Raw genomic sequence first — 57671 nt, forward strand, 5'->3', positions numbered from 1 at the left:
ATTTCCCGCCGGTGATGGCTTCCACCTTCATTGCAGTGATAGGCCCCATTCCGTACTTGCCACGAACCCAGCCAGAGACAGTCCCTTGGTTGACTTCCAGTGCGTCAGCGGTGTCGTTCTGCGTTCCGAAATGCTTAACAAGAGACTTAAAAATGTTCATGGCAAGCCCTGAAAATGGGATTTCCCATAATGATACATATAGGAATACCCGTTTGCAAGAAAATGGGGGCTCCCATAATGTGCGCGCCATGGACTTCAAAGACCGGCTTAAAGCCGCCAGACAGCACGCCAACCTCACCCAGGGACAGCTCGCTGAAAGAATTGGTATTACCCAGACATCGATCTCTGACCTCGAGCGCGGAAAGTCGAAGGGAACAGCCTTCAACGCCCGGATCGCAGAGGTATGTCGGGTGAGTGCCCTATGGCTTGAAAGCGGTAGCGGAGAAATGCATCCCGATACCGGCATGGCAAACGTGGTTCCGATGCAACAACCGCACCGTGAAGCCAGGGAATACCCGTTGGTCACCTGGGTGGACGCTGGTGTGGGCAGGGACTCCTTCGGCTGTTATCCAGCGGGTATCTCGGATGAATGGTTGAGTTCAACCGAGAACGCTGGCCCTGGAGGCTTTTGGTTGACAGTCAGAGGTAAATCCATGACGTCGGATACACCTCCTAGCTTCCCCGAAGGCACCCCGATCCTCATCCGGCCTGAAGGCTTCGATTTGATCAGCGGCAAGTTCTACATCGCGGTGAATCGGGTCACCGGCGAAAAGACTTTCAAGAAATATGAGCTGGACGCCGGAGTCGGCTACCTGGTGCCACTCAATCCTGACTATCACCCCGTGGTTCTGGACGACGACTGGGTGATTACCGGAAGGGCCATCGACGCAAAAATCCCAGGCATGTAGCCGCACTTTTTCCTTCACCGCATGGACGCATCAATGACTGCATTGCGCTTTACCTATCAAAACGTAGAGGGAACAGTGGCCGAGTGGAGTCTCACTCGTTGGAAGGAAAACACCAGGTACTTGCAGGGCCGTACCGCGTCGGACTCGATACCACGTACATTTCGTAAAGACCGCGTTATTGAGTACCTGGAAGGTATGGAGTACTTACTGGGCGAAGATGCTCCCGCCGTGCCCGAACCTGCCCCCAGGGCTCCGATTGATCAAAGGCCACAGGTGCTTTTTACTGGCTTTCGGCAACCCGATCGAACCAGGCTGGAGTCGCTGGCTGACGAGAAAGGGCTGCGGGTGGTAAAAACTGCCACGACACAACTCGCAATTCTGTGTGGTGGCTATAACGCTGGCCCTACCAAGCTCGACTCGGCTCGTGAACGGGGAGCATTCATTGTTACCGAAGAACAGCTCCTGCACCTGTTCGAAACCGGGGAGATCCCGGTATAGATATTCACCTAGAATGCACCAGGCTCAATGCCTGGTGCGCGTAGATTGGCTCTGTAGCGTGTCGTAGTCCGACTTATCGATCAGCTCACGCACTACACCAGTTACTTTTGAACTTACTTTTTTAGAAGCCATCACAGGACTTCCACTGTGCTGGCTGCCGTAGAACCAGGTGGCGTGCTATGCACGACGATGTGACCCATCCCAATCTTGAAATTTTTCATGACTTTGATGCACACGTTCCACGCCTCCTTTTCAACGGCCGCACCTGACTCAACCACATTTCCCTGGTCGTCAATAATCGCCAAGCGTGCAGGCCGACCATCGCTAGTCGTCAGTTGGTAGCCTTTGTTAACATTGGCACTGATACAGCCGTGTTCAAGCTTTCCTGTTTCCGGGATACCAATCATTTCAAACCTCTCCTGCGACAGCAAACTTGTTAACAATGAGCGCGATAGTATGTGCGTGTAGCTGCCGAGCATTCTGGGCAAGCTCTATATCGCTCCAACTTTCCAATTCAATCGCTTTATCTAACTCTACGTTTGCGCTTCGATAGCCGACAACGCTCCGCTTTAGCATCTGAAGATCAGCATCCTCAGTAATGCATAACGTAATACTCACCATTCTTTCCTTAGACTGTTACATAACCAGAGCTGGTCTTTCTCAATGCACCCAGATCCATTGCGGCCTGGAAAAGCTTTATTACTCGCTTGTTTCCGACACGGAGCGTTGCTGCAAATTCTCGGACGGTTATTCGCGTCCCTGATGGTGTTGCCTTGGTGATTCCTAGCAGATTCTGCATTAGCTCAGTATCACCGGACCCGAACAGCTCGTGTTGCTGCCCGGTTATCAGAAGTGTTGCTGGTGTTTCCTGGATAACACAGCCTGTTGCCTGCGTTACTTTTTCGGCTCCTGCCGTTTTTACTGGTAGCTGACACACAGAATCTCGGCTCAATCTCATAGCAGTTCCTATAAGGGCCGGTACTGTTTCCAGCGCTACAGCAAAACCCGCGCACAGCAGCACGATGATAAAGATCGGTAACTGTGAGGTGCCGATGACCTGAACTTGTAAATGACCAGTTTCGGCTGAGAGCCGATCGTGCCTTTTAAGCTCACCCTCCCTCTTTGCCGCGATGCGAGCTGCCCCACCTTCTTCGAGCTCCATGGCTTTAGTAACCATGCCTCGCTCTCTAAGTTGATGTGCTTGCTGCCCGATTGAGCGAGCTTCATCATCTAGGATACGCAGCTGACCAGAGCTCTCAGCCAATTGCTTCTGCAGATCCAATACCCTCTGCTGAGAAACCAGGTGACGAGCCTGTCCGCTCATCATCGACGTTAGTAAACGATCGTAGGTTGCCCATGCTGAAACTATTCCCAGGATCACGGCAGAAGCGATCATAAGCCACGCATAGGTACGCTTTCGCTCAGCCAGTAAGCCCATTGCGATCGGCCAGGCAAGGTACTTGTACAGATCGAGGACAACCGCAGCTGATGCAAACACCACTGCCAGCAGCGGGTCGCTGATCAGCGCTTTCATGGCCATGAACACTGATAATGCAGTGACACTGGACAGCGTGATGGCAATCGCTGCCATCGGCACTCGCGCACGTCCACACATTAGGTAATTAGACACGGTTCCCTCCATTATCTTCAGATACGCAAGTACGTAGCCGCGAATGCAGTGAAAGCACGCTCTCTCGCGCTTCACGTAAATCCCTCTGCAGAAGCAAGACTTGTTCTTCAAGTACACACTGAGCTGAGCGACCTACCTGTCTACCGATCCAGTAGATCAATCCCATGGAAAATGCTTCAAACAGAATCAACGAGGCGAAAATCAGGATCTGGTGGGCAGTAGTCACAGACCAGCCTCCCTGCCCTGGATCTCGCAAAGAATTCTTCTTGTGCATTCCTCTAAGAGCAAAACGGCGACATCAAGTGAACTGGGTAAAAGCACAGGCATCATCAATGTGCGACCGCAGAGAACGAAATGAAAAATCGACCTCTGGGCGGGTCGCCCTGAAGGCGTTATTACGAGCAGCAGCTCAGGAACCTCTACGGGCAACAAGAACACGCCATGCAACTGAGTCACAGCTACGTTAAGTACAGTCTTAAGGTCACAAATGGCGTGCAGAACAATCTTTTCCCCTGGTCGATGCCCAAAGTCACTCGCGTTCGCGTGTTCGTCGATCAGTTGCTCTATCCGGGTTGGAGTCGCTCCGCTCTTAGCCACCGTCGTAAAGGTCGTGTGGCCGAAAAGGGTAACGGCAACAGATACATCAGCCTGGTCAGACTTAAGCATCACTTGAGCGGTATCAACCACCACGTTATCGGTGGTCCTAACCAAAGGGAACGCGCTGAAAAACGCCTGGGATTGGACCTCGGGGAGCTGACCGGCCAACAATGATCGTGCGTCATCGGAAAGGGTGACAACATGCATTCGCTTTCTCCGTCGAGATTTTGGACCTTACAGCCACGACAAAACTGACGGAGAAAGGAGAACTAACGGACTCATTCAGCGGCAGCGTGTGACCTCCACATCACGCCGCCAATATAGGAACACCCATAATTTATGTCAATAGGAATACCTGTATTGTTGATATTTTTGATCGCTTAGCTTGCTACGAAGGGTGCTGGTTGGTCCATTTTAAACGAGCTGTTCCATGCTCTATGCGGGTCACGCGGACGCTTTCCTCGACATCCAGTTGTTCCAGAAAGCTGTCCCAGTCGTCCGCACTTTCCTCGGGCTGGCGGACGATGATTGTCTGCCGCCGGCTCTGCGCAGCGGAACTGTTGATCTGGCGGAAGATGCGCTTGATCAACAGCTCGTATGGGGAAGACGACTGGCGGCTTGCACCAGGTGAAACACATTGCAGCATGAAGGCTCCTTGCTATCACTGTACGGACGAACAGTATATTCACAAAGATTTTACGTGCAAGCATGGGCTTACCAGTCTTCGCTAGCGACCCATGCGCCTGTGCGCCTATTGATCTGTAGAACACGGTGCTGACCAGTACGGGAGATCAGTTGCACATCGATAACCGGCGACGTTCTATCGGTTGATCCGATACCACGCATGTAGACGACGATCCGCTCAAAGGTATCCATAACCAACTGTCTCACCTTCTCGCGAGCATCCGCATCTAGCTGCATAGTGCGATCAGCTAACTCTGCCCAAAGCTCTGCCTTGGCTGGTTGAGCGGCCCTCGCAACCATCAGCAATTCACCATCGAGGCGCATGATTTCAGTCTGGATGTCTGCTTGATGAGCTTCAAGCTCACGAGCTTTGCGAAGCCAAGCCACCGGCGGGGCGTCATCGTCAGCCAGCATTGCATCGGTGATCTTGGACAACTGCTGGGTGATTTTCTCGCTTTGGGCCTTGGCCAGCACAATCTTTTGCCGAACCCCCTGCCCGCCGTCGCCTTCCTGAAGGAGACGCTGCAGGTTGATCTGATCAGAGCAGTAACTGAGCAAAGCTCGCTCAACGGGAGCCACGCTGCTCGAACCACTGGCGGGACAACTGTTGTTATTGCTGTATGCATAGCACTGGATACGTCGATGACCATCAGCCATCTTACCGTCTGACTTTCGCCGTCTACCCATGATGTTCTGCGCGGTGACTGCAGTTCCGCAGTAACCACAGTACGTGCGGCCCATCCCGGTTATGATTCCAGGAATTTCACCGTGCCCACGACGCCGCTTACGCTCGCCAGTGAGTTGGTGCAGCTCTGCCCATTCTGAGTCTGATAGCAAACGGGGGTAGTAATCTTCTAAGACATACTCCTCGCCTTCCACAGACAGTGGCTTCGCTCCGCGTAAAGCCTGCAGATGAATAAGCCGGCTAATTTGCGGCACGGTTGGGCCTTTGCCCACGTATGTGAATCCTTCCTGCTTCAGTACTTTAACGATCCTACTTGCGCCCATTCCCTCATGGTAGAGCTGCAATGCGCGCTTGATAGTAGCCACGCGCTCCGGGATGACCTCCCACCCACTGCCTGTACATTTCAACCAGATAGGATCCTGGCCGTTGCGTATAAGCCCGCGATACATGCCTGCTATCCAGCCTTCACACTGCCTGCGAATCGCTGCCTTCACTCGCTTGCTTTTGGTGTCGGACTCTTCGTATGCCCGGATCATCACAAGGAGTGAATAGACCAGGTCCATTGGCTGGGTCTTTAGGCCGGCACGATTGTATTCACGGCCATCACTTGCAGTGACCACCGAAATGCCGGCGTTGATGATCTGTGCAAGTTGCGCCTGTGCCTGGATCGGTTCCGCACGGCTCAACCGATCTAGGCCTTCAACAATGAGAACAGAGCCACTGGCAATGCGACCATCCTCGATCGCTCTGAGAAAAACCCCCAAAGCCCCCTGGGTAATATGCCGCTGATGGTATGCGGACAGGCCTTCGTCGCGCATCGACAGCGAGGCATCAAGGACTAGGTTCTTTTCTGCTGCCCAACGCTGGGCATATTGAAGCTGACGATCAGCGCTGCTCCCCGTGCTCTGACGGGAATCTGAAAAGCGCATGTAGCTGTAAACACGCGCGCCGTTTTTTGCCATTTTGAATAGAGACCCTTATGAAGATCATTCAATCATGACAGCAAACGTGAGGTGTATAGGAAGAATCTCGCTGGGTGTTCCCAGACTCAAGAAGCCGATCTCCCCGCTCCAGTCACGGCGCGGGTCATGCTCAAGGTAGGCATATACCTTGCGCTCGCGGATGCGCCAGACCGGGTAGGCCTTGCGGGTCGAGATCACGTCATAGGTCAGGTTGGGATTGAACAGGGAAGCAGCAGTCATGGCAGGCTCCGAGAGGTGGAGTGGCTGACTGCAGGTTGAAGCCACGGGAGTGAGGCAGGATAGACCAGCCTTATTCGATCTTGTTGAATCGAGCCGACCAGTTGCATGCCATCGACGCATTTGGCGCGTCGATGGCAGCCTGACGGTCAGCAAACCGCAGCTTGAGGCGGGTTACTTGCCGGTGGCTTGCTGCTGGCGTTGCAGCAACACTTTGGTCACCCGCCGCTCTTCGACACCGGTCACCTTCAACGACCAGCCTTGATGCTCCAGCTGGTCACCGATCACTGGCAGACGATCGAGCAGGCTCATCACCAGGCCGGCCAGCGTCTGGTAGTCCTCGGTGACGCGGGCCTGGAAGCCGGTGCGCTCGCGGATCAGGCTGAGGTTCAGGGCACCGGAAACAACGAAGTCCTCGCCCTGGGTGACGATATCCGGCCCGGCCATTTCACTGGCATCGGGCAACTGGCCAGCGATCGACTCGAGGATGTCGGTCATGCTGAGGATACCGATGAAGTCGCCGAACTCGTTGACCACAAAAGCAATGTGCGTCGACTCTTTACGCATTTGCTCCAGCGCATTGAGGATCGAAAAGTTCTCCAGCAGGTTGATCGCCTTGCGGACCATCAGCGCCATGTCCGGCTGGTTACCGGCCAGCAGCTCACGCAGCAGCTCTTTCTTGTGCACATAGCCCAGCGGCTCATCGATCCCGGCCTCGCCCACCAGCGGCAGACGCGACACCGACGAATGCATCAGCTTGAGGCGGATCTTGTCGGCGTCGTCCTTGAGGTCGATGTATTCCACCTCGGCACGTGCCGTCATGACTGTGCGGATCGGCCGTTCGGCCAACTGCAGCACGCCACTGATCATCACCCGCTCACGACGATCGAACACCGCTTCGGTGCCGCCGGCAGAGTCAACCATGTCGCTGATTTCTTCATCGACAGAGCCCTCTTCGAGTTGGCGGCCACCCAGCAGGCGCATCACCGCATGGGCAGCGCGCTCACGACGCGGCAGGCTGCCATGCGCGGACGCCTTGCGGCGCTTGCGGGCAACCTGGTTGAACACCTCGATCAGGATCGAGAAGCCGATCGCCGCGTACAGGTAGCCTTTCGGGATGTGGAAGCCCAGGCCTTCGGCGGTCAGGCTGAAACCGATCATCATCAAAAAGCCCAGACACAGCATGATCACGGTCGGGTGCCGGTTGACGAAGGTGGTCAGCGGCTTGCTGGCGACAATCATCACACCGATCGAGATGATCACCGCGATCATCATGACCGACAGGTGCTCAACCATACCGACGGCGGTGATGACCGCATCGAGCGAGAACACCGCATCGAGTACCACAATCTGGGCAACGATCGGCCAGAACAGCGCGTAAGTGCCGGTGGTGGCGCGCTGGCTGACATGGCCTTCGAGACGTTCGTGCAGTTCCATGGTGGCCTTGAACAACAGGAACACACCGCCGAACAGCATGATCAGGTCACGGCCCGAGAAGCTCTTGCCGAACACCTCGAACAGCGGCGCGGTCAGGGTCACCATCCACGAGATACTCGCCAGCAGGCCCAGACGCATCAGCAGTGCGAGGGTCAGGCCGATGATTCGCGCCTTGTCGCGCTGATGCGGCGGCAGCTTGTCGGCCAGAATGGCGATGAACACCAGGTTATCGATACCCAGTACCAGTTCCAGAATGATAAGGGTCAGCAGGCCCAGCCAGGCCGTGGGGTCAGCAATCCATTCCATGAGGTCAGTTCTTTTTCTTGGAAAAATATAGGGCAAACGTCAGCAAACGGCGTTGGACAGCCGGGCTTTGCTCAGAGGAAGAAGCGCTGACACGGGGAAGGCTTGGCAGGACGCCGGGCCGAAAGAGTTTGCGTTGAGGCGGGTCGCAGAAAGGTAGATGTGCAAGGGCGCGTGCACAGCGACTGGGGGGTTCCTGGAGGGTGTTCATAAAATCCTGAAATTGAATGCGGGACAGAAGCGTACAACAACGAGTCACAATTACCATGCAGAATATTTATTACAAAGCTTGACGGCATTTCGAAATCATCGTGCCTGCAGCCACACGCTGTGACAATTGACCGCACCCAAGATCGTGCCAGTTGTCTGACAACCGCAGATTACTACTGGAGTTTCGAGCATTTTTTGTACTAAGATGTTGCAACACAGACAAGCGTACGTCGAAGCCTCAAGAAGCGACTGTTCCTGAAGGCTGATTGCAACGCCCCACGACTTGATCTCCTAATAAAAAGAAAGCCCGTCCTATGACGGGCTTTTTTCGTTTTCAGCATTTGCATTGCCTGATCTGCCGGTGCGCTGCGCAAGCGCTGACCGGCCAACCCATTCGATGAAATTGAGGTTTTTTCCCATGCTGCGGTACGTTGTATCCCACCTGTTCCAATGGCTCAAACGCTTCTCTTCGGAACAGGACCCTCGCCATCATGCTGACCAGCCCTACTCGCGCGACTTCACCCGTGAAACCGAACGCGAACAAAGCTGGAGCCTGAAGTCGATCCTGCTGGTCGTCGCGCTGAGCTGCTATTGCCTGGGCGGCCTGGGTTACTACGCCAAGACCCAGATCTGGGACACCATGACCGACGCACAGAAAGAACAGATGGCCCAGGCCATGATTGCCAGCTCGCAGAACCTCTGAGCCGGCAGGTTGCAGGACCCGACGGGGAAGCCATTGGCTTCCCCGTTTGCATTTAACCGGCCTGATCCGGGGCTGCTACCATACACGCCCTTTGATCAACGACTCGCGCCATGAATTCCGAAGCACTCGCCACCCTGCACCAGCATCTGCTCACCGCCCTGGACCCCGCCCCGGCTGAAACCCGTCGCTTGTTTCACGGCCGCGGGCGGGTCTGGCCGGGGCTTGAACACCTCACCGTGGACTGGATGCAGGGGGTGGTGCTGGTGGCGCTGTTCCGCGAGCCGGCGGCCGAGGAGCTTGCTGCGCTCAAACAACTGCTGCAGGAACTGACCAATAGCCAGGCATGGCGCAACAGCAAGGCCCATAGCCTGCTGCTGCAACACCGTTATACGGCGCACAGCGATACCGAGTGGCTGATCGGTGAACACCGGGATCACTGGCTGATCACCGAGAGCGGCCTGCGCTACAAGCTCGATTTCGGCCGCAACCAGAATACCGGGCTGTTTCTCGACATGCGCTACGGCCGCGACTGGGTACGGGCCCAGGCCAGTGGCAAGCGAGTGCTGAACCTGTTCGCCTACACCTGTGGCTTTTCGGTGGCGGCGATTGCCGGCGGTGCTGAACAGGTGGTGAACCTGGACATGGCCAAAGGGCCGCTGAATCGTGGTCGGGAGAATCACAAGCTCAATGGCCACGAAATGCACCGGGTGAGTTTTCTTGGCCACGACCTGTTCAATTCCTGGGGCAAGGTGACCCGCAGCGGCCCCTATGAGCTGATCATCATCGACCCGCCGTCGTTTCAGAAAGGCAGCTTTGTGCTGGACAAGGACTACCAGCGGGTGCTGCGCCGCCTGCCGCAGTTGCTCAGCCCCGGCGGTCAGGTGCTGGCCTGCATGAACGATCCGTTGGTCGCGTCGCAATTTCTGATCGAACAGACGGCCCGTGAAGCCCCGGCGCTGCGCTTTGTCGAACGGCTGGACAACCCGCCGGAGTTTGCCGATGCCAGTGCCGAAGGCGGGCTGAAGGCACTGGTGTTCACGCTGGATAATTGAGGAGGTTGATCATGTCGCTACACCCCAAGCCCGGCGCCGTGCTGTTCGGCAAAGATCTGCCGCGTCTGGCGCGGTTTTACTCGCAGCTCGCCAACCTGAGCATCACCCTGGAAGAGAACCGGCTGATGGTACTGGAGTCCGATTCGTTTCAGCTGGTGCTGCACGCCCTGCCGCCGGCGGTAGCGAAAAAGCTGGTAATCGATAGCCCGCCAAAGCTGCGCACTGACCTGCCGCTCAAGCTGGTCTTGCCGGTGGCCAGTCTTGCTCTGGCACGGCAACAGGCCAGCGAACTGGGCGGTGGCCTCAATCCGCTCGACCAGCAATGGCAAGCGCGTAACTTCAGTGCCTGCGACGGCTTCGACCCGGAGGGCAATGTGCTGCAGTTTCGTGAGGATGCGCCTGCGCAAAACTGAAAACATCCTGCTTGATCAGCAGTCATACCCATAAGAGATGGCCGGCGAGGATCGAGCGATGAGCTTCATGGTGTACGTGGGCGTGCTTGGCGTCTTGCTGATGCTGCTGGCCCTGACCTCTTCCTGGCTGCGCTGGCTGCCGGTCACCACCTCGGCGCTGTGCCTGCTGTTCGGTTTTGCCATCGGCCCGGCGGGCCTGCAACTGATTACCCTGGATGTCCAGCGGTCGCATGAATGGCTGGAGCGGCTGACCGAAGTGGCGGTGTTGTTCTCGCTGTTCAACACCGGCATCAAGCTTCGCCTGCCCTTGCGTGCCAGAGCCTGGCACTCGGCCTATTGGCTGGCCGGCCCGGTGATGCTGGCCAGCATCGTTGGCATGGCGCTGGTTGCCCATTACCTGCTGGCGTTGTCCTGGGGGCTGGCGGTGTTGCTCGGCGCAGTGCTGTCACCGACCGACCCGGTGCTGGCCAGCCTGGTGCAGGTCAATGATGCCCAGGATCAGGATCGGCTGCGCTTCGGGCTGTCCGGTGAAGCCGGGCTGAACGACGGCACGGCCTTTCCCTTCGTGATCCTGGCTCTGCTGCTTCTGACCCAGGAGGGCGCCGTGCAGGACTGGCTTGGCGCCTGGGTCCTCAAACACCTGCTGTGGGGCGTGCCGGCCGGTCTTTTGCTGGGCTATGGCATGGGCCGCGGGGTCGGGCAGTTGATGATTCATCTGCGTATCCGCAACGCGGACAGCACCACATCGCCCAATGACTTTCTCGCTCTGGCGCTGATCGCCCTGTCCTACGTTACCGCGCAGGCACTCGGCGCCTTCGGCTTTCTGGCGGTGTTTGCCGCCGGCTTCGGTCTGCGCCAGGCCGAGGCCCGCATCACCCATTCAGAGCTGCCCTCAGAACACGTGGCGCAGCCGGTCCTGGCGCACACCAGAGTCGAGCGGGAGCGGGCCACGGTGACGCAGATCGAAGAACTCAGCGACTCACAACTGGCCGCCGGGGTGATGATGGGCGATATGCTGCTGTTCGGTAACCTCATCGAACGGGCCATGGAAGTGCTGCTGATCACCCTGCTCGGCGCTTCGTTGGCACTGTACTGGGACTGGCGCGCCATACCACTGGGCCTGGCGCTGTTCTGCATTATCCGGCCGGCCAGCGTGTGGCTGCTACTCGGCCGCAAGCTGTTTGATGCGCGGCAAAAAGCCTTGGTGGGCTGGTTTGGCATCCGCGGGATCGGCAGCCTTTACTACCTGTTTTATGCGCTCGGTCATGGCTTGCAGCCACAGATCGCCCAAGGCGTCACGGGCCTGACCCTCTCGGTGGTAGGTTTGAGCATCATCCTGCACGGCCTGAGTACCCAGCCGCTGCTGGACCGTTATGAACGCCAATTGAGCCGGCCCGAGGTCCGCCAGGACTAATGGCAAGCGACCCGCATAGAGCGGCTCGATCATGCTATTGTCACAACCGATTGGACTGTGGCGGGCGACACACGCAAGCTTGCGCCTGTCATGAGTTGTGAGGGTGAAATGGCTGATTCCGTCCTGATGGACCGCTTTGCACGCAAGGTCGATTACCTGCGACTGTCGGTGACAGATCGCTGCGATTTCCGCTGTGTGTATTGCATGGCCGAAGATATGACGTTTCTGCCGCGCCAGCAGATCCTGAGCCTTGAAGAGTTGTTTCAGGTCGCTCAGGGCTTTGTCGCGCTGGGCACCCGCAAGATCCGCCTGACCGGTGGTGAGCCACTGGTGCGCCAGGGCATCGTGGGCCTGTGCGAGCGGATTGCCGCCCTGCCCGGCCTGCGCGAACTGTGCCTGACCACCAACGGTTCGCAACTGGGCAAGCTGGCAGCACCGCTGTTCAAGGCCGGGGTCAAACGCCTGAATGTCAGCCTCGACAGCCTCGACGCACAGCGCTTTCACCAACTGACCCGCACCGGCCACCTGCACCAGGTGATCGAGGGCATCGATGCGGCCAACGCCGCCGGCTTTACCCACACCAAACTCAACTGTGTGGTGATGCGCGGCCGCAATGACCACGAGATCAACGACCTGGTGGCCTTCGCCATCGACCGCCAACTGGACATCACCTTTATCGAAGAGATGCCCCTGGGGGCAATCAGCGAGCACAGTCGCAAGGAGGCGTTCTACTCCAGCGAGCAGGTCCGCGAGCGTATCGCCGAACGCTATACCCTGCTGCCCTCCACCGACTCGACCCAAGGACCGTCGCGCTATTGGCGCCTGGCTGAAGCCCCGCAGATCCGGATCGGCTTTATCTCGCCGCACAGCCATAATTTTTGCTCAACCTGCAACCGGGTCCGCTTGACCGTCGAAGGCCGGCTGTTACTGTGCCTGGGCAATGAGCATTCGGCTGATCTCAAGCAGGTCCTGCGCGATCACCCTGAGCAACCCGAGGTGTTACGCGAAGCGATTATTCAGGCGATGCAACTCAAGCCCTGGAGCCATGATTTTCGCCTGGACGATGAGGTGCAGGTGGTGCGCTTCATGAATATGACCGGCGGCTGATTAGCGCGGGTGTTACGACTTGCCCAATAATTTGGCGCGCAAGTCCGGGTTACTGGTCGAGGGGTCGAGCCAGATAGCGAAAAACGCCTCGGCAAATTGAGCGTCGCCAATGACATGCAGCAAACGCTTGCCAAGGTAAAAGCGTGCTTCGCGTCCCGGCACATAAACGCCAGTGATGGTCATGCCGGGTTCGACATCAATGAATGCCTGCTGCATTTCCTTACGCCACACGGCCAACTGCTCGGCACTGACCCGTGCACCTGAGGTTTGCTGGATCTCCTCAAGGCTGATGCGGATCAGATCATCGCGTGAAATGGCGCGGTGGTAAGTCAGTTCCAGCGCCAACGGCGCGCCCACCTTAAAAGGCACCACCGGGCTGAACAGGCGCGCGGTGTAGATATTGAAACCCCAGAGCCGCAGGTCGCCGGCCCCTACCATCCGGGCACTTGGGAGCGCTTCACGCCAGTCGGCCATTGCATTGGCGCAGGCTAACACCAAAGCCAGTGATAACCAGCGTAACGCGTTCATGGAGCAGCCCTCAAAAGAGGTCGTCAATCGATGACCGGCACAAGATGAGAAAAGAGCCAGCGGAATGGTCTAGACCTCAGTGGGCCAAATCAGCGCCACCCACTGGCTCTTTGATACATAACCTATACCACCCGGCAGAACTTGTATATTCAGTGAAATAACTTGTCTGAAATATGTAACATGCCCATGACAGATTCTTCGGGCTATTTGCGGATGATCGACGCAGCACAAAAAACCGGTACACAGGCTCCCGAGAGACTGCATACCGGTTTCAATTGGCCTGTTTCAAACGGTTTTGTCAGGCCACCCGGGCACGGGCATGAGCCTTGTGCCACTCATTACGCAACAGCCCCAACTGCTCTTCAACGAACGACAGGTCCGCAGCAGCCTTCTTGCCAACATAGCCTTGCCCACGGCGGAACATCTTCAGTGCAACACACAGTTGCGGGTGGGCGGCGCGAAACTCCTGCTCCTCGGAACAGGCCCTCATCGGATCCAGGCGCACCTCACCGCCATGGGTAACCCACAGCATATGGCTGTCGAGAGTATCCTTACGGGCGGCAAACAGACGAGCCAGCTCATCAATGGTCAGGTTGTGGATAGTCATGTTGATGCTCCTTCGCTCGTGCACTGTTCAATAGGCTTGATACATCGACTACGGACACTTCTGGAATGACCGGGAAACTGCGGTACGCAGCATTCGTCAGGTGACATTCGGACTTGAAGGAAATGCAGGTAGCCTTGACGGGAAGCCGCTACAACACAGCATCGAATCCGGGAGGCGAAATAGCGAAAGCCGAAAACTCGACGGGCGATCGGGAACAGATCAGCCACAAGCACGTCATGAAGTCGGTTCGCCAGCTCTTGGTCCTGTAACGACGCGGGCCGGGTCATCTTCGTCAATCTGCCTTGTGGGCAGCCTACATCCTGGAACATCCCGACGGCTTGTCGAGCCTGTTCTGTACACCTTTTTCAGCACTCCCGATCGGGGAGATGGCCTCATCATGCGTAATCGAAAGGCATGCGTCAACAGTTATGTAGTGTTTTTTTAAAGCCACTACATATCTTTACAAACCACTGGCGAATCAACTGGCGCCGCACTGTCGCGCAGCAAACATGAGACTTTGCAGGAGCGGCTTTAGCCGCGAAGCCTTCGCGGCTAAAGCCGCTCCTACGAGATATCCATTAAAAATCAATATTTTGCATCTTGTTTAACGAGAGCGGCTTTGGCCGCGAACAGCCTTGTTCACGGCCAAGCCACTGCTACGCAAGATCGCGCAGCAGCGTCGCCTTACTGGGTAAATGCGCTGTAGCTGTTGATCAGGTTGCGGTAGTTGGGGATCCGCTGGGACAACAGGTTACCCAGCCCTTCGATGTCGTTGCGCCAGTCGCGGTGCAGCTCGCAGGCCACTGCGAACCAGTTGACCAGTTGCGCACCGGCAGCGCTCATGCGTGCCCAGGCAGCCTGTTGCACGGTTTCGTTGAAGGTGCCGGAGGCGTCGGTCACTACAAACACCTCGAAGCCTTCAGCCAGTGCCGACAGGGTCGGGAACGCGACACAGACATCGGTCACCACCCCGGCGATGATCAGTTGCTTGCGACCCGTGGCTTTTACCGCCTTGACGAAGTCTTCGTTGTCCCAGGCGTTGATCTGGCCGGGACGGGCGATGTACGGCGCATCCGGGAACTGCTCTTTGAGCTCTGGCACCAACGGGCCGTTCGGGCCTTGCTCAAAGCTGGTGGTCAGGATGGTGGGCAGGTTGAAGAATTTCGCCAGATCGCCAAGGGCCAGCACATTGTTCTTGAACTCGTTCGGCGAGAAATCCTGGACCAGAGAAATCAGGCCGGTCTGGTGGTCGATCAGCAGTACGACAGCATCATCTTTGTTCAAACGCTTGTACGGGTTAGTGCTCATGATTGACTCCATTTTTCGAGTAAAGCCGGGTCAGGACGACCCGGCGGTTGCACGCAGGTGACACACATCAGAACAGGCAGAATCAGAACGCAAAGCACGAACAGCCAAACGCGCCCCAGAACCCCTGGAAGTCGCTGACCGGGGCATTGGAGAGACGGGCTTTTTCATGGCTATGGGAATGCACGGCGCACGGACCACTACACTGGTGAACCGCTGCCAGTACCGGTGAGGACGGGCGCCAGTGGCCCTGAACCTTGGCCACTGGCGACCAGTCTGGCAGCACCGCAATAGGTTTGGGTGCCAGCGGCTCGAAGTCGTCGGCGCCGTACACCACCTTGCCGTCGACCACCGTCAGCACCGACTCGATCCACTTGATGGCTTCCTGATCAACGCTAAAGAAGTCTGCCGACAGTGCCACCAGGTCAGCCAGTTGACCGACGCGAATCTGGCCTTTCTTGCCTTGCTCGGAAGAGAACCAGGCGCTGCCGTGGGTGAACAGCTCAAGCGCGGTCGCACGCGGCAAACCTTCCGGGTACAGTTCCAGGCCGCCCACCGTGCGACCGCTGACCATCCAGTACAGCGAGGTCCAGGGGTTGTAGCTCGATACCCGGGTGGCATCGGTGCCGGCGCCCACCGGTACGCCTTCAGCGAGCATGCGCTTGATCGGCGGCGTGGCCTCGGCGGCCTTGGCGCCGTAACGCTCGACGAAGTACTCGCCCTGGAAAGCCATTCGGTCCTGGATCGCGATGCCGCCGCCCAGCGCCCGAACGCGCTCGATATTGCGCGGGGTGATGGTTTCGCAATGGTCGAAGAACCATGGCAGGCCGTTGAACGGGATGTCACGGTTGACCTTCTCGAACACATCCAGCATGCGGCTGATCGATTCGTCATAGGTGGCATGCAGGCGGAACGGCCAGCGCTGCTCGACCAGATGGCGCACCACCGGTTCCAGATCGCTTTCCATGTCCGGGACCAGGTCCGGGCGCGGCTCGCGGAAATCTTCGAAATCGGCGGCGGAGAACGTCAGCATCTCCCCTGCCCCGTTGTGCCGCAGGAAGTCATTGCCCTGGTGAAGCTTCACCGAACTGGTCCAGTTCTTGAAGTCGGCCAGTTCTTCCTTGGGCTTCTGGGTGAACAGGTTGTAGGCGATACGCACCGTCAACTGATTGTCTTTGTTCAGTTGCTCGATCACCTGATAGTCATCGGGGTAGTTCTGGAAACCACCACCGGCATCGATGCAGCTGGTGATGCCCAGCCGGTTGAGTTCGCGCATGAACTGACGGGTCGAGTTGACCTGATACTCCAGTGGCAGCTTCGGCCCCTTGGCCAGCGTCGCGTAAAGAATCATCGCGTTGGGTTTGGCGACCAGCATGCCGGTCGGGTTACCACTGCTGTCACGCACGATCTCGCCACCCGGCGGGTTCGGCGTATCACGGGTGTAACCGGCGACCCGCAACGCGGCACGATTGAGCAAGGCGCGATCGTAAAGGTGCAACAGAAACACCGGGGTGTCCGGGGCGGCCTGGTTGATTTCTTCCAGGGTCGGCATGCGTTTTTCGGCGAACTGGAATTCGTTCCAGCCACCGACCACGCGCACCCACTGCGGGGTGGGCGTGCGCGCGGCCTGGTCCTTGAGCATGCGCAGTGCGTCGGCCACCGATGGCACGCCTTCCCAGCGCAGTTCCAGGTTGTAATTCAGGCCGCCGCGGATCAGGTGCAAGTGCGAGTCGTTAAGCCCCGGAATCACCGTACGGCCCTTGAGGTCGATGACCTGAGTGGCGCTGCCGCGCAGGGCCATGACTTCGGCCTCGCTGCCAACGGCCACGAAACGCCCGGCGCTGATCGCTACCGCGCTGGCCTGGGGCTTTTCGCGGTCGACGGTGTGGAATTTGCCGTTGAACAGGATCAGCTCGACAGTATTCATAGCAGTACCTTTGACTGAAGATTGAGAAGTGCCGGCCTGGCCGGCGAAGGAAAAGGCCGGGAGGATCGCCGCGGCAGCGCTGAGCAACGAGCTGTTGGCGATAAAGCGCCGGCGCTGCAGATCGGTGTTGTTGTCATCACTCATGGATCAGTTACTCCCTTTGTCTGAGGCTGGAGCATTCAGCCAGGCAGCGAACAACCGCGTGGCGGCGGGCATCATCAGGTACACCACCAACAAGACGATGGTCAGGGTGATCAGCACGTTACTCATCACATAACCTGACAGCAGCGGGCTCAGCCCCAGCACCGGCCCCCACAGCAGCGGCACCAGCAGGCTCAACGGCAGAATCACCAGGTAAGACACCACCGCCTGTTTCCAGCGCGGCGGCTGGCGCGCCTCTTCAACGCTTGAGTTGAACCAGAATTCGTTGTGGGGCGTGACCTGGGTCTGGTCACCGTCGGCCAGCATGGGTTCTGCCTCGCGCACCAGCTCGCGGCGCTGCGGCGAGTCCAGCCATTGCTGCATGGTCTCGGTAGAAGCAAAGCGCAAAACCGAGGTAAAGGCCTGCAGCCCGTCGCTGCGCCCACGCATGACATCCACGCCCAGATGGCCCTGCTGCTCGGCGGCGATGCTGACAATGCGCCGCAACCACTGTTCGTACTGCACTTCCAGGCCGGTCTTGATCCGGTGGCGGATCACCAGGGTCACGACTTCACGAGCTGACTCGCCCGCCGCTGCGTCGGGGTGAAGGGTGTCGGACATGCTCGGCGCTCCATGGCACGGATTGAGAAGCGGGCGTCGAACTGTTCAAGCCCGGCTTCGATGAGAGTGCGATGGTGCCGCTGATTGCCAGACGAGAATTGGATGCATGTGCTGTGTTGGCTACAGACCCGATACAAATCCTCAGATATCGCTACTGATTTCCGTTGTACGGCCGATAACCTGCACATAACGACATTGGAAGCCGTTTATGAACGCTATTACAGGCCTCACCCCGCTGAGCCCGCTGTACAAAACCCAGCTGAGCACCCCACTGCCCGTGCAGCCCGCCGGCCAGACTTCGGCCGATACCAGCCTGCCGGCGACCAGCGTCATCCTCGGTCAGGACAACAGTGTCAGTGACTCGCAGACCTATTCACGTCAGGGCCAAATGCCTGGTGCGCAGACCCATTACAGTTGGGAAGCGGAGGCCACAGACTCGCTCAGCGCCCTGATACTTGCGCAACTCAAATCAGGCCCGAGCGGCCCCCGCTTTCAGGGCCTGGGCGCGGCGTTGCTTGAACAACTGGCAGCCAATGGCGGTAAAGCCATTTCCCAATCAGTGCTTGCCTCTGGATCCGAGATCAGCGGACCTGCTGCACTCAAGCCGCTACAGGACGACCTACGCGCACACCCGAACAATAGCCTGACGTTTAGTCTGACAACCGCGTCCGGCGCCACTGTGCAGTTGTCTCTGGCCAGTAACGATCAAGGCCTGGCGGTCAATGCCGAGGTACTGGGCGGTGAGCTGAGCGCGAGCGAACTCAAGGGCCTCAGTGCTCTGGCCAGTTCTTTCCAGTCCGCCATCGATGGCCTGAGCCAAGTGCCGCCCAAACTGCAATTGGGCGAACTGACCCAACTCGATCCAAAACTGTTCACCTCACTGCAGCTCAACGCCAAATTGCAGACCCCGGACGGCGACCAGCTTTTCGAATTGCGCCTGGATGAAAAATCCCGCAGCGTCAGCCTGCAAGGTCCCAGTGGCGATCTGAAACTGGAGCTTGATGCCAGCAACCTTCAGTTGCTCGGCAACGTCACTCAGCGCCAGTCAGCGATCAACAACTACCTTGAACAGTTCGATGCCGCACAAAAACGCGGCCAGGGTGACAAGAATCTGATCAGCCTGTTCAAGGACGCCTTCGTTCAGCTCAACAGCGCTGACGACCAGCGCAGCGCAGCAGCCGAAGACCGGCTGAGCGAGAAGGACCGCACCTTGCTCAGCGGCCTGGCCGACTTCAGCGCCTCGATTAACGAGACCGAGCGCTACAACAACCCGATGCGGCCGCTGGAAGCCGAGCGCTTTAGCTACACTGTTTCGCAAACCAGCAGCGTCAACGATGAAAACCCGCTGGAGCTGGATGTACAGCAACAACAGCAAAGCGCACTCAAGGCGTCTTACCACCAGAGCCTCAATCCACTGGTCGCGCTGACCTTGAGCAGCGAGCGTGAATCTCAGAACTACCGCTACTACGAGATCAATGACCAGGCCAGCAGCAGCACCCGCATCGCGTACCATAAGGGCCGGCTGATCGAGGCCAGCGCCACTCAACAGTCCACCCAGAACGAGCGGGTCCGCACCTACGTCAATGGCGACCTGACCCGCGACCTGCAGACTCCGGCTTCGGTCACCGAGTCACGCAACCTGTTGAGCATGATCAACGAGGTGTTCGAGCAAGAGCGTATTTCACAGCGTGATCACCGTGTGTCGGTCCTTGAGGGGCTACTGATGCCGCAGCGCAAGAACTGGCTGCTGCAAAGCTCCGCCAGCAAGATTGCCGATTAAGCAGCACATCGCTCAGCCAATCGGCAGCGCCCTGCTCATGTAGTGGGCAATCCGCTCGCGCAACCTGCGCTCGGCCGGGTGGTTGTCATGGTCACCACTCCAGACCATCAACAACTCGGCCGGATTGATCGGCAACGGCGCAGATCGTTACGGTTCATGCTTTGCAACGCTGCTGATCAAAGGCGCGATGCGGCAACAGCAAGCTTAAATCCTGGGCGCAACGCTCGACCTCCCCTCCCTCCCCGCGCTAACACAATGAGTGCGAAGCCTCCTGCAACCCTGGCCACCCAATAACTCTGCTAGCAGACACCCCCGCGCCTGACGCCTGAAACTCACCGGGCATCGGCTTAGAGGGTGCTTACAAAATAGGCGAACGAAGGCAAGACAAGGCGAAATCGGGCGAAAAAGCGCGGTGTACATAAGCACATGAGCATTTTGACCGGGCTGGCGATCCAGGTCGATTTAAACGCCGTATTGCCGAGTGCAACCATTTGGTAGACACCCTCTACGGGCCAGCAATTCTCAAGGACAAGAACCAGGGCAGCCAATCGGGTTGCGGAGCAGATCATGGAAAAGATACTTCTGAAGCAGCTCGACCAGTTACCCAGGAACACCGGGCTGAGAATACAGGGAAACTTTGGGTCCTTATATTCCACCCTGGAGACCGGCAACCTGGTCAGCCTCGACATCCCCAACAAGACGCTGACCATACTCAATACGGTCTACAACAGAAACACGGTTCTCAACACTGACAATATTCTGTCAATCGAGTACAACCTGCACGGCGGTAACTATCCGTTAATGCTGGGCCACCAGGCTATTTTCAACACCAGCGCCCCTGAGAATAATGGCGGTAATATCCAGACCGGCGAATTCAATGCCTTCCTGCCTATTACCACGCTGATCGGCAATGCTGGCATGGGCCCGGTACTGCCGCTCAATTACTATTACTCACCCGATGTCGCATTCACCAAAGGCGGCTGGGCGCCGCGTTTCAGTTACTTCGTACTCTATGACAGCGGTGTGCTCAAATTACACTTGCACACCGGCGAGGCCATTACCGTCGCGCAGCCATTGGTGCCGTACTCGCCAATGCCAGGTCTTTATATCAGCAGTTTCAGTACCTTCAGAGCGACTCACGGGATTGAGGCGCAGGCAAAGATCATCCATAAGGATGGAACCGTAGAATGCATGACCCAAGCCTTTGAACCCGCGCCTGACCAGGAGGCCCCGAGTGTCGGCTCGGCGCTTTATGTACTACCTACGCAGATCACCAACAGCCTGGGCCACTCTCTGTACCTAAAATGGCGAATAGATCCCGGCATCTTGTTACATGAAGGGTTGCCAGAAAGAAGCGGCCAGAACGTGACCCTGAGCGAAGTCGCGGATGACCGTCAGGTATTACTGAGGACCGCGGTACTCAAGAAGAAGACCACATTCGCCGGCAAGGAAGTCGAACTCGATACCCTCGACTTCACCGAGTACCCCGACAAAGAGCCGGTCAAACGCTGCAACCTTTACCACAAAGACAACCGCCTGGTCAGGCATGAATGGTTCAACGCAGGCGCCGCCGAATCCCAGGAGTTCACTTACACCAACAAGCAACTCACTGCCATCGACTCCTCACGTGGTTTGAAAGAGACCATCAGCTACACGGCAGACGGTCGTATTGCGCGCTACAGCCTGAGCGGCAGCAATGCCTCATCAGACCTGGTGGAGGACTACACCTTCACGGCCAACGTCGCCAGGCAGACCAGAACCTTCGACGGCACCACAGTACTGAACGAACTGCACTACGACATCAACGACGTGTTGAGCAAACAGATCAGCAGCCAGGGCGATTGCGTCACAACCCGGCAATTCAAACGAGAGTTCGATAGCAAAGCCCAGCAGTACAGCCAGCAAACCCTGACCACCTACAGCAAAGGCGGCGCGCAGCGAACCGAAACCGAGCTGCAGGTCTACGAGGCCGCCGGCAACCTGATCAAGCAAGTGCAAGGCGACGTCACCACCGAGTACACCTACTACAAGGGTCAGTCTGTTGATTCGACCATCGTCACCAATACATCCACCTACTCGGACACGTCGGGCTTCCATGGAAAACTTGGGTTCTGGATAGACTACGGTCACCCGGCTGGCTGGGCGATGCAGGCGTTCGGCAAACAGGGAATGACCTGGGGCACCGTGGAGGACCGCACAGTCATACGCGAGCCGGTGCCGACCGACGGCGGCAAGACGCTTTACAACTTGCCGGTCAGCATCAGCCACCCCGGCGACCCCAACTACTTCCGCGTCAATGTGGAGTCGGAAAAACGCTACCGGACGGTGGATGGCAAACGGGTAGAGCTGAGCTGGACTTACTATGGCTATACAGAAATCCCGGTAAAAAGCCCTATGGTGCGCGGCGCGGCCGTAAAACCTTCGCTGAAACTGGTCATCCATGACCCCCAGTCCGACAACGGCATCTCTCTGAAGAATTGGCGTAACAGCCGCCTGGTGGTCCAGCAAACCGAGTACTACACCCAGACCGATACAGACTCGTTCGGCCGGATAAAATCCCTGAGCCAGCGGCTGCTCGATTCGAACGGCCAAGACATCGCCTTGTCCATCCAGAAAACCCGCTACGCCTATGCGCTCGAAGGCGACAAGCTGACCACCACCACGACCTTTGAGTCGGCCGAAAAAACCCAGGACACGAGTGAAGTCACGCACTCCATGCGCACCCAGCAACTGCTGTTCTCCAAGGACCAGAAAGGCAATAGCGTGAGCTACAGTTACGATGTCTATGGCCAGATGCTCAGCAAGGAAGATAAGGAGCAAGAAGCCACCAGTGCCAAACAGACCCGCTATGAGTATTCGCTGAGCAAGGGCTGCCCCACTGTCACCACGACCTTTCCAGGGGGTGAGCAATACCGGGAAATCCGTGACGCCCACAACCGCATCGCCAGTACCGAGGCGCGCCGCTCGAATGCTGCCAGCGTGGCCTGGAAACAGCTATCGACCACAACCTACGATGGCCTGGGCCGGGAAAAGCTCACCACCGAGTACGATTACCAACCCGCCACCGATGCCGCCACCGCCATCGTCAAGCGCCAACTGGAGCAGTTCTACGATGACTGGGGGCAGCCCTGCAAATCTCTGGTGGTGGGCGGAATGGCGCAATACCGCGAATACGATCCCATCACCCGGAGCATGGTCGAGAAACAGCAGTACCAGACTGCCTCATACCTGAGCCAGACCACCCAATACAACGCGCTGGGGCGCATTGAAAAACAGGCCTGGCGCGATGCAAGCGGCAGCGAATATCAGTCACTGCAATACCAGTACGACAACGCCGGGCGGGTCACCCGGCAAACCCCGCTCAAGGGGTCGGTGCAGCAATTTGCCTGGGACAGCTTCGACCGGTTGGTCAAGCTGAGCTGCGAAGGTATCGAACGCATTGTCGAGTATCCGGCGCACATCGCCTCGGCTCAGGCATCACGCCTGGCGATCAGCAAGCCGGCGGACACGTTCAACCATGAATGGGGCAGCCGTACCTTTGACGGCCTCGAACGGGTCACTGCCGAACAAGTGGCAGGCCGCAAGAAAACCTATAGCTATAGCGGCAGCAACGACTGGGGCCTGCTTAGCAGCGCCATTCCCCCGTCGGTCAACCTTGCGGGTCAGGTCAGCACCCAGCGCGGGTATGACGCCGCGACCACGGGCGTAAACCTGACGACCACCGACCGTGGCGGAGCAACCACAACCGCGACCTCGGTGTTTTCCATGCGCGGCCTGCTGCTGGAGCACCGCGACGACTTCGGCAACAAGACCCTCTACAGCTATGACTTGCTCGGCCGCCTGGTCAAGACCTCGGCACCGGGGGTCAGCACCCGCCTGAGCTACGACAGTAATGAGCGCCTGACTGAGGAAACTGTCACCGACGAGGTCGGCAAGACCTCGATGACCATCACCTACAAGTACGATGCCCAGGACCGCGAAACCGAACGCGCATTCAGCGCCAGCGGCTTGTCGACCCTGGTTGTGCGCCAGGCGTTCGACGCCGATGGCCGGCTGGCCAGCGTCAAGGTCCTGCGTGACGGCACCGAGACCTCCCAGGAAAGCTTTACTTACACCCCCGTTGGCCAGTTGGCGGTGTATCAATGCAGCGGCACGCAAAGGCCGGTGGATGCGCATGGTAAAAAGCTCAGCAAGCAGACCTTCAGCTACACGACGCTGGGCAACATCAGCAGCTGCGTCAGTGTCTTTGACGGCGGCCAAGACACAGCCACCTACACCTGCGATACCGCTGATCAGACCCAACTTCGTTCGATCAGCCATAGCGCAGCAGGCATCGCCACCGCCAAGTTCGACTACGATGCCTTGGGGCGACTGAAGAAGAACGAGTCAGGCTATACGCTGGACTACAACAGCAGCGGGCTGCTGAGCCAGATGTTCCGTACCGACGGTGGGTTCAGGGAATACAACTACCTGTATGACCAGGAAAGCAAGGTACGCTCGTGCTATGGCAGCGATTGCGAAGACACCTTCTACTACCGTGACGAGCAGCAATATGCCCGCAAGGGCTGGGTGATGATCAAAAACCTCTACCACAACCGCTTCTCGCTGCTGACCAACCAGAGCGCAGCCTGCGTCCTCATGCAGCAGACGCTCAAACCGCAAGGCGGCAGCGACACCACCACGCGCAGCTTTGAGCTCAAAAATGCCGCAGGCTCGGTTATCGCCAGTTACGATCTGACCGCCACTCCCAAGGCCCTGACCCTGTTCAGCTACACGCCCTTCGGCTACCGCCCCGACGATAAAACCCAACGCCACTGGCTGGGCTTCAATGGCCAGCCGTTGGACAGGCCCACCGGCCACTATTTGCTAGGCAACGGCGCCCGGGTCTACAACACTGCCCTGCAAGCTTTCCAGACCCCTGACAGCCTCAGCCCGTTCGGTGACGGTGGCCCCAATGGCTATGTGTATTGCAGTAACGACCCGGTGAACTTCAGTGACCCCAGCGGGCACTACGAGGAACTCACGCACTACAGCGCGGTGACCCACGAGGCACTGGCGCAGAACAGAGTCGTGCAGGCTGGCATGAACATGGCGATCGGGGTCGGACTAAGCCTGGCCACTGGCGGTGTGGGATCGGGTCTTGCCATTGCCGCACTGGGCCTGGAAATCACCTCAGGCGCGTTCGGGATCGCGGCGGCACTGCTGGCAGAACGCGACCCACAGGCGGCCAGTGCGTTTGCAGGGCTGTCATTTGCAACCGGAATAGCAGGCGCGATTACCGGGCTGGGCGCCGTCAGTAAAGTCAGCCGTTACGCCGGGGCTTCGGGAATGGGCGCGGCCATGAACTCCGAGCGCCGGGTGATCAGTGCGGTGAAGAGTGGCACCGAAAACACCACTAAATACGTCACCATGGGCGGCACGATGAAGCAACTGACCATGGTTCAGGACGATCTGTATACATTTGTCGACACGTACAAAGGTGGGAGCCGTCTAAATCTGTCGATCCATGGCAAAAGCCTGAGTTTTGTCGAAGAAGTCATATTGAATGAACCCTCTCTGGTCGTCATCAAAGGCAAGGGATATTCAGCAGCAGAAGTGTTGACGTTACTCAATGGCAAGGGCGTTGATCCCAAGCTCTATGACTCGACTCGATTGATTATTTGCTATTCAGGCAACGGAGGCGCCAATTCGTTTGCGGCACAATTCAGAAACCTGACCAACAAGCCCGTCAAAGCATTTGTGGGTCCGGTGACGGCGTCACACGACGGTGCTTTATTGGCAGACAAAATCGCAAAACTGAGCAACCTTTCACCTTCGGCACTAGGAGGACTTTCGGCAGAAGCGGCCTTGAGCAATTATGCCGCACAGAACTTCACGATCAACGTCGTAAAAAAAGCCAGCGACTTTCCGTTGAAACTTGAAAACCTCAAAAAGATAGCACTCCACTCGTACAACCCTGTGTACTTCTGAAGGTCCACGTAGGTGCCCGAACAGCATTGATCCGGGCACCCCTTTCATCCCGATATTCTGCGACTGGCACCCGCCCGCTCAGCAGCGCCTTGAACATCAACCAATCGGCAGCGCCCTGCTCATGTAGTGGGCAATCCGCTCGCGCAACCAGCGCTCGGCCGGGTCGTTGTCATGGACGCCGCTCCAGACCATCGACAACTCGGCCGGATCGATCGGGAATGGCGGGTCTTCAGCCCGCAGGGCAGTGCCTTCGACCAATGGGCAAGCGGCGTAGTCAGGCACCGTGGCAATCATCTCGGTGCCGGCCAGCAATGCGCGCAAGCCATGAAACTGCGGCACTGCCAGCACCACCTTGCGGGTCCGGCCGACCCGCGCCAGATCCATATCGATATTGCCGCACAGGTCCCCGGAGAACGACACCATGGCATGCGGCCGTCGGCAGTAGTCGTCGAGAGTCAGCGGCTCAGGCCGCGCATCGCCGCGAATCACCTTGCACGGGATGTCACGCAGTTTCTTGCGCTTGGCGTTGGCCGGCAGGTCCACGGTCCAGCTCACCCCCACCGAGATTTCTCCCGAGGCCAGCAGCGCGGGCAACAGCAGGTAATTGGCGCGGCGGATCACCACGACGATACCTGGCGCCTCCTCGCGCAACTGCGCCATCAGCGGCGGCAACAGACCGAACTCGGCATCGTCCGACAGGCCGATGCGAAACACCTCGGTGCTGCTGGCCGGGTTGAAATCCTTGGCGCGGCTCACGGCGCCGGAAATGGTGTCCAGCGCCGGCCGAATCTCCTGAAGGATATCCAGTGCCCGCGCCGTCGGCTCCATGACCCGGCCATTGCGCAGCAGCAACGGATCATCGAACAGATCGCGCAGACGTCCCAGCGCCGCACTGACCGCCGGCTGGCCAATGAACAGCTTCTCCGCCACCCGGGTCAGGTTGCGCTCGAACATCAGCGCTTCAAAAATCACCAGCAGGTTGAGGTCGACACGGCGCAGGTCGTTACGGTTCATGAGTTCGGGCTCTGAGGGGCAAGGCAAGACTTTGCATCAGTAGGCATGAAACCAGCAGTCAGCGCTTGTACGGATGTGCGCAGGCCGCGCTTGGGCTTTGAACATCAGGCGGGTGTTCATTGCAAAAAGGCATTGATGTCAGCCAGATCACGTTCTACCAGCGCACCAATCGCGGCCTTGAGTTGCAACTGGGCCAGCAAAGCATCGTAACGGGCCTTCGCCAACTGACGCACGATCTCGCTGAGCTGGCTCTGCACCTCCAGCACATCGGCACCAACGCGCACCCCGACGCGATAACCCAAACGATTGGAGTCTACCGCAGACTGGGCCGAAACCCGCGCCACCTCCAGAGCCTTGATTTGCGCCATGCCATCGGTCACCCCCGCCCAGGCCTCACGGGTGGCCAGCGCAGCGGCGCGCCGGGTATCGAGCAATTGGTATTGAGCCTGCTGGTGCAGCGCCACGGCCTCGCGTGCCGAGGACGTCAGTCGCCCACCGCTGTAAAGCGGCAAGCTCAGCCGCAAGCCAATAGCCGCCGACTCACTGCGCTGGGTGTTGGCATTGGGGTTCTGCTGCATGTTCTGGCTAAGCACCATGTCGATGCTGGGCAGATGCTCTGCCTTGCGACTGCGCACTTCATTTTCAGCCACTTCGGTGGTCAGTTCCTGAATCTGCACCTCAAGGCTGCTGTGCTCGGCCGCCCGAACCCAGGCTTCGACATCGCCCGGTTCGGGCGACACCAGGTTGATCTGTTCGCCCAGCGCACTGAGTCCCTGCGCCGGTCGGCCCGTGAGCCGCGCCAACGCATGACGCGCCACGCCCAGATCGCTGCGGGCCTTGATCAACTGTGCGCGAGTGCTGTCGTAGCTCATCTGCGCCTCATGCACATCGACGATATTGGCGTTGCCCAGCTCGAAATTCTTGCGCGCACTGGCCAGTTGTTCCAGATCAGCGGCCTGCAACTGCAGCATGGCGGCAATCACGTCCTGAGTATGCAAGACCTCGAAGTAGGCTTGCGCCACCCGCAGGATCAACGCCTGTTCGGCACTGCGCGCGCGTAGCTCGGCCAGCGCCTTGTGCAGCCCGCCCTGGCGGTACTCGATCCAGTTCTGCCAGCGAAACAGCGGCTGCACCAGTTGAATGCCGTAGCTGCGGTTCTGGCGGCGCTGCTCCAGACGGCCATTGACCACTTCATACTCGGTCTCGCTCCAACTGGTCTGGGCATCGAAGGATATCTGCGGCAGCAAGCCGGCCCGGCCCTGTAACTCACGCTCCTGCCCGGCCCGCCGCTGCGCCTGGGCCGCAGCGTACTGCGCATCGTTGTCCAGCGCCTGGCGGTAGACGCCCAGCAGATCGCTGGTCTGGGCCATCAGCGGCAAGCTCAGCATCATCAGGCTTACGGTCAGGCACCGCGCGACTAGCCCGGCCATCAGCTGATTGCCTGCTGCTGATCGAGACGCACGTCCTCAACCACGTTGCCGTTTTCCAGGCAGACCAGCCGCCTGGCAAAAGCGATCGTCTCGCGGCGGTGGGCAATGGTGATTCGGGTTACCGGCATCTGGTGCAAGGCCTGCACGACATGCTGCTCACTGTGCAGATCAAGGTGGCTGGTCGCCTCGTCCAAGGCCAGAATACGTGGCTGCTTGTAGAGCGCACGGGCCAGCAGCAAGCGTTGCTTCTGGCCACCGGAAAGACCGCTACCCATTTCCGCGACCAGCGTCTGGTAGCCCATTGGCATGTTGATGATCGCTTGGTGAATATGCGCATGGCGAGCCGCCTCCTCGACCCGCTGCTGATCGGCGTCCGGATCGAACGCGGCAATGTTTTGCGCCAGGGAACCGGCCAGCAGCTGGTCTTCCTGCATGACCGCCCCCACCAGGTTTCGCAACGCTTGCGGTCCCAGCTGACGCACGGGAATACCGCCAACCAGAATATCGCCCTCGGTAGGCACCAACAGCCCCAGCAGCAACTTGAATAACGTACTTTTGCCACACCCGGAGCGGCCGACGATCGCCACGCTGTCGCCAGCGTCGATGCTCAACGACAGGTTACGCAGCACCCAAGGCTCACCCTCGGCATAACGAAATGACACATCCCGCAGCTCAAGGCGCGGCTCGATGCGCATCAGGTCGGTTTCCAGGGTGCTGTCCGGCTCGGCGGGTTCCAGCGCGATGTCCGCCAGCCGTTCGGCATGCAACGACAACATGCGGATCTCCACGCCCAGATCGATCAGTTGGCTGGCCCGGCTGGTGAACTGGCTCTTGTAGGCAATAAAGGCCAGCAGCATGCCCAGCGACAGCTCACGCTCCAGTACCGCGATCCCGCCCACATAGAGCAACAGCATGCCTTCCAGCCCAAAGATCAGGGTATTGAGGCTGGCGAACACCAGCAGCAGCCTCTGCGTGGCGACGTCCCGGTTCTGCACATCGGCCAGCAGGTTTTGCCAGGTGGCCAGGCGCAGTGAGGCGATATTGAACAGTTTGAGCGGCTGCGCCGCGCGGATCGTTTCAAGAAAATAGGAGTTCTCGCGGGCGGCCAGCACGATGCGCTCTTCCGAGGCTGTCCGCAGCGGCTGGTAGAACACTGCTCGCAAGATCGCGTACAACAGCAATGCCACCAGTACAACGGCGCTGAGCGTGGTGCTGTAGAGCAGCATCATGCCCAGGGTAATGAGTGTCACCAGACCATCGAGGACCACCATGATCGCGCCGTTGGTCAGCACCCCGCGAATGGCCGCCAGCGACTGGAAGCGCGCGGTGATGTCGCCCAGTTGGCGCTTCTCGAAAAATGGCCAGGGCAACCGCAGCAAATGACTGAACAGGTTGCCCGACCACTGCAAGGTCAGTTGCTGGTTGAGCCGCAAGCCCATCCAGCCGCGCGCCATGCGCAGGACAAAATCGATCAACATCAGCAGGCAGCCACCCAGCACGGCGATCAGCAACAGATCGCGATCTGCCGAGACCAGCGCACCGTCGACCACCCACTGGGTCACCTGCGGGGCCAGCAAAGCCACCACCTCCAGCGCCAGCGCCAATACGAAGATGTTGCCCAGCGCACGCTTGAGTCCGGTTGCCCGCCCGGTGAGATCACGCAGACGAATCCGCGGTTTTCGCTCGGCAGGCTGGAAGGTGGCATTCGGGCTCAGTTCCAGGGCCACGCCAGTGAAGTGCCGCGAGGCTTCGGCCAGCGTCAGCACCCGCCTGCCGCCAGCCGGATCGACAACATGCAAACGGTTGCGCTGAACCTTTTCCAGCACCACAAAGTGGTTCATGTTCCAGTGCAGGATACAAGGCAGCCTCAGCTTGCCCATCTCCTCAAGCTCCAGCCGCAAGGGCCGGCAATTGAAGTCCAGATTCTGCGCATACCGCACCAGCTGCGCCAGGTTGGTGCCCTTGAGCGAAATCGAAAAGCGTCGGCGCAAGTCCTGCAAATCAAGGTACAGCCCGTGGTAACTGGCAATCATTGCCAGACAGGCCAGCCCACACTCCTGGCTTTCTGCTTGCAATACAGCCTTCATGAGATCGCCCGGTCAGTCACGTACACGCTCCAGCACATCCTGCTGGCAAAGATCGGCAACCAGCCTGTGCAACCGTGCGGCATCGGTGCCGGGATGGGCGGCGCGCAGTTGCGCCAGGCTGATACCGGGATGCTCGATGATCGAGCGAATCAGCTGCACCCCCTGCTCGTCCAGCACCAGCCGGGCACCGTTGGCAATCACATAACCCTCACCCAGCCCCTGAACCCGCTGGGCACTCAGACGCAGGCGCGCCTGGTCATCGAGCTGAAGGTTGGCCGGATCGCCAAACACCTCGATGGCCAATGGCGACTCAACCCGCAGCGCCCCGGTGAACTCGTCCATGAAGCGCTGATAGTTGTGGGGATCGTTGATAAACCCGTCGATGAGCCGACCCACATCGGCCAGTGCAGACTGATCGTTCGACCAATCGCTTAATGACTGCCTGGCCTGCACGAACTGCGGCAGTTGCTGCATGACCCAGCCAAGGTAATCCATGGTGTAGGCCGGGAAGGTTCCCAGCGCCAGATGAAACGTCGGCTCGCCCAGCGGCAGCGGGTTATGCCACCAGCCACGCGGCAGATAAAACACATCACCGGCCTCCATCACAAAATCCATGTACGGTGTTTCCGGACACGGATAAAGATGCTCGTAGTCTTTGCTCTGCTGAGTGAACAGCGGCGCTGCAAATGTCGGCTCGTAAACAATCCAGCGCTTGCGGCCAATCAGTTGAATGGCAAATACGTCGCGGGTATCCCAGTGCGCCCGAAACGAATCGCGGGTGCCAAACGCGGCATAGGCACTATTGACCACTTGCCTGCCGGTAAACTGGGCAACCTGCCGGGAAAAATGATTGATGCGCGGCTCATTGGCAATCTTGTTGGCAATCAGGGTTGCGCCCTGGCGTAAGTAATCATAGACCACCGGCTTGATCAGACGCTGACGCAGCGTCCCGATATCCCAGTAACTTTCGACGTACTCATGTTTGGGCCGGATACCGTCACAGGACAACTTGAAGTCATGGGACGCGACATCACTACGCTCGAAAATCTGATTGACCTCATCCCAGTCAAACAGGCCAGGTTCAACGGCACCCTTTATCAGCAGCGGCTTCTTTTCCTGATACTGCGCGGCAAACTCGGCAGCGGACAAACCAAAATTCATATTCATTGATGGCGTTGACAGGCCGTGGCCGGTTAACAAACCGGCCACCGCCCTACTCTCACGGTCGAATTAAACTCACATTAACCATCGCTGGGCGATGGATTAACAAGCGCACGTGTCAGGCGTCATGAATAGCAACGCTCATCCACTGAGGGTCGCTACTTTCAGACGCGAACAATTGACAACGCTGTTACTGATAACCTGTACCGGCATAGTCGGTGCCCGCCGAGTTGATCGCGCTGTCCACCATTCCCCCCGCCATACCACCGTAGAATCCTGTCTGAGTCCCTATGATCGTGGCAGCCCCGCCCTGCATGATGCCGGTCACGGCAGGCCCGGTGAAAAAGCCAGTGAAACCGCCCAAAACGACAGCGCCTGCGAGCCCGCCCAAATTTCCCGACCCCGAAGTACTGGCGTATCCATAGTAGGCCGCCGCCCCACTGACAGCGCCAATGGCCGCGCCCACCGGACCGACTGCACCGGCCACCATCTGCATATCCTTCATGGACAATTCACGCATTATTACATTCCCTTTTCTGGTTTAAATCAGCCTTTAACGGCCAGCGAAATAATCATATTGCCGATCACAACCGCCAACACGATCAAAACAATAGCTTCAATATTCCCCAACTTCTTGTCTTGACGGCGCCCGGTCACAACCTTCAACGCCCGGCAACCACCGTACAGCACGCCATAGGTCAAACCCATCACTAACAAGGTCAACAGCAGCTCACTAAAAAAACCCATTTACGCTCGTGCCTCCGCTACGAAACAACGTCCTGATACTTAACCCCACAGGGTCCATTGCACACTTTTTACCGCTGAAGTCATTGAAACAGGCAACAGGCTCATCTGACATTGAAAACCGGCGCCGCTGCAAAACCCGAAGATGATCTGCTTGTTTCACCCGCCAAGAAACACACTGACCCAGGTATAGGCGAACAGCCATGCCAGCATCATCTGCGCCATCAGCACCAGCGGGTCTGTTTTACGCCTGTTATAAGGGCGTTTGTTCAGGTGTAAAAACAGCCGATAAGCCAATTGCAACAACGTGGCGAATAGCAGAAAAAGACCAACTGTCATCAAACCCTTATAAAAGGGATACATTCAATCGCCTCTTCAATGGCTTGAGGTGCTTTCAGGCTTGGCGTCAGCCATGATTTCAGTCATCCGGGGCACTTCAAGATAACGACGGGCAAGCGTGTTGACCTGCTCCAGAGTCACCGCTGCAAACGCCTCGTTGCGTGTCACCCAGGCCGCCAGCGTCACGTTTTCGCTCATCTGGCCGACCAGCAGGTTGTGAATGCTCTGGTCGTCGGCCATCACGCGTTGGCGCTCGCCGAGAATGGTCTGTTTGGCCAGGCTCAGCTCGGCCTGGGAAATGCCGCTGGTCGCCAGCAGCCGTACTTCCTCGGCAACAATATCGGCCAGCCGGGCACCCTGGCCGGCCGGGTAGTCACCCTGGATGCTGAGCCAGGCGGCGTCACCGGCGGCCGGAATACGGATTGAAGAACGCAGGTCGTAGCTCAGTTGCTCCCGCTCGCGCAGGCGCTTGCCCAGCCGCGAGGCCAGTGGATGACGGCCCAGAATATGCTCGATGACGAACAGCGCGGCGGCGTCTTCGTCGCTGCCATTGGCGGCAAAATGCAGCCGGCCAATAAAATGCCCGCTCGGTGCCGGATCGGACTTCACGTGCTGACGCAGCGCCGCGACCGGTTCATGACGCGGGACGATGCGCTGGTAGGGAGCCTGGCTGAGCCAGTCACCAAACAGGGTGTTCAGTTGCGCCTGCACCTGCTCGGCATCGAAGTCGCCGCTGAGCGCCAGTTCACCGTGCTGGGTGCCGTAGAATTTCTGGTAGAAGGCCAGTACCTGATCGCGGCTGACGGCCTCGACCGCCTGATACATCTGGTCAGGCGCAGGATGGTGGCGAATATCCCCGGGGGCGTAACGCTCAGTGTGCTCGCGCAATGCCCGACTTGCGGCAGCCGCAGGTGGCTCGGCGGGCGAGCGCAAGGCTTGCAGGCGCTGGCGTTTGATCTGGTCGAAACCTTCGGCAGGAAAAGACGGCTGGCGCAGCACTTCGGCCAGCAGGGCCAGAAGCTCGGGCAGGTTCTGTTTCGGACTCTGGAAACGCACCGTCAGTACCCCGCCATGCGGCACCACAGACAAGCCCGCGCCCAGCTGGTTAACCCGATCGACGATCTGCTGATAGCTGGAATGCTGACTGCCACGTATCAGCAAGGTGCCAGCCAGTTCGGCCACCGCACGCTGGCCCTGCAGGCTTTCAAGATCGCCAAAGCGCAGGTTCAGGGTGCCCTGCACCGGTCGCGCAGAACCCGGCAACGGTCGCAGTGCCACCTTCATGCCGTTGTTCAGGCTGCCACGCGCGATACCGTTTTCAATCGCCATGATGCGTTGATTGAACGCTGGCACATCCACGCCCGCCAGCGGCTGCGCCAGGTCAGTTGCGGCCGCGGGGCTGGCGGCCGGTGCGACCGGGCGCGGCGCCGGCTCACTTACAGCCACAGCCGCGCCGCTGCCGGCAGCCAGGTGCCCGATCATCGGCACGGCCTCGGCCAGCAATGCCCGGCTTTGCACGCTCACCGTCTGCACATCCAGTTGTGCCAGGCGCTCCAGGCGCTGGAACGGCAGAGACCAGCCGCCCGCCACCGCCGACTCTGCCAGTACGCTGGACAACAGCGCCGGATTACTCAGCCACTGTGCCTTGCTGTGTGCCGCCACGGTTTTCGAACGCTGCAGTTCGGCGCCAGACAGCGGCTGGGTCGCCAGCAACTTGACCTGCTCAAGCAAGATGCGCTGCACCGTCTCACGGGACGCTTCATGCTCCAGCAACGCGCCGAACAGGTAGTGCCCACCCCGGCCAAAGACCTGTTGTACGGCATACACAGCACTCGCGTGCCCCGGCACCACCAGTGCCTGATAAAGGCGGCCATGCGGCTCGCCCGCCAGCGCATCGGCCAGCACCGAAACAGCCAGGTTACGCTCGTCGGCAGCGGCCGGCAGTGGGTAGCTCAAGGCAACAACCCACTGCTTGCCCTGTTTGAGCTCGACTGTGACCGGGGCTGTCGCTGCCGCAGGTTCGGCAAGCACCGGCGCGGGGGCCTCGGCTGTTGAGCGCAGCGGCGCAAAATGCCGGTCGATGGTCGCCAGTGCAACCGCCTTGTCGAACTTGCCGGTCAGCACCAGAACGGCATTGGCGGGGTGGTAATGAAGCGCGTGAAAACGGCGTAACTCATCCAGGCTGATGCGCCGCAGTTCATCACGGTACCCCAGCACTGGACGGCCATAGCCCTGGTCCTGCCAACTGGCGGCCAGCAACTGTTGAGTCAAGGCCGGTAACGCCTGGCCCTGCGCACGCTCCATTTCACGCAGAACAACCTCGGTTTCCGCCTGCAAGGCCGCAGGCTCGAAGCGCAGCGCCGTCATGCGCTCGGCCTCCAGCGCCAGCAGGTAATCCAGTGCTTGTGGGTCGTCACTCAGCACCGCCGAGTAGCGCGTGCGATCGTAGCTGGTGGTGGCATTGAACTGGATGCCACGCTGGCGCAAACCATCGGTCAGTTGTTCGCCGCTGCGCTGGGGTGTGCCTTTGAACATCAGGTGTTCAAGCAGGTGTGCAGTACCGCTGCGGCCTTGCGGGTCGGCCAGCGAGCCGCTGCGGTAGACCAGATCGACGTTAAGCGTACCGACCGAGCTATCGGGGGCGAGGATGACGGTCAGCCCGTTGGCCAGCCGGTACTCGGCAATATGCTCGACGGCCATCACCGGTTGCCGGGTATCGGCCTGCACCAGGCCCGGCATGGCCAGCAGTACCAGCCACGCCAAAACGATAATACGCACCATGACAATCCTTGTTTATTGAGTGGACCACTTTCCAGTCACTGAGTAGATAGGCTCCAGAGCCCACTCATAGATCCGGCGCTTGTCCTGAATGATGTCTGCTTCGAGCAACATGCCCACCTGCAACGGCTGGCGCTGGCCGTAGACCAACAGGTCCTGCGCCTCGATAGCCAGGCTCACGCGGTAGAACAATTGCGTGGCCCCCTCTGCGCTTTGCAGCACGCTGGCGATGTGCGCGGGCAATTCCTGCAAGGCGTAGGGGCTGCGGACAATGTCCTGCACCGTGGCACGGGCCGAACCGAATTTCTGGTACGGATAGGCCGCATAACGCATCAGCGCCGTTTGCCCCGGCTCGACAAACCCTGCCTGACGCGCCGCGACATAGACATGGGCAGCCAGTTTGACCTGGCGAGGGATGACACTGGCCAGCAACGCGCCGGCCGCCACCTGCTGGCCGGGCTGAACACTCAAGCCGGTCACCACGCCACTGAACGGCGCAGCGATGATCTGTTCGCCACGCACCTCGTTTTCGGCCTGTTCCTGGCGGATCACGGCTACGCTGCTGTCAATGTCGGAGATTTCGCCCTGATGACGATGCTCGGTGTCCTGCCGCTGCGCCAGCAGGTCTGTGCGTTCACGGCGCAGATTGGCCTGGGTACGTCTCAGGCTCTGCTGCTGCCCCTGCAGCGCGAGCAGGTCCGCCTCGCTCTGCTGAAGTTGGGCAAGTGAAATAAAATTGGCCGCCACCAGTTCCTGTTGGCGTTTCAAGTGGGCGTGAGAGAGTTCGACACGCCGCCCCAGCAACTGCACTTCTTCATTCAACCGAGCCTGCTCTTCATCAACAGAACGCAGCCGCGCGTCCAGCATGCGCAACTGGCCATTAGTTCGTTCATCAGCCAGCGTTCTGTTGCGCTGTAGCAATAACTGGCGCTGGTCCAGTTGTTCAGAGATTAGTTGCTGAGTCGCGCCGGCCGCGCTCAATCGTTCGCCGGAGACGACAAAAAGAACGTCACCTGGCTCAACGGCCTGACCTTCTTTTACCTTGACTTGGGCGATGTAACCCGCCCCGCTTGAAGCCAGGCGAAAGATGCCCTGCTCCGGCATCAGCAGACCGGTCACTGTCGCTTTTCGAGTGTAGGTGCCGAAGTAGGCGAACGCGGCGATCAGCGCAATCAACGCCACCGCCAGCAGCGCCGAAACCGTATAACCCAAGGGTTGCTGAATGAGTACGCGACCGAACCGGTTGACCTGCGTCGAGGCCATGGCCTCGGGGCGAAACAACGGGACCTCGGCAGTAGGTCCTTTAACTGCATCCTGCAAAAGCTTACTTCCATGTTGAGCGATTCTGATTTGCGGGTGGCTTTTTAAGCGATCCAACGGATCCGGCTCAATGAAAAACCTGTTACCAGACTTTTCACACTCTTGTTCAGCGCTCTAATCCCTCTTTAACGGCATCGACTCAATGCCCAACCCAAAACTAGACAGGCCGGGGCCTGCGCACGATTAGTTGGCGCTGGATGCCGAGTGAATCTGATCCTTATCAGCGTCGGCCACACCGCTGAAATTCAAGATATTCTGTAACCGCCTCCCTGCGGTTACAGCCCACTAGTTAGCAGTTAGCCAGTATTATTTAAGCGCATCCTCCAGCCTTATCTGGAGTGTTAGTCGCCCGCTATTAGCCGTAAAACCTGGCAACTCGCAGCTAACGCAAGTTGGTTTTCGCCAGCTCCAGCACCTCACTGCCCCGCCCGCTTAGTACCGCCTTGAGCATGTACAGGCTAAAGCCCTTGGCCTGAGCCAGCTTGATCTTCGGCGGGATCGCCAGTTCCTGTTTGGCCACCACCACGTCGAGCAGCACCGGCCCGGGGTGATCGAAGGCCCGGCGCAAGGCGGCCGGCAGCTCGCTGGCGTTTTCTACCCGAATGCCGAGAATGCCCGCGCCCAGCGCAATGCCGGCGTAATGCATGTCGCTGAAGTCGGTGCCAAACGGCACATACCCGCCGGCCTTCATCTCCATGTCAACGAAGCCCAGCGAACTGTTGTTGAACACGATCATCTTGATCGGCAGGTTCAACTGGCGCACGGTCAACAGGTCGCCGAGCAGCATCGATAGCCCGCCATCGCCACACAGCGCCACCACCTGCCGCTCAGGAAACTCGACCTGGGCGCCCAGCGCCTGGGGCATGGCGTTGGCCATCGAGCCGTGACTGAACGAGCCGAGCAAACCGCGCTGGCCATTCATGTGCAGGTAACGCGCGGCCCACAGGGTCGGGGTGCCGACATCCACGGTGAACAAAGCGTCGGTGTCGGCCAGCTGATCGACCATCCGGGTCAGGTACTGCGGATGGATCGGCTCGCCCGCCGGGCTTGGGGTCGCCAGTTCATCCAGTTCGGCGCGGGATTTGGCGTAGTGTTTGAGTGCCTTGTCGAGAAAGCGCCGGTCACTGTGCGGCTTGAGACGCGGCAACAGCGCATCGAGGGTCTCGCGGACGCCGCCCACCAGGCCGAGGTCCACCGGCACCCGGCGGCCGATCTGGGTCGGGTCCAGGTCGATCTGCACCACCTTGGCCTTTGGCGGATAAAAGTTGCGATAGGGAAAGCTGCTGCCGAGGATCACCAGCGTGTCGCAGCCCAGCATGGCGTGGTAACCGGAGCTGAAGCCGATCAGCCCGGTCATGCCCACGTCATAGGGGTTGTCGTATTCGATATGCTGCTTGCCGCGCAGCGCGTGAACGATCGGCGCATTGAGCCGCTCGGCCAGCGCCAGCACCTGTTGATGGGCACCGGCACAACCGGCGCCGCACAGCAGGGTGACCGCCTTGCTGGCATCGAGACGATCAGCCAGGGCTTGCAGGCCGGCTTCGCCCGGCACGACGTTGGTCTCGATGGGTTCGACCTTGCTTAATGGCGCTTCGGGGGCGTCCTGCAAGGCAATATCACCGGGCACCACGATCACCGCCACGCCCTTCTGGCTGACTGCCGCGCGCATGGCGCGCTCCAGCACCCGGGGGAACTGCTCGGCGCTGCTGACCAGTTCGACGAAGTGGCTGCACTCGCGAAACAGTTCCTGCGGGTGGGTTTCCTGGAAGTAGTCCAGGCCGATTTCCGAGGACGGGATATGCGCAGCTATCGCCAGCACCGGCACCCGGCTGCGATGGCAATCGTACAGGCCGTTGATCAGGTGCAGATTGCCCGGCCCGCAACTACCGGCGCACACCGCCAAGCGGCCACTGGCCGCAGCCTGGGCACCGGCAGCAAACGCTGCGGCTTCTTCATGACGGGTGTGGCGCCAGTGGATTTTGCCCAACCGCCGCAGGCTGTCGGACAGGCCGTTGAGGCTGTCGCCGGAAACGCCCCAGATATCGGTGACACCGGAAGCGGCGAGACTGAGCGCAAGATGGTCGGCAATGGTCTTGGACATGCAGGGTTCCTTATCGAAACTGAAAGCTCGAAGCTGAAGGTCTGCTGTGGTCGACCGCTGCCCTGCACTGGCAGTTCAGAAAAACTGCCACGCTCATTTCAGACTGCCGCAGGCTCGCTGCACGCTTCTCGCGCTTCAAGGATGCGCGGCAGGTTGAGCTCGATCCAGCTGGCCAGGCCATCGACCTGCGCGGCGACCTCCTCGCCCATCGGCGTCAAACGGTACTCGACATGGGGCGGCACCACCGGCAGCGAGCGGCGCTCGACGAAGCCGTCGTGCTCCAGATTCTGCAGGGTCTGCGACAGCATTTTTTCACTGACCCCGCCGATCTTGCGGCGCAATTCGCTGAAGCGGTGCATGCCGCCACGCAACACCACCAGCACCAGCACGCCCCAGCGGCTGCAGACATGGGTCAGCACCGAGCGTGACGGGCACTCGCTGGCCATCAATTCACCAGGGCGGGTAAAAACGGACTGGCTGAAGACCGAGGGAACAGCCGGAATATCTGACATGACACTAACCTTTTAGTACGTACTTACTAAAAGTTAGCACAAGGTTTAGGCTCGGTTCATCTTCAATCAGACGCAAGGAAATCATCATGATCGTCGTCACCGGTGCTACTGGCCAACTTGGCCGCCTGGTTATCGAACAACTGCTGGAAAAAATCCCGGCGGCGCAGATTGTCGCTGCCGTACGCAGCCCGGAAAAAGCCAGCGACCTGAAGGCGCTGGGCGTGCAGGTGCGGCAGGCCGACTACAACCAGCCGGCTACCCTGGACAGCGCCCTGGCCGGGGCCGAAAAGGTACTGCTGGTGTCGTCCAGCGAAGTGGGGCAGCGTACCGCTCAGCATCGTGCCGTTATCGACGCCGCCCAGCGTGCCGGGGTCAAATTGCTTGCCTACACCAGCCTGTTGCGTGCCGACAGCACACCGCTGGCGCTGGGCACCGAGCATCACCAAACTGAAGCCTATCTGCGCAGCAGCGGCGTGCCGTTCGTGGTGCTGCGCAATGGCTGGTACACCGAGAACTACGTCTCCGCCATCGACAGTGCACTGCAGTTGGGCACCCTGTATGGCGCCGCCGGCGAAGGCCGGATCAGCTCGGCCAGCCGCGCCGACTATGCCGCTGCGGCGGTGGCGGTGTTGCTGGCCGCCAATGACCAGGCCGGCAAGGTCTATGAGCTGGCGGGCGACAGTAGCTACACGCTGGCCGAGTTTGCTGCCAAGGCCGCTGAGCTGGCCGGCCAGCCACTGCCCTACGTCAACCTGTCGCAAGCCGACTATCAGGCCGCGCTGCTCAAGGCCGGTCTGCCGCTGATCTATGCCGATCTGCTGTCTGACTCCGACAACGGTGCCGCGCAAGGCGGACTGTTCGAAGAGGGCAAGCAGTTGAGCCAGTTGATCGGGCGGCCGACCACTGCGTGGCAGCAAACCCTAGCGGATGGGCTCCTCTAAAAACTACCTGCGTTGTCATCGCTGCGTTGAAAACAGGCTCAGAATGCTCATTTACAACCCGTAAACTCCGCTTCTTCGCCTGTTTTCGCCTTGCGCTGACTGCCTCGCCTACGTTTTTAGAGGTACCCATATGCCTTGAAATAAGGCACGGGAAAATTCGCTGAATGATTTGCTCGCCGCTCTGTCCCATTAATCAGGCATGGCATACAGCCGCCACTTTGCTGATTGAATAGGGAGAGACGCATGAAAAGCACCTCATTGATCGCGGCCCTGGCCCTGGCCGGTGCCCTGTGCGGCACCAGCCTGGCGGTCAACGCACAACAACCCCAGCCACAAACCGAAGCCAAGGGCGGTGTCCTGCATCCGTCACCGATCAAGGTGGGCGAAAAAGCGCCCGGTGATTCGGACCGCCCTGCTGCCGCCATCGACTGGAAGGCCAAAAGCCTGCCGGAGCCGGACAAGGAAAGCCAGTGGGTTCAGGTAGAAGACAAGTACCTGCGAGTGCAGATCACTAACAACCGGATCATGGAAATCGTCGACGTCAAAAAACGCTGAAGTCATGCAGGGGCGTGGTAGCCACGCCCCCGCATCCGGCTCAGGCCAGTTGCTTGAGCAATACCTTGGCGACCTCTTCGGAACTGGCCGGGTTCTGCCCGGTAATCAGCTTGCCATCCTCGACCACATAAGGTGCCCAGTTCGGGCCTTTCTGGTACACGCCACCCAGGCGGATGAATTCATCCTCGATCAAAAACGGCACCACGTCGGTGAGCTGTACGTCAGCCTCTTCGCCGTTGGTGAAGCCGGTCACCCGACGGCCCTTGATCAATGGCTGGCCATCGGCAGCCTTGACGTGACGCAGTACACCCGGCGCATGGCAAACAAAGCCGACGGGCTTGCCGGCGCGCTCGAATGCTTCGATCAGGGCAATCGAGTCTTTTGATTCGGCCAGGTCCCACAGCGGACCATGACCGCCTGGGTAGAACACCGTATCGAAGTCGTCAGCCTTGACGCTATCAAGGCGCACGGTGCTGGCCAGCGCCTGTTGCGCGGCCGGGTCAGCATTGAACCGGTGGGTCAGCTCAGTCTGAAAATCAGCCTCTGCGCTTTTCGGGTCCAGCGGCGGCTGGCCGCCGGCCGGCGATGCCAGCACCACTTCGGCACCTGCGTCCTTGAAGGTGTAGTAAGGCGCGGCAAACTCCTCCAGCCAGAAGCCAGTTTTTTTGCCCGTGCTGCCCAGTTGATCGTGAGAGGTCAGAACCATCAGGATTTTCATAGCATTCTCCATGTGAATAGGTATTCAGGCCTTGAGCAGGGCCACAAGTTCGTTATGTTTTTCACCATACGGTGCGCGCAGTCGAAGGTTCGAGGCGCCATCGGCGCTCTGCACCACCACCGCCTTGGCATGGGTAAAGCGCCGGAAACCATGCACCCCATGATAGGCGCCCATTCCTGAAGCCCCGACCCCGCCGAACGGCAGTGTGTCGATGGCCGCATGGGTCATCACATCGTTGATCACCAGGGCTCCGGACGTGGTCCGCTGATTGAATTGAGCCTGGCGTGCCGGATCACCACCGAAGTAGTAAGCCGCCAGTGGCCGGGGTTGAGCGTTGATGTAGCCGATGGCCTCGTTTACATCCTGGACCGCCTTGATTGGCAGCAACGGACCAAAGATTTCTTCCTGCATGATGGCCATGTCATCGGTGGCACCGAGCACCAGATGCGGCGCGATCTTGCGCGTGTCAGGGTCGTAGGCGAGCTCGCCATGGGGCGCCAGGCTCACCACCGTCGCGCCTTTGCTGACAGCGTCGTCCAGCAGGCCAACCAGCCGCTGATAATGCCGCGGGCTGATGATCGCGGTGTAGTCCGGGTTGTCCTGCAGCGTGGCAAAGCTGCTGGCCATGAAGCCCTTGGCCGCGTCGACAAACGCCTGGGCTGCGGCTTCGGGCATCAAGACATAATCCGGCGACAGGCAGATCTGCCCGGCATTGAAGGTTTTGATGGTCAGCGTGCGCTGCACCGCTTGGGCAATGTCGGCATCGCTGTCGATCACCACCGGTGATTTGCCGCCCAGCTCCAGGGTGACCGGCACCAGATTCTCGGCCGCGGCGCGCATTACATGGCGACCGACGCTGGTACTGCCGGTAAAGACCAGGTGATCGAAAGGCAGGGCACTGAAGGCCTGGCCGACACTGGCATCGCCGAGCACCACGGCCAGCTCGTTGGGGTCAAAGTAACGGGCGATCAGTTCGGCCAGCAACTGCGAGGTGGCCGGTGTCAGTTCCGAAGGCTTGAGCATGGCGGTATTACCGGCAGCAAAGATACCGGCCAGCGGACCGAAGGCCAGATTGATCGGGAAATTCCACGGGCTGATCACGCCCACCACGCCCAGCGCCTGCTGCTCAATCCAGGCCTGCATGCCCGCTGCGGGAGTCGCGACGACCTCAGGCTGCATCCACTGCTCCAGTTGCTCGGCAGACTCTTCAAGCATCTTCACCGTGGTCAGCATGTCGACCACCAGCGATTGATAGTGGCTGCGATGACCGAAGTCTTCGCTCAGTGCCTGGCTCAGTGCCTGATGGTTTTCACGAATCAGTCGCGCACTGCGCTGCAAACGATCCCGACGCAATTGGGCGCTTGCCGGCCCGGCCCGCAAGTGCGCCTGTTGCATGGCACGCAGACGGCATTGCAATTCGGCGGCGGTGGGTTGATCACACATGCTGGCTCCCTCCGTAAGGGGTCAATTACTGTTGCCAACAGATTACGGGGGCTGGCCTGAACGCGCTAACAAGGCTATTTTGCGACAGGCATAAATATATTTATGGGGGTTGGCGTGTCACTGGTTCGCTTACGTACTTTTATCGAGGTCTACCGGCAGGGTTCGATCAGCGGCGCAGCGCGGGCGCTCAACCTGACCCAGCCGGCGGTCTCGCAGCACATCGCCGGGCTGGAAGTGGCGGTCGGCCGACAGTTGTTCGAGCGGCTGAGCAATGGCGTCCAGCCGACCAGCGCCGCTGATGACCTGGCCGCCGATGTCGGTGACCGGCTCGATGCCGCCGAGGCCGCGTTATCGGCGGCGCGGGCACGCTCGCAGGACGTTTCGGGGGTGCTGCAGATCATCGGCCATGCCGATTTTCTGGCCGAGGTGATCGTCGATCAGTTGCCGCCGTTGCTGCAGGCCGGCATCCGCGTGCACCTGCATACCGGCAGCGCTGACCTGATCACCCAGATGCTGCTCGAAGGTCACTGCGATCTGGGTATCTCGGCCTTTGGCTCCAACGACAAGCGCCTGAAAAGCGAGCTGATTCTGACCACCGACGTGCTGGCGGTGGCAGCGCCCAGCGTCGTACAGCGCCTGAGCGCCGCCAGGCCACTGGCGGCGGCGCTGCTCGACCAACCGCTGCTGGCCTACAACCTGGAATTGCCGCTGATCAACCACTGGCTGGAGCGCAACCGCCTGCAACTGCCGACGCTGCGACCGGCGATGGTCAGCCAGGACCTGCGTACCTTGCGCAATGTGCTGGTCAAGGGAATGGGCTGGAGCGTCTTGCCGCAGTACCTGTGCCAGCACCAGATCGCCAGCGGCGAACTGATGGAGATTGCCGCCCCGCAGGGCCGCACGCAACTCAATTACTACCTGCTATGGACACCCAGCGCACTGCGCCAGCCACGGGTCGCCCATGCGCGGCAAGCGTTGTTGTGGCGGTTGCGCAACGACCCAGGCCAGTCGTGAGGCGCCCAATGGCATGGTATCGCGGCGCCAATCAGGCTACCCTGCCCGCTCTGGATAATCGGGTGGGTGGAGCACTGGACATGGACTGCGCAATCAAGCCTCAGCACACCGCCAGGCCCTTGTTCTGGCGCCACGCCGACCTGCCGTTCATCGAAGCCCGCTCGGTGGCCGATGGTCGTCAGGTGTGTTACGCCCCGCACTCCCATGAAGTGTTTTCCATTGGTGCGATCACCGCCGGTTGCAGTACCTACCTGCTGGAAAAATCCACCCTGCGCATCGCCGCCGGGACCGTGGTGCTGATGAATCCCGGCCAGGTGCATGCCTGCAACCCCATCGATGACCAGCCCTGGTCGTACATCATGCTGTATGTCGACCCACAGTGGCTGGCCGCTATCTCGCATGACACTGCCACCGGCTTTGCGCCGCTGGCCCCGTCGCACAGCCATGACCCTCAGCTGTTTGCAGGTTTGCTGGGGTTGTACGCCACGCTGCTGGATACCGACGCTTCGCTGCTGCACAAGCAATGCACGGCGGTGGCGTTTTTTGGCCTGATGCAGGATCTGCTCGGCGGTGCACGACCACTGGCGGGCAAGCCGGCCCCACGGGTCGAACAGGCGGCTGACTACATCAACGCCCATTTCAAAGACGCCGTGCGCCTGGACGATATCTGTCGCGCCGTAGGGCTGTCGCCGTCTTACCTGATCCGCGCCTTTGAACAGCGCTACCACATGACCCCGCACGCCTACCTGCTGAACCGGCGCATTCAGCATGCGCACAGCCAGTTGCGCAGTGGCCGGTTGATCGCCGATGTGGCATGTGAAACCGGCTTTGCCGACCAGGCGCACCTGCAGCGCGAATTCAAGAAACACCTGGCCGCGACGCCTGGGCAGTATCGGTTGCAGGAGCAAAGCTTGTGCGGCGAAGAACTTCGGGGCTAAAGCCCCTCCTACAGCATAATGCCGATCAGTTAAGCGATTATCCGGCTCGGCTAGGCTCGGTCCCGGTGGGAGGGGGCTAGCCCCCGAAAGGGCCAGTAAAACCGGCACATATGCTGTGGATGCACCGCAGTATTCGTCGGCAAGCACCCCACCGGATCGCGTTGATCCTTAACTGATCGGCATTACCTCCTACGGCATTACCTCCTACGGGACCAATAGATACACCGCACAGCCCACCAGCAGCGCGGCCATGGTCCGGTTGAACAGCCGCATTCTGGCGGTGCTGCCCAGGTAGTGGCTCAACCGTGCGCCCGCATAGGCCCAGCAGCCCAGCGACAGGTAGCAAATCACCAGGTAAAGCCCGGCAAACTGCCAGATCAGGCTGGCCTGGCCGTCGGCAACGAAGGCGCCCATGCCGGCAATGGACGCCAGCCAGGCCTTGGGGTTGAGCCATTGCATCAGCGCCCCATGCAGCAGGTTCGGCCGCGCCTGGGACTGCTCGACGCTGAATTCACCATTATCAGCAGCCAGTTTCCAGGCCATGTACAACAGAAAGGCGACCCCGCCCCACTGGATCATCCGGGTCAGGAACGGCCAGTGTTGCAGGGTTTCATGCAGGCCGAAGCCGATCAGCACCAGCAACAGGGTAAAGCCCAGGGTTGCCCCCAGCACATGCCGCATGCTGGCCGCAAAACCAAAGCGCACCCCGGCGCTGAGCGCAACGATATTGACCGGCCCAGGGGTAATGGACGATGCCAGCGCAAACGTCGCCATGGAAATCAGGACACTCATGCCTACCTCACACACAATCGAAATGACTGCGCCAAGGTAGTGACAGGTCCGTACAGCTGTATTGAAGGAAATTACCCTCACTCGCGGTCACAGCACAGAAATGCGCCTGCGCTCTTGCTTTTTTGCTGTTTAACTCTACAAATGCCAGTTATAAGGCAGCCCTTAGCCATTATCTTCATTTTTATCGAGTTCAGCCCATGTACAAAGCCATCGCTTGCGTCGTTGCCTTCAGTTTTTGCACAACCGCGCTGGCCGCCTGCCCGGCGCCGACGCCTACCGATACCGCACGCTGGATCTACACCCAGCACGCTGATTTCTACGTCAAGGGCAAGGGCGGGCCGCAGTACCTGTCGGCAACGTTACTGGAGTGGCTGAAAAAGGATTGGGCCTGCCAGGGCGGCGGAGATGTCTGCGCCATCACCGCCAACCCGTGGACTGACGCTCAGGACGGCGAGGTGCAACAGCCGGTCACCTGGAAGCAGGTGTCCAACAGTGACGGCCAGGTGGTCGTCGAGATGAGCTATTTGCTGGGTTACAAGAATGCCCCCGGGCAGCAGGGTGTCGAACAGACCACCCGGCTGCTGATGGCGAAGAACCCGACCTCGCAGTGCTGGGTTCTGGACAACCTGCAGGGGCCGGGTGACCGTCCCCTGCTGGAGGCGCTGCAAGAGTTCCCGTACGACGGCGACTGATCAGGCTGACGCCTCAAGCCTGCGCCCACTCCACATTGGTAATCCCAAAATGTTCGGCGTAGGGTTTGGACACTCGCGCCACCTTCTCCAGACGGTATTTGGGGATGCGTGCCAGGCCTGCATCAACGCTTGCGTAATGCCAGGCCTCGGCATTGTCCATGTGCACAGATCGGATGTAGAAGCTTTTAAATGCACCGTTCAACAGGTAGTCGATCCGGTAGTGTTTTTCCTGGGCCATTAACGGCATTGCCTCCCTTGTCTGAATAATCCCCGTGCCCGTTGCGCAACGCTCTGCCTTGATACTGCAATAGCCTGGCAATAATCGGACACTGCGAATAAAGGGACACACGCGCCAAAGGAAAGATTCCGTGTTTTTTCCCAACGGTCGTATGGCGAGCCGTCTGTTCAGCGAATCCCCAGCCTTCTGGCCAGCCGACTGAGGTTGGCGCGGTCAACGTCCAGCTCGCGTGCCACCTGCGCCCATTTGCCGTCATGGCGCTGCAAAGCCTGCTCGATCAGCCGACGCTGGAAGCCGTCCACCGACGCTTTGAGTCCTGCCTGGGCAGGCAACAGTGGCTCGTCGTCCGGCACCTGGAGCAAAGTGGCAGCAGCCAGCTCACTTTCGAGTCCGAGCATCGAAGCCTCGATGGTCAACACCCTGGGCCGCTCGGCATGTGCCGAGATGGCTTTGAGCACCGCCCGGCTGATCAGGTGCTCCAGCTCCCGGACGTTGCCGGGCCAGTGCCAGGCCACCAGCAACTGCTGGGCATCGGTGTTCAGGCGCAGACTGCGCAGGCCCATGCGCACGCGGTTTTCTTCGAGAAAATAACCGGCCAGCAACAGCACGTCACGACCGCGCTCGCGCAGTGGCGGCACGTTCAGCGGGTAGACGCTCAAGCGGTGATAAAGGTCCGCCCGAAAATGCCCCAGGCGTACCTCTTGGGCCAGATCGCGGTTGGTCGCGGCGATGATGCGCACATCCACATGATGTTCCTGATCCGACCCCAGACGCTGCAATTGGCCACTCTGCAGCACCCGCAACAGCTTGGACTGCACCGGTAACGGCAATTCGCCGACCTCATCGAGAAACAGCGTGCCGCCATCGGCCAGTTCAAACTTGCCGCTGCGGCCGTTGAGTGCGCCGGAAAATGCACCTTTGACATGGCCGAACAGCTCACTCTCCACCAGGGTTTCCGGCAGTGCGGCGCAGTTGATGCTGATCAGCGGCTTGTGCGCCCTGGGTGAATGCAGATGGATCGACTCGGCGACCAATTCCTTGCCGACCCCGGTTTCACCGGTAATCAGCACCGTCAGCGGACTGTTGGCCACCAACTGGATTTCCTGCTCCATGCGCTTGTGCGCCGGGCTTTGGCCAACCAGCTCGCGGGGCGCATGGCCGCCGGCAACGTGTTTGTAGACTTCAAGCAATTGGCGCTGGTCCTCGAAGCCGCGCACCAGTTGCTTGATGCGCTCACTGGCCATGACCGTGGCCGCAGCCAGGCTGGCAAAGCCTTGCAAGGTGTCGAGATCGACACTGCCGAAGCTGGCCGGGTCCAGTGAATCAAGGGTAATCAGCCCCCACGGCGCGCCCTGGATAATCAATGGGCAGCCGAGGCAGTCGTGGACTTCCAGATGCCCATGCCCATCAAGCAGGCCGTCGTAGGGATCGGGCAGTTCACAGTCCGAAGCAAAGCGCACCGGCTTGTCGCTGTACAAGAGGATTTCCAGCCGCGGATGCTCACTGACCCGAAAACGCCGCCCCAGGGTGTCCGGACTCAAACCATCCACCGCCAGCGGGACCAGCATGTCGTCTTCAAGCTTGAGCAAAGCCACTGCATCGCAGGGCAACAATTGACGCAGCGAATGCAGCAGGCGCCGATAACGTTCTTCGTCAGGCAGCTCACGGGACAAGTCGGCTACCAGCGGCAACAGCGCACGCAGCAAAGGATGAGGCATCAAGGCTCCACAGGCAGGCGGTCAGGTTGCGGTCATTATGACTGCAACCTGCCGTGTGATGAACCCTGGGTTTGTTACGGCGCCGGATTCGGCTGTTTGACGTGGATCGCCTCGATGCCGGCGATCACTTCGTCGGACAACACCAGATCAATGCTCGCCAGGTTGCTGGTCAGTTGCTCCAGAGTGGTCGCGCCGATGATGTTGCTGGTCACGAACGGCCGGCTGGTGACATAAGCCAGGGCCATCTGCGCAGGGTCCAGGCCATGTTCACGGGCCAGCGCCACGTACTGGGCGGTGGCACTGACCGCTTGCGGGTTGTTGTAGCGCTGGAAGCGATCGAACAGGGTCAGGCGGCCATCGGCCGGACGGGCGCCATTGAGGTATTTGCCGGCCAGCACCCCGAACGCCAGCGGCGAATAGGCCAGCAGGCCGATCTGCTCACGAATGGCGATTTCGGCCAGGCCCACTTCAAAGGTTCGGTTGAGCAGGCTGTAGGGGTTCTGGATCGACACGGCGCGGGTCTGGCCACGGGTCTGGGCCAGATTCAGGAAGCGCTGGGTGCCCCACGGGGTCTCGTTGGACAGGCCGACATGGCGCACCTTGCCCGCTTTGACCAGCTCATCGAGCACGTCCAGGGTTTCTTCAATGGCGGTGGACTGATCGTCAGCATCATGCTGGTAGCCCAACACGCCGAAGAAATTGGTTTTGCGGTCCGGCCAGTGCAACTGGTACAGGTCCAGGTAATCGGTGTTCAGGCGCTTGAGGCTGCCTTCCAGAGCGGCAGTGATATTGCGCCGGTCCAGGCGCGGATTGCCGTCGCGGATGTGCTCCATACGGCCCGGCCCGGCCACCTTGCTGGCCAGTACCCAATCCTGACGATCACCGTACTGCTTGAAGTACTCGCCGATGATACTTTCAGTGCGGGTGTAGGTCTCGCCACGTGGCGGGACCGGGTACATCTCGGCGGTGTCGATGAAGTTGACCGCCGCGTCCTTGGCCAGGCGAATCTGCTCGAAGGCCTGCGCTTGAGTGTTCTGCTCGCCCCAGGTCATGGTGCCCAGGCAGATGGCGCTGACCGAGATATCAGTCTTGCCGAGTGAACGAAATTGCATCGATGACTCCCTTTTATCGAATGATGACTAGCAGTTCAGTTACGCTGCATGCAGCGCAGGTAGCGTTCATTGACCCGCTTGGCAAACCAGGCGGTGGTCAGTTTACGGGTGATCTTCGGGCTTTGCAGGGTGATACCCGGCAGTATGGCGCGGGGTAGCTGTTTACCGGCTGTCTGCTCGGCCAGTTCGAACACTTGACGGTAAACTTTGGTGTCTTCGAAATCCGGCCCGTCGGCCTTTTTCAACTGGTTGTAAATGGCCGGGTTATTCAGCCCCAGCCGCGGTCCCAGGCTGCGTACCGCACGCTCGGTGGCGCCGGTGGCCAGCGAGTCGTGGATGATCAGGTCGCCATCGAGGGCCAGCTCGATACCGGTCAGGCGGCTGAGCGCGCTTTGAAACGCCGCGTTGCGACTGGCGTACCAGCCGGCATTGAAATCGGCGAAGCGGTACAGCGGCTCGGGGTAGTCAGCCGGATAACCCAGCAGGTGCCTGGTGCCGAAGTACAGGCCGCCACGGCGGCTGAAGACTTCGCGGCGAATGCTGCCATCCACGGCATAGGGGTAGCTGCCTGCATGCTGCTCGGCAAAGGCGATGCTGACCTGCATCGGGCCGCCGGTGTGCACTGGATTGAACCGCCCGAACAGGGTCTGGCCCAACGGCACCATGCCGGTGAAATCATCGAAGATCGCGCTCAGTTGCTTCTCGGTGCGCGCAGCCGCCAGGCGCTGTTTATAGGTTTTGCCATCTGGCGAACGAATCCCCAGCGCTGCATCCACCAGGCTGGCGGGCACCCGTAAGCGGGCCGCGCGGCGGTCAATCTCTTCGCGGGCAATGCGCGCCAGCCCCGGCACCGGCGGATCGGCCTGAAAGGTTGACTCCTGTTCGGTTACCGCCAGTACCGCGCAGATGTTTTCAGGGGTCGCAGCGATGTCCTGGGTGGTCAACGCCGTCTGGATATCAGCAGCCCAGCCCTGGCGGTCGACGACACTGGCCGGCAACAGTGCCTGCACGCGCTCGCGGGCCTGCTCAGGGCTTAACGGTGGCGGCCCTGACGGGCGGCTGGCGCACCCCCCAAGCAGAAGGCTGGCCAGCAGCAGACTCGACAGCAGGCTTGAGTTCACCTTGATCTTGCTCCTTAAATGGGTAAGCGGATCAAGGCGAGGGTTAGAACACCGACCAGTCGATCCGCGCGCTCAATCGTTCCAGCGCCGCCATTCCGACCAGCGAATTGCCGGCCGCGTTCAATTCCGGGGACCATACGCACACCGAAAAACGTCCCGGCACCACAGCGATAATGCCCCCACCTACCCCGCTCTTGCCGGGCAATCCGACCCGATAGGCGAAGTTACCGGCCTCATCGTACAGCCCGCTGGTGGCCATGATCGAATTCAACTGAGTGGTCTGGCGGGCACTGAGAATCTGCTCGCCACTGTGGGTGCAGAACCCTTCGTTGGCCAGAAAACCAAAGGCCTTGGCCAGGTCGACACAGGTCATGCTCAGCGCACAGTGATGAAAATAGCTGCGCAGTACATCTTCGACTTCACCATTGAAGTTGCCGAATGACTTCATCAGCCAGGCCGCCGCCGCATTGCGTGAGCGGTGCTGATACTCGGACTCGGCGACCTTGGCATCGGAGACGATGGTGCGGTTGCCGCACAAGCGGCGCACGAAGTCGCGCATCGACAAGGCAGGCGCGGCAAAACGGCCCTGATTGATATCACAAATCACCAGGGCGCCGGCATTGATAAACGGGTTGCGTGGTTTGCCGCGCTCGAACTCAAGCTGCACCAGCGAGTTGAACGGCTGGCCGGATGGCTCATAACCGACCCGCTCCCAGATCGCCTCGCCCGAGTGACTGATGGCCTGCACCAGGCTGAACACCTTGGAGATGCTCTGCACCGAAAACGGTGTCATCGCATCGCCGGCCTGATAGACCTCGCCGCTGTTGGCGTACACCGCAATACCGAGTTGATCGGGCCGCACCAGCTCCAGTGCCGGGATGTAATTGGCAACCTTGCCCTGACCGATCAGCGGACGGACTTCTTCGAGGATTTCGTTCAACAGCTCTTGCATGCAGGGCGCCCCGTGTTTTTGGGAGCGCACACTACACCAAGGCGCGAAGTTAAAACACCGCTCAATGCTGGTAATCGGTGCCGTGACGATCCAGTTCACGAATCAGCGCTTTCCAGTGTCGCTGCACACCCGGTCCGTTACCGTCCTTGAACACCTTGGCCTGCTCCTCGACCTTGGCCACCACCTGGGGCGGCGGCAGGATCAACTCGTCATTGCCAGCCGATTGCGCGGCGATCTGAATGTTGCAGGCGTACTCCAGCCCCTGAAGTTGCTGAAAGGCGTGTTCGACACTGACCCCGGCGGTCAGCAGGCCGTGGTTACGCAGAATCATCACATCCTTGTCACCCAGGTCGGCGATCAACCGCCCGCGCTCGTCCAGCTCCAGTGCCACGCCTTCATAGTCGTGGTAGGCCACACGCCCGGAGAAACCCAATGCATGTTGCGAGATCGGCAACAGGCCGCTCTTTTGCGCCGACACGGCAATGCCGTCGCGGGTGTGAGTGTGCAGCACAGCCTGCAGGTCCGGGCGTGCACCGTGGATCGCACTGTGGATTACATAGCCGGCGTAATTGATGCCCAGCCCGGTAGGGTCGTCGACGATGGTGCCGTCAATGTCGACCTTGACCAGGTTCGACGCGGTGATTTCATCGAATAGCAAGCCGAAGGCGTTGATCAGAAAATGTTCTTCAGGGCCCGGCACCCGCGCCGAGAAATGCGTGTAAATGTGGTCGGTCCAGCGCTTGAGTGCCGCGAGGCGGTAGGCAGCGGCCAGTTTGACCCGCACTTCCCACTCTTCGGCAGACACCCGCTCGCGCACGCTGCTTTCAGACGACGCGGAAGGTGGCTGAACCGGCAGGGCACTGACATTGCTCATGGTGAAACTCCTGAAATGGCTGCGTGAAGCACGTGCCACCCAGACTATGCGTATAACGCGATCTTTAAAAAGCACATTTTCTTCTAAGCTAATCATTAAAAAATAGAATATTAAAAATAATCTTTATGCTTAGATTCGCAGCGATACCGACCCCTTGCCAGGCGGAGGCCCTGATCCTGAGCTGCCTGGAGCCATTGATGAGCACACCCTTGCACCCCTCTGCCGACCTTGAACTGCAAACCGACGTGCTGATTATCGGCGGCGGCCTGGCCGGCACCTGGGCGGGCGTCGCGGCAGCACGCGAAGGTGCACGGGTGGTGTTGGTCGACAAGGGCTACTGCGGTACCAGCGGTGTAACGGCCACCGCTGGCCCCGGCCACTGGTGGGTGGCGCCGGATGCAGGGTTGCGTCAAGCGGCCATCGACAAGCGCCTGGCCACCGCGTTTGGCCTGGCTGATCCGCACTGGATGGCCCGCGCCATCGACACCACCTGGACCAGCCTGCCGGGCCTGCAGGGTTACTACCACTTCCCCACCGACGCCCAAGGCGTGACCCATTACCGGGGCCTGCGCGGCCCGGAATACATGCGCGGCATGCGCCGCCTGGCGCTGGATAGCGGCGTCACGGTCCTCGACCACAGCCCGGCCCTGGAACTGCTGCGCGATGCCCACGGCACCCTGGCCGGCGCGCGCGGCTGGCGGCGCCAGGCCGGCGGTCACTGGCAGGTGCAGGCGCCAGCGGTGGTACTGGCCAGCGGCGGCTGCGCGTTTCTGTCCAGCCTGCTGGGCAGTCACAACAATACCGGCGATGGCTACCTGATGGGCGCCGAAGCCGGTGCCGAACTGTCAGGCATGGAGTTCTCCAACTATTACTGCATCGCAGCGGCGGGCAGCAGCATGACCCGTTCGATGGTCTACAGCTTCGGCCAGTACTATGACGCCCATGACCGGGAACTGCCGATCAGCCAGGGACCGGGTTTTACCGAACAACTGGCCCGTGCGTTACTCAACGGCCCGGTGTACTGCCGCCTGCATCGGGTGCCACACGACATCCGCCAACAGTTGCCGACCATCCAACCCAACCTGATGCTGCCCTTCGACCGTCGCGGCATCGACCCGTACCGCCAGCGCTTTGCGGTGACCCTGCATCCGGAAGGCACCATCCGTGGCGTGGGCGGTTTGCGCCTGATCAACGAGGATTGCCAGACCAGCGTGGCGGGCCTGTACGCCGCCGGAGACGCCGCCAGCCGTGAGCCGATTGCCGGGGCGACCTCCGGCGGTGGCGCGCAGAATTCGGCCTGGGCGCTGTCGACCGGACAATGGGCCGGCCGCGCCGCCGCCCGGCACGCCATGCAGCATGGCCGCACTGGCGGTGCGCTGCTGGGCTTTGCCGGCCTGGGCCTGTATGCGACCGTTCAGGACAGCCAGGCCGTGATCCGCGGTATTCAGGACGAAGTTCATCCGCTGGACAAGAACCTGTTTCGTAGCGGCGCACAGATTCAACGCTCCTTGCAGGCACTGGACAACGTCTGGGACCAGCTCCGCCATGCGACTGCCAGCCCGCTCGGCAACCCGCTGCGCGCCCGTGAGCTGGCCGCCATGGCGGCCACCGCACGCTGGTGCTACCGGGCCGCCGAACAACGCCAGGAAAGCCGTGGCATGCACCAGCGCAGCGATTGCCCTGCCCAACTGGCGCGCTTCGACGCGCACTTGCGCATCGGCGGCCTGGACCACAACTGGCATCGCTTCGATGCCCTGCAACCCCAGCCTGCGACACCGCACTGCGCGCAAGGAGCCCCGGCATGATTGAACTGATCTTCAAAGACCTGTGCGACGGCTGCGGCACCTGCGTGCAGGTGTGCCCGACCAACGCCTTGACCCTGGACGCCGACGGCCTGCCAGCGATTGGCGACCAGTCGGCCTGCCAGACCTGCTTCATGTGTGAGTTGTACTGCACCCGCGATGCGCTGTACGTCGATCCCGATTGCAGTCAGCCACAAGTTCTGGACGCCGGGCAGATTCGCCACAGCGGCCTGCTCGGGCAGTACCGCCGTGATTCAGGCTGGCACGAATGGGCCGAAGACCCGCGCTACCAGAACCAGCACTGGCGCATGGACGCAATCTTCGCCCAGGCGCGCGCGACCCATGGCGGGCGGGATAAAGCCTGATGGCGAGAATGTTCAATTAGACTGGTGGGAGCAGCCGGCCGGCACTCCGGTTGCTGTGGTCCGGCCTCCCGGCGAAGACGGCGGTACATTCGCAGCAGATTTAGTGCTTTTACTGGCCTCTTCGCGAGCTAGCTCGCTCCCACAAAGGCATGCAGTGCTTATCTGAACAGTATTGGCTTGGCTGCGACACCTCAGACGCGGTCGAAACGAGTGTTTCAATGCCCGTTATGGTCCCACAGCCAGTCCCAGATCCCCGGCAGGTGCACGCCCCGTCCATCATCAGGTACGGTGCGGGCGGTGGCGGCGCGCAGTAATTGGGCCTGGTCGTCGTAGAACGGCTTGGCCGCCAGCGGCAAGCCATCGGCCCTGGCGCTGTCGATCAGGATCTGCAAGTACTCATGGATATGTCGCGCCGTATAACGGTTGACGTCATGGAAGGTGACCACCACCGGGATCGCGCCATCCACCGTGGGCAACTCGCCCTTGGCGATCCGCTCGCGCACTTGCGAGACTTGCAGCAGCAGGTTTGCGCGGCGGCGCGGGCTCATGTTGAAGCCGTAGATCTTGCCATCGTTGGCACTCAGGTCGGTGAGCAGCACTCGCAGCCCCTTCGCCCGGTAAGCCGCGAATGTACGATGGTCATAGTTCCAGAACGGCGGGCGCAGCAACGTGGCCTGCTGGCCACTTTGCTCAGCGATGATCCGCAGCCCGTCGCGTAACGACTGCTCCAGTTGCTCAGGGCTCAACGAGCGGTGGTTGGTGTGTCGTGGCGTAGCACTGTGAAAACCGAGAATATGCAGATCACGGCCTTCACGGCGCAGCAGTTCCCGGCCCGTGTCGCTGCCACCGCCACCGATTGCCCCGGTCTGGACAAAAAACACGGCCTTGATCCCGGGCATCACCGGGTTATCAGCCAGATCATCCAGGATTCGTGCGGTCGGGTTCCACCAGCCCGAGCCGCTGGGACCGTCGTCGAAGGTCAGCACAAAGCGCACTGGCGCCTGCTGGCTCAACTGGGTGCGGGTCTGTTCGGTAAGCGGCAAGGGCGGGCCGATGCAGCCCGCCAACAGGCAGACGGCCGACAGGCACAGGGCGTTCAAAACATTCATGAAGGGTCCGCGACAACCCCGCTCAAGACGGCTGAGCGGATGGCCGCACACACTAGCGACCCGGCCCCGCTAAAGCCAGTGTTTCATGCCCTGCCCGGACAGCTCGCGGCACCGTTGTTGAGGTTCTGCTTGACCACCTGATACTCCATGCTGGCTTTACCGTTGGTCCATTCCAGAATCATGACCAATAGCGAGTCAAAGTCGGTACCCGTCCAGTCGTCGATCAGGTTCATCTTCTTGCCGGAGGCCTCTTCGGCGACCTTGTTGACCAGCTCCGGCAGATAACCGTGGGACCAGGCGGTATAAATCGTCGCGTCGTGGTATTTGACGTCCATCAGTTCATGAGCCAGGTCGCTGGTGTCATTGGCGCCAAAATCGATATTCACCGGCAGGCCCAGTTTGATAGCACTCGGGCCGATGGTCATCAACGGGCGCACGTAACTGTAGGAATGATCGCCCTCGCCCTCTTCCACATGCCGGCCAGGGTCAGCCGCAAAGATGAAATCGGCCTTGCCGAACTCATTGGGCAACAGCTCGGCCAGGTCCAGGGCGCGGTTCAGACCCTGGCAGTTCAGTTGCCCCAGGCCCATGGCAGGTTTTTCGGCATGGCGCAGAAATACCAGGGTCTGGGTGCCATTCTTGGGTTCGGCCAGCACGCCGTCGCCGATGGAAAACCAGAAAATTGCCGAGGCCGTCAGAACGGCTGGCAGCGCCAGCCAGCGGCGCTGTCGCACGTTGGTCAGCAATGAGTTGAAACGGGTCATGTTCTCTGAATCCGATACAGGTTAGTCGGGTGCAATCTGTCCAGTCACTGCGGCAAATTTGCCAGACCTGGCGGGTTCACGAGTCCGTTCGAAGGCCGGTGCGCGATCCCTCGCACAGCCTGTTACCAAGGCTAATCGGGAGATGTTGCACAATGAAGAATGAGCGGGGGCATGGGCAACATTGCCCCCGGACAGACTCGATAAGCCTCTATGGGAGTCGGAAAATGCCGTTGTGTTGCACAACGGACGAAAAAAACCAGCCCCAGTTGTCAGTAAATATGACTATCCATGCTGAATGCGGGCGGCTTACTTGAGGTTTTTGACCCGGCTCCAGATCTTGTTGCGCAGCGCGTCAATCTCCGGATTGACCGGCTCGAGAACAAACATCCGGCTGATGGTGTCATCGTCGGGGTACACGGTCTTGTCAGACCATACCTCACGCACGATCAACGCATCGGCTTTCTCGTTGCCGTTGGCGTAGTGCATCTGGTTGGTGATTGCGGCGATCACCTCCGGGCGCAACAGGTAGTTCATGTACGCGTAGGCCGCCTTTTCATTGGGCGCATCCACCGGCATGGCGACCATGTCGAACCACATCGGCGCCCCTTCCATAGGCACCGAATAGAGAATGTCCTTGTGCCCGGCCTTTTCCGCGATCTCCTGAGCCTGATCGATGTCGCCGGAGAACCCCACTGCCACACAGATTTTTCCAGCCGCGAGGTCGCGAATGTAATTGTTGAGATGAAAGTAGCGCACATAAGGTCGCACGCTGGTCAGCAAAGCCTCGGCCTTGGCGTAATCTGCCGGCACCTCACTGTGCGGCGGCAGGTTCAGGTAGTTCAGGGCAATCGGCAGCATTTCCGGCGCGTTGTCGATGATCGCCACGCCGCACTGGGCGACCTTCTTGAGGTACTCGGGCTTGAACAGCAGATCCCAGGAGTTCACCGGCGGATTCTCGCCCAGCACCGCAACGATCTGCTCACGGTCATAGCCGATGCCGGTGCTGCCCCACAGGTAAGGGAAGCCGTGAGTGTTGCCCGGATCGTTGACCCGCAGGGCCTTGAGCAGCACCGGGTTGAGGTTCTTCCAGTTGGGCAACTGGCTGAGGTCGAGCTTCTTTAGCGCACCGGCGTTGATCTGCTGGGCCATGAAATGCACCGAGGGAAACACCACGTCGTACCCCGAGCCCTTGGCCAGCAACTTGCCGTTGAGTTCTTCGTTGCTTTCGAAGGTGGTGTAAATGGGCTTGATGCCGGTGCTGGCCTGGAAGTTCTTGAGGGTATCGTCGGCGATGTAGTCGGTCCAGTTGTGGACATTG

52 protein-coding genes and 1 pseudogene (2 of these 53 running past the window's edge) are annotated in these 57671 nt (G+C 59.8%); 17 read left to right on the forward strand and 36 right to left on the reverse strand.

Annotated elements, in window-relative coordinates:
- Positions 1-160: the 5' portion of a Cro/CI family transcriptional regulator gene (locus NJC38_RS07535; protein WP_253112819.1), read on the reverse strand. 104 nt of this gene lie to the left of the window's left edge; the window shows 160 of its 264 coding nt (coding positions 1-160); it begins with the start codon at positions 158-160; the stop codon falls past the left edge of the window.
- An 88-nt stretch (positions 161-248) separates the two neighbouring features.
- Here NJC38_RS07535 and NJC38_RS07540 point away from each other — a divergent pair, with 88 nt between their 5' ends.
- Both NJC38_RS07540 and NJC38_RS07545 read left to right on the forward strand, forming a co-directional pair.
- A complete protein-coding gene (locus NJC38_RS07540) occupies positions 249-908 on the forward strand; it encodes an XRE family transcriptional regulator (RefSeq protein ID WP_253112821.1) in 660 nt (219 codons plus the stop codon).
- 33 nt (positions 909-941) lie between these two features.
- Positions 942-1406 carry a BRCT domain-containing protein gene (locus NJC38_RS07545; RefSeq protein WP_253112824.1) on the forward strand — a complete coding sequence of 155 codons (465 nt, stop codon included), beginning with the start codon at positions 942-944 and terminating at the stop codon, positions 1404-1406.
- Between the two features lie 131 nt (positions 1407-1537).
- Here the strand turns inward: NJC38_RS07545 and NJC38_RS07550 are convergent, their stop codons facing one another.
- Both NJC38_RS07550 and NJC38_RS07555 read right to left on the reverse strand, forming a co-directional pair.
- On the reverse strand, positions 1538-1813 hold the full coding sequence (locus NJC38_RS07550) for a hypothetical protein (RefSeq protein WP_253112826.1): 276 nt from the start codon (positions 1811-1813) through the stop codon (positions 1538-1540).
- 221 nt (positions 1814-2034) lie between these two features.
- Positions 2035-2997, reverse strand: coding sequence for a hypothetical protein (locus NJC38_RS07555; RefSeq protein ID WP_253112829.1), 963 nt, complete (start codon positions 2995-2997; stop codon positions 2035-2037).
- A 480-nt stretch (positions 2998-3477) separates the two neighbouring features.
- On the opposite strand from NJC38_RS07555, the gene NJC38_RS07560 reads away from it, so the two are divergent.
- Complete coding sequence (locus tag NJC38_RS07560; protein WP_253112845.1) at positions 3478-3807, forward strand: hypothetical protein; 330 nt, start codon at positions 3478-3480, stop codon at positions 3805-3807.
- Positions 3808-4021: 214 nt separating this feature from the next.
- Here NJC38_RS07560 and NJC38_RS07565 read toward each other — a convergent pair whose 3' ends face one another.
- From NJC38_RS07565 to NJC38_RS07580, 4 genes are all read right to left on the reverse strand, one after another.
- Positions 4022-4279 (reverse strand): DUF1654 domain-containing protein, encoded by a 258-nt coding sequence (locus NJC38_RS07565; RefSeq protein ID WP_253112848.1) that lies wholly within the window; start codon positions 4277-4279, stop codon positions 4022-4024.
- 68 nt (positions 4280-4347) lie between these two features.
- Positions 4348-5964 (reverse strand): recombinase family protein, encoded by a 1617-nt coding sequence (locus tag NJC38_RS07570; protein ID WP_253112850.1) that lies wholly within the window; start codon positions 5962-5964, stop codon positions 4348-4350.
- Between the two features lie 24 nt (positions 5965-5988).
- Positions 5989-6204, reverse strand: coding sequence for a hypothetical protein (locus NJC38_RS07575; RefSeq protein ID WP_253112852.1), 216 nt, complete (start codon positions 6202-6204; stop codon positions 5989-5991).
- A 171-nt stretch (positions 6205-6375) separates the two neighbouring features.
- On the reverse strand, positions 6376-7944 hold the full coding sequence (locus NJC38_RS07580) for a TerC family protein (RefSeq protein ID WP_253112854.1): 1569 nt from the start codon (positions 7942-7944) through the stop codon (positions 6376-6378).
- A 625-nt stretch (positions 7945-8569) separates the two neighbouring features.
- Here NJC38_RS07580 and NJC38_RS07585 point away from each other — a divergent pair.
- The 5 genes from NJC38_RS07585 (at position 8570) to moaA (ending at position 12840) form a co-directional block, all read left to right on the forward strand.
- Positions 8570-8854, forward strand: a complete 285-nt coding sequence (locus tag NJC38_RS07585) for a hypothetical protein (protein WP_045490842.1) — start codon at positions 8570-8572, stop codon at positions 8852-8854.
- Between the two features lie 110 nt (positions 8855-8964).
- Positions 8965-9906, forward strand: a complete 942-nt coding sequence (locus tag NJC38_RS07590; RefSeq protein WP_045490840.1) for a class I SAM-dependent methyltransferase — start codon at positions 8965-8967, stop codon at positions 9904-9906.
- A gap of 11 nt (positions 9907-9917) precedes the next feature.
- Positions 9918-10319 (forward strand): hypothetical protein, encoded by a 402-nt coding sequence (locus NJC38_RS07595; RefSeq protein ID WP_253112856.1) that lies wholly within the window; start codon positions 9918-9920, stop codon positions 10317-10319.
- 58 nt (positions 10320-10377) lie between these two features.
- The gene (locus NJC38_RS07600; protein ID WP_045490836.1) at positions 10378-11733 is read left to right on the forward strand and encodes a sodium:proton antiporter; all 1356 of its coding nucleotides are present in this window, start codon (positions 10378-10380) and stop codon (positions 11731-11733) included.
- 108 nt (positions 11734-11841) lie between these two features.
- A complete protein-coding gene (gene moaA / locus NJC38_RS07605; RefSeq protein ID WP_253112857.1) occupies positions 11842-12840 on the forward strand; it encodes a GTP 3',8-cyclase MoaA in 999 nt (332 codons plus the stop codon).
- 12 nt (positions 12841-12852) lie between these two features.
- Here the strand turns inward: moaA and NJC38_RS07610 are convergent, their stop codons facing one another.
- The 5 genes from NJC38_RS07610 to NJC38_RS07630 form a co-directional block, all read right to left on the reverse strand.
- Positions 12853-13368 (reverse strand): chalcone isomerase family protein, encoded by a 516-nt coding sequence (locus tag NJC38_RS07610; protein ID WP_253112859.1) that lies wholly within the window; start codon positions 13366-13368, stop codon positions 12853-12855.
- A gap of 298 nt (positions 13369-13666) precedes the next feature.
- Positions 13667-13975, reverse strand: coding sequence for a hypothetical protein (locus NJC38_RS07615; protein ID WP_045490830.1), 309 nt, complete (start codon positions 13973-13975; stop codon positions 13667-13669).
- A 684-nt stretch (positions 13976-14659) separates the two neighbouring features.
- Positions 14660-15283: an isochorismate family cysteine hydrolase YcaC gene (gene ycaC, locus NJC38_RS07620; RefSeq protein WP_045490828.1), complete on the reverse strand. Its 624-nt coding sequence runs from the start codon at positions 15281-15283 to the stop codon at positions 14660-14662.
- 82 nt (positions 15284-15365) lie between these two features.
- Entirely contained in the window at positions 15366-17207 is a 1842-nt protein-coding gene (locus tag NJC38_RS07625) for an amidohydrolase (protein WP_253113019.1), read from the reverse strand.
- A 147-nt stretch (positions 17208-17354) separates the two neighbouring features.
- The gene (locus tag NJC38_RS07630; RefSeq protein WP_253112871.1) at positions 17355-17969 is read right to left on the reverse strand and encodes an antibiotic biosynthesis monooxygenase; all 615 of its coding nucleotides are present in this window, start codon (positions 17967-17969) and stop codon (positions 17355-17357) included.
- Positions 17970-18177: 208 nt separating this feature from the next.
- Here NJC38_RS07630 and NJC38_RS07635 point away from each other — a divergent pair, with 208 nt between their 5' ends.
- The gene (locus tag NJC38_RS07635) at positions 18178-19749 is read left to right on the forward strand and encodes a hypothetical protein (protein WP_253112874.1); all 1572 of its coding nucleotides are present in this window, start codon (positions 18178-18180) and stop codon (positions 19747-19749) included.
- A gap of 12 nt (positions 19750-19761) precedes the next feature.
- On the opposite strand, the pseudogene NJC38_RS07640 reads toward NJC38_RS07635, so the two are convergent.
- Positions 19762-19878 (reverse strand): annotated as a pseudogene (locus NJC38_RS07640) (LysR family transcriptional regulator); the annotation flags it as partial.
- 438 nt (positions 19879-20316) lie between these two features.
- On the opposite strand from NJC38_RS07640, the gene NJC38_RS07645 reads away from it, so the two are divergent.
- Complete coding sequence (locus tag NJC38_RS07645) at positions 20317-25719, forward strand: RHS repeat-associated core domain-containing protein (protein ID WP_253112877.1); 5403 nt, start codon at positions 20317-20319, stop codon at positions 25717-25719.
- A gap of 96 nt (positions 25720-25815) precedes the next feature.
- Here the strand turns inward: NJC38_RS07645 and NJC38_RS07650 are convergent, their stop codons facing one another.
- From NJC38_RS07650 to NJC38_RS07700, 11 genes are all read right to left on the reverse strand, one after another.
- Positions 25816-26733 (reverse strand): LysR substrate-binding domain-containing protein, encoded by a 918-nt coding sequence (locus NJC38_RS07650; RefSeq protein WP_253112880.1) that lies wholly within the window; start codon positions 26731-26733, stop codon positions 25816-25818.
- 116 nt (positions 26734-26849) lie between these two features.
- Positions 26850-28163: a TolC family outer membrane protein gene (locus tag NJC38_RS07655; protein WP_253112884.1), complete on the reverse strand. Its 1314-nt coding sequence runs from the start codon at positions 28161-28163 to the stop codon at positions 26850-26852.
- The gene (locus NJC38_RS07660) at positions 28163-30250 is read right to left on the reverse strand and encodes a peptidase domain-containing ABC transporter (RefSeq protein ID WP_253112887.1); all 2088 of its coding nucleotides are present in this window, start codon (positions 30248-30250) and stop codon (positions 28163-28165) included. The genes NJC38_RS07655 and NJC38_RS07660 overlap by 1 nt, the downstream gene beginning before the upstream one ends.
- A gap of 12 nt (positions 30251-30262) precedes the next feature.
- Entirely contained in the window at positions 30263-31417 is a 1155-nt protein-coding gene (locus NJC38_RS07665) for a cupin domain-containing protein (protein WP_253112890.1), read from the reverse strand.
- A gap of 184 nt (positions 31418-31601) precedes the next feature.
- Positions 31602-31931, reverse strand: coding sequence for a hypothetical protein (locus NJC38_RS07670; protein ID WP_253112893.1), 330 nt, complete (start codon positions 31929-31931; stop codon positions 31602-31604).
- 26 nt (positions 31932-31957) lie between these two features.
- Entirely contained in the window at positions 31958-32158 is a 201-nt protein-coding gene (locus NJC38_RS07675; protein WP_253112896.1) for a hypothetical protein, read from the reverse strand.
- Between the two features lie 156 nt (positions 32159-32314).
- The gene (locus NJC38_RS07680; RefSeq protein ID WP_253112898.1) at positions 32315-32494 is read right to left on the reverse strand and encodes a hypothetical protein; all 180 of its coding nucleotides are present in this window, start codon (positions 32492-32494) and stop codon (positions 32315-32317) included.
- A 36-nt stretch (positions 32495-32530) separates the two neighbouring features.
- On the reverse strand, positions 32531-35272 hold the full coding sequence (locus NJC38_RS07685; RefSeq protein ID WP_253112900.1) for a M16 family metallopeptidase: 2742 nt from the start codon (positions 35270-35272) through the stop codon (positions 32531-32533).
- Positions 35273-35287: 15 nt separating this feature from the next.
- Positions 35288-36592, reverse strand: coding sequence for an HlyD family efflux transporter periplasmic adaptor subunit (locus tag NJC38_RS07690; protein ID WP_253112902.1), 1305 nt, complete (start codon positions 36590-36592; stop codon positions 35288-35290).
- A gap of 382 nt (positions 36593-36974) precedes the next feature.
- Positions 36975-38693, reverse strand: coding sequence for a ubiquinone-dependent pyruvate dehydrogenase (gene poxB, locus NJC38_RS07695; protein ID WP_253112904.1), 1719 nt, complete (start codon positions 38691-38693; stop codon positions 36975-36977).
- Between the two features lie 98 nt (positions 38694-38791).
- Entirely contained in the window at positions 38792-39205 is a 414-nt protein-coding gene (locus NJC38_RS07700) for a helix-turn-helix domain-containing protein (RefSeq protein WP_253112906.1), read from the reverse strand.
- 86 nt (positions 39206-39291) lie between these two features.
- Between NJC38_RS07700 and NJC38_RS07705 the strand changes: the two genes are divergently transcribed.
- Positions 39292-40146 carry an SDR family oxidoreductase gene (locus NJC38_RS07705; protein WP_253112914.1) on the forward strand — a complete coding sequence of 285 codons (855 nt, stop codon included), beginning with the start codon at positions 39292-39294 and terminating at the stop codon, positions 40144-40146.
- 243 nt (positions 40147-40389) lie between these two features.
- A complete protein-coding gene (locus tag NJC38_RS07710) occupies positions 40390-40701 on the forward strand; it encodes an RcnB family protein (protein WP_253112916.1) in 312 nt (103 codons plus the stop codon).
- 40 nt (positions 40702-40741) lie between these two features.
- Here the strand turns inward: NJC38_RS07710 and NJC38_RS07715 are convergent, their stop codons facing one another.
- Positions 40742-41419, reverse strand: coding sequence for a type 1 glutamine amidotransferase domain-containing protein (locus NJC38_RS07715; protein ID WP_253112919.1), 678 nt, complete (start codon positions 41417-41419; stop codon positions 40742-40744).
- A 24-nt stretch (positions 41420-41443) separates the two neighbouring features.
- Positions 41444-42862, reverse strand: coding sequence for a coniferyl aldehyde dehydrogenase (locus NJC38_RS07720; RefSeq protein WP_253112922.1), 1419 nt, complete (start codon positions 42860-42862; stop codon positions 41444-41446).
- Positions 42863-42976: 114 nt separating this feature from the next.
- Here NJC38_RS07720 and NJC38_RS07725 point away from each other — a divergent pair, with 114 nt between their 5' ends.
- A complete protein-coding gene (locus NJC38_RS07725; protein WP_253112924.1) occupies positions 42977-43876 on the forward strand; it encodes a LysR family transcriptional regulator in 900 nt (299 codons plus the stop codon).
- Positions 43877-43956: 80 nt separating this feature from the next.
- Positions 43957-44814 (forward strand): AraC family transcriptional regulator, encoded by an 858-nt coding sequence (locus tag NJC38_RS07730; protein ID WP_253113022.1) that lies wholly within the window; start codon positions 43957-43959, stop codon positions 44812-44814.
- A gap of 204 nt (positions 44815-45018) precedes the next feature.
- Here the strand turns inward: NJC38_RS07730 and NJC38_RS07735 are convergent, their stop codons facing one another.
- Positions 45019-45606 carry a LysE family translocator gene (locus tag NJC38_RS07735; RefSeq protein WP_253112926.1) on the reverse strand — a complete coding sequence of 196 codons (588 nt, stop codon included), beginning with the start codon at positions 45604-45606 and terminating at the stop codon, positions 45019-45021.
- 197 nt (positions 45607-45803) lie between these two features.
- Between NJC38_RS07735 and NJC38_RS07740 the strand changes: the two genes are divergently transcribed.
- Positions 45804-46298, forward strand: coding sequence for a hypothetical protein (locus NJC38_RS07740; RefSeq protein ID WP_045490789.1), 495 nt, complete (start codon positions 45804-45806; stop codon positions 46296-46298).
- A gap of 13 nt (positions 46299-46311) precedes the next feature.
- Here NJC38_RS07740 and NJC38_RS07745 read toward each other — a convergent pair whose 3' ends face one another.
- The 6 genes from NJC38_RS07745 to NJC38_RS07770 all read right to left on the reverse strand — a co-directional run bounded on the left by NJC38_RS07745 (position 46312) and on the right by NJC38_RS07770 (position 52313).
- On the reverse strand, positions 46312-46536 hold the full coding sequence (locus NJC38_RS07745) for a DUF6555 family protein (protein WP_045490787.1): 225 nt from the start codon (positions 46534-46536) through the stop codon (positions 46312-46314).
- Positions 46537-46703: 167 nt separating this feature from the next.
- Positions 46704-48254, reverse strand: coding sequence for a nitric oxide reductase transcriptional regulator NorR (gene norR / locus NJC38_RS07750; RefSeq protein ID WP_253112929.1), 1551 nt, complete (start codon positions 48252-48254; stop codon positions 46704-46706).
- A 74-nt stretch (positions 48255-48328) separates the two neighbouring features.
- Positions 48329-49366 (reverse strand): NADP(H)-dependent aldo-keto reductase, encoded by a 1038-nt coding sequence (locus NJC38_RS07755; protein WP_045490783.1) that lies wholly within the window; start codon positions 49364-49366, stop codon positions 48329-48331.
- 35 nt (positions 49367-49401) lie between these two features.
- Positions 49402-50487: a DUF1615 domain-containing protein gene (locus NJC38_RS07760; protein WP_366855634.1), complete on the reverse strand. Its 1086-nt coding sequence runs from the start codon at positions 50485-50487 to the stop codon at positions 49402-49404.
- A gap of 43 nt (positions 50488-50530) precedes the next feature.
- The gene (gene glsB, locus NJC38_RS07765; protein ID WP_253112932.1) at positions 50531-51439 is read right to left on the reverse strand and encodes a glutaminase B; all 909 of its coding nucleotides are present in this window, start codon (positions 51437-51439) and stop codon (positions 50531-50533) included.
- 61 nt (positions 51440-51500) lie between these two features.
- Positions 51501-52313 (reverse strand): class II aldolase/adducin family protein, encoded by an 813-nt coding sequence (locus NJC38_RS07770; protein ID WP_045490777.1) that lies wholly within the window; start codon positions 52311-52313, stop codon positions 51501-51503.
- Between the two features lie 197 nt (positions 52314-52510).
- On the opposite strand from NJC38_RS07770, the gene NJC38_RS07775 reads away from it, so the two are divergent.
- Together NJC38_RS07775 and NJC38_RS07780 are read left to right on the forward strand one after the other, a co-directional pair.
- Positions 52511-54118 (forward strand): FAD-binding protein, encoded by a 1608-nt coding sequence (locus NJC38_RS07775; RefSeq protein WP_253112934.1) that lies wholly within the window; start codon positions 52511-52513, stop codon positions 54116-54118.
- Positions 54115-54480, forward strand: coding sequence for a 4Fe-4S binding protein (locus NJC38_RS07780; RefSeq protein WP_253112937.1), 366 nt, complete (start codon positions 54115-54117; stop codon positions 54478-54480). Before NJC38_RS07775 ends, NJC38_RS07780 begins: the two co-directional genes overlap by 4 nt.
- Before the next feature lie 215 nt (positions 54481-54695).
- On the opposite strand, the gene NJC38_RS07785 is transcribed toward NJC38_RS07780, so the two are convergent.
- The 3 genes from NJC38_RS07785 to NJC38_RS07795 all read right to left on the reverse strand — a co-directional run.
- On the reverse strand, positions 54696-55589 hold the full coding sequence (locus tag NJC38_RS07785; protein WP_253112939.1) for a polysaccharide deacetylase family protein: 894 nt from the start codon (positions 55587-55589) through the stop codon (positions 54696-54698).
- A gap of 83 nt (positions 55590-55672) precedes the next feature.
- A complete protein-coding gene (locus NJC38_RS07790) occupies positions 55673-56353 on the reverse strand; it encodes a hypothetical protein (RefSeq protein ID WP_253112941.1) in 681 nt (226 codons plus the stop codon).
- 306 nt (positions 56354-56659) lie between these two features.
- On the reverse strand, positions 56660-57671 hold the 3' portion of the coding sequence (locus tag NJC38_RS07795; RefSeq protein ID WP_253112943.1) for a polyamine ABC transporter substrate-binding protein. The gene runs 65 nt beyond the window's last position; 1012 of the gene's 1077 nt are visible here — the last part of the coding sequence; its start codon lies beyond the right edge, outside the window; the stop codon is at positions 56660-56662.

The organism is Pseudomonas sp. 21LCFQ010 (genome assembly GCF_024129905.1).
In the GTDB taxonomy this organism is placed as follows: domain Bacteria; phylum Pseudomonadota; class Gammaproteobacteria; order Pseudomonadales; family Pseudomonadaceae; genus Aquipseudomonas.

What these genes read in the sequence shown, in the direction of transcription:
- NJC38_RS07540 (WP_253112821.1), top strand. Translation starts at nt 249, where the DNA reads ATGGACTTCAAAGACCGGCTTAAAGCCGCCAGACAGCACGCCAACCTC.
- NJC38_RS07545 (WP_253112824.1), top strand. Translation starts at nt 942, where the DNA reads ATGACTGCATTGCGCTTTACCTATCAAAACGTAGAGGGAACAGTGGCC.
- NJC38_RS07550 (WP_253112826.1), bottom strand. Translation starts at nt 1,813, where the DNA reads ATGATTGGTATCCCGGAAACAGGAAAGCTTGAACACGGCTGTATCAGT.
- NJC38_RS07555 (WP_253112829.1), bottom strand. Translation starts at nt 2,997, where the DNA reads ATGGCAGCGATTGCCATCACGCTGTCCAGTGTCACTGCATTATCAGTG.
- NJC38_RS07560 (WP_253112845.1), top strand. Translation starts at nt 3,478, where the DNA reads ATGCAACTGAGTCACAGCTACGTTAAGTACAGTCTTAAGGTCACAAAT.
- NJC38_RS07565 (WP_253112848.1), bottom strand. Translation starts at nt 4,279, where the DNA reads ATGCTGCAATGTGTTTCACCTGGTGCAAGCCGCCAGTCGTCTTCCCCA.
- NJC38_RS07570 (WP_253112850.1), bottom strand. Translation starts at nt 5,964, where the DNA reads ATGGCAAAAAACGGCGCGCGTGTTTACAGCTACATGCGCTTTTCAGAT.
- NJC38_RS07575 (WP_253112852.1), bottom strand. Translation starts at nt 6,204, where the DNA reads ATGACTGCTGCTTCCCTGTTCAATCCCAACCTGACCTATGACGTGATC.
- NJC38_RS07580 (WP_253112854.1), bottom strand. Translation starts at nt 7,944, where the DNA reads ATGGAATGGATTGCTGACCCCACGGCCTGGCTGGGCCTGCTGACCCTT.
- NJC38_RS07585 (WP_045490842.1), top strand. Translation starts at nt 8,570, where the DNA reads ATGCTGCGGTACGTTGTATCCCACCTGTTCCAATGGCTCAAACGCTTC.
- NJC38_RS07590 (WP_045490840.1), top strand. Translation starts at nt 8,965, where the DNA reads ATGAATTCCGAAGCACTCGCCACCCTGCACCAGCATCTGCTCACCGCC.
- NJC38_RS07595 (WP_253112856.1), top strand. Translation starts at nt 9,918, where the DNA reads ATGTCGCTACACCCCAAGCCCGGCGCCGTGCTGTTCGGCAAAGATCTG.
- NJC38_RS07600 (WP_045490836.1), top strand. Translation starts at nt 10,378, where the DNA reads ATGAGCTTCATGGTGTACGTGGGCGTGCTTGGCGTCTTGCTGATGCTG.
- moaA (WP_253112857.1), top strand. Translation starts at nt 11,842, where the DNA reads ATGGCTGATTCCGTCCTGATGGACCGCTTTGCACGCAAGGTCGATTAC.
- NJC38_RS07610 (WP_253112859.1), bottom strand. Translation starts at nt 13,368, where the DNA reads ATGAACGCGTTACGCTGGTTATCACTGGCTTTGGTGTTAGCCTGCGCC.
- NJC38_RS07615 (WP_045490830.1), bottom strand. Translation starts at nt 13,975, where the DNA reads ATGACTATCCACAACCTGACCATTGATGAGCTGGCTCGTCTGTTTGCC.
- ycaC (WP_045490828.1), bottom strand. Translation starts at nt 15,283, where the DNA reads ATGAGCACTAACCCGTACAAGCGTTTGAACAAAGATGATGCTGTCGTA.
- NJC38_RS07625 (WP_253113019.1), bottom strand. Translation starts at nt 17,207, where the DNA reads ATGAATACTGTCGAGCTGATCCTGTTCAACGGCAAATTCCACACCGTC.
- NJC38_RS07630 (WP_253112871.1), bottom strand. Translation starts at nt 17,969, where the DNA reads ATGTCCGACACCCTTCACCCCGACGCAGCGGCGGGCGAGTCAGCTCGT.
- NJC38_RS07635 (WP_253112874.1), top strand. Translation starts at nt 18,178, where the DNA reads ATGAACGCTATTACAGGCCTCACCCCGCTGAGCCCGCTGTACAAAACC.
- NJC38_RS07645 (WP_253112877.1), top strand. Translation starts at nt 20,317, where the DNA reads ATGGAAAAGATACTTCTGAAGCAGCTCGACCAGTTACCCAGGAACACC.
- NJC38_RS07650 (WP_253112880.1), bottom strand. Translation starts at nt 26,733, where the DNA reads ATGAACCGTAACGACCTGCGCCGTGTCGACCTCAACCTGCTGGTGATT.
- NJC38_RS07655 (WP_253112884.1), bottom strand. Translation starts at nt 28,163, where the DNA reads ATGGCCGGGCTAGTCGCGCGGTGCCTGACCGTAAGCCTGATGATGCTG.
- NJC38_RS07660 (WP_253112887.1), bottom strand. Translation starts at nt 30,250, where the DNA reads ATGAAGGCTGTATTGCAAGCAGAAAGCCAGGAGTGTGGGCTGGCCTGT.
- NJC38_RS07665 (WP_253112890.1), bottom strand. Translation starts at nt 31,417, where the DNA reads ATGAATATGAATTTTGGTTTGTCCGCTGCCGAGTTTGCCGCGCAGTAT.
- NJC38_RS07670 (WP_253112893.1), bottom strand. Translation starts at nt 31,931, where the DNA reads ATGCGTGAATTGTCCATGAAGGATATGCAGATGGTGGCCGGTGCAGTC.
- NJC38_RS07675 (WP_253112896.1), bottom strand. Translation starts at nt 32,158, where the DNA reads ATGGGTTTTTTTAGTGAGCTGCTGTTGACCTTGTTAGTGATGGGTTTG.
- NJC38_RS07680 (WP_253112898.1), bottom strand. Translation starts at nt 32,494, where the DNA reads ATGACAGTTGGTCTTTTTCTGCTATTCGCCACGTTGTTGCAATTGGCT.
- poxB (WP_253112904.1), bottom strand. Translation starts at nt 38,693, where the DNA reads ATGTCCAAGACCATTGCCGACCATCTTGCGCTCAGTCTCGCCGCTTCC.
- NJC38_RS07700 (WP_253112906.1), bottom strand. Translation starts at nt 39,205, where the DNA reads ATGTCAGATATTCCGGCTGTTCCCTCGGTCTTCAGCCAGTCCGTTTTT.
- NJC38_RS07705 (WP_253112914.1), top strand. Translation starts at nt 39,292, where the DNA reads ATGATCGTCGTCACCGGTGCTACTGGCCAACTTGGCCGCCTGGTTATC.
- NJC38_RS07710 (WP_253112916.1), top strand. Translation starts at nt 40,390, where the DNA reads ATGAAAAGCACCTCATTGATCGCGGCCCTGGCCCTGGCCGGTGCCCTG.
- NJC38_RS07715 (WP_253112919.1), bottom strand. Translation starts at nt 41,419, where the DNA reads ATGAAAATCCTGATGGTTCTGACCTCTCACGATCAACTGGGCAGCACG.
- NJC38_RS07720 (WP_253112922.1), bottom strand. Translation starts at nt 42,862, where the DNA reads ATGTGTGATCAACCCACCGCCGCCGAATTGCAATGCCGTCTGCGTGCC.
- NJC38_RS07730 (WP_253113022.1), top strand. Translation starts at nt 43,957, where the DNA reads ATGGACTGCGCAATCAAGCCTCAGCACACCGCCAGGCCCTTGTTCTGG.
- NJC38_RS07735 (WP_253112926.1), bottom strand. Translation starts at nt 45,606, where the DNA reads ATGAGTGTCCTGATTTCCATGGCGACGTTTGCGCTGGCATCGTCCATT.
- NJC38_RS07740 (WP_045490789.1), top strand. Translation starts at nt 45,804, where the DNA reads ATGTACAAAGCCATCGCTTGCGTCGTTGCCTTCAGTTTTTGCACAACC.
- NJC38_RS07745 (WP_045490787.1), bottom strand. Translation starts at nt 46,536, where the DNA reads ATGGCCCAGGAAAAACACTACCGGATCGACTACCTGTTGAACGGTGCA.
- norR (WP_253112929.1), bottom strand. Translation starts at nt 48,254, where the DNA reads ATGCCTCATCCTTTGCTGCGTGCGCTGTTGCCGCTGGTAGCCGACTTG.
- NJC38_RS07755 (WP_045490783.1), bottom strand. Translation starts at nt 49,366, where the DNA reads ATGCAATTTCGTTCACTCGGCAAGACTGATATCTCGGTCAGCGCCATC.
- glsB (WP_253112932.1), bottom strand. Translation starts at nt 51,439, where the DNA reads ATGCAAGAGCTGTTGAACGAAATCCTCGAAGAAGTCCGTCCGCTGATC.
- NJC38_RS07770 (WP_045490777.1), bottom strand. Translation starts at nt 52,313, where the DNA reads ATGAGCAATGTCAGTGCCCTGCCGGTTCAGCCACCTTCCGCGTCGTCT.
- NJC38_RS07775 (WP_253112934.1), top strand. Translation starts at nt 52,511, where the DNA reads ATGAGCACACCCTTGCACCCCTCTGCCGACCTTGAACTGCAAACCGAC.
- NJC38_RS07780 (WP_253112937.1), top strand. Translation starts at nt 54,115, where the DNA reads ATGATTGAACTGATCTTCAAAGACCTGTGCGACGGCTGCGGCACCTGC.
- NJC38_RS07785 (WP_253112939.1), bottom strand. Translation starts at nt 55,589, where the DNA reads ATGAATGTTTTGAACGCCCTGTGCCTGTCGGCCGTCTGCCTGTTGGCG.
- NJC38_RS07790 (WP_253112941.1), bottom strand. Translation starts at nt 56,353, where the DNA reads ATGACCCGTTTCAACTCATTGCTGACCAACGTGCGACAGCGCCGCTGG.